The following is a 55,268-nucleotide window of genomic DNA, read 5'->3' as shown; positions in this document are numbered from 1 at the left end:
TAGGTCGGAAACGAGAAAGCAAAGCCGGCGGCTTTCAGCTTGGCGTTGGAGACGCGTTTGTTTTCGCCATAGAAGGACCGCGCCATCGGCGTCAGTTCGGCAGTCTCGAACGGCTGCTCTGCCGGCGGCTCGACCCCCATCAGGCGCGCCGCCTCGACGATGACGTCCTGCGGAGGGCCGGGGAGGTCGTCGGTAACGTTATAGATGCCGTCGAGCTGCCGATCCGCGAGAAACCGTGTTGCAGTGCCGATATCCTCGACCCGGATCCGATTGAAGACCTGGTCCGTCTTGATCAGCCGGCGAGCGGTTCCGCGTTGAAGGTTGCAGAAGGCGTTGCGTCCCGGACCGTAAATGCCGGACAGCCGCAGAACGGCTGCCGGTACGCCGAGACCCCGGCCGATCTCCATCCACGCGTCTTCGGCCTCAAGCCTTTCCTTCGAGCGACCGGAGACAGGAACGCACGGCGTTTCCTCGGTGACCCAGCTGCCCCGGTGGTCGCCGTAGACGCCGACGGTGGAGAGATAGCCGATCCATCCGAGCTTCGGCATCATCTCCCGGATGTTCTCGCTGGCGAGCTTGATGAGCGGATCGCCGGCTTCGCGCGGGGCGATCGATTGCACAAGGTGGGTTGCCGATGTCATCGCGGCCAGCACATCCGCCTCTAGAACGTCGCCGTCGAATACGAAGGCATCGATACCCTGCGCCCGCAGCGCCGCCGCCTTGTCCGGCGAGCGGGTTGTGCCGGAAACTCGAAAGCCTTGCGCAAGAAAGGCTTTGGCGATGGCCGTGCCCGAATAGCCGCAGCCGAAAATCACAACATGCATCACGCCGCTCCCGCCAGTCGCCATTCGTCCAGCACGCCGCCGTCCGACTCATTCGATGGCCTTTGTGCCGCAAAGGCCGCGAATTCGCTAGTCTCCAGCAGACGCGAAAGTGCCCACACGGCCATGCCGCGCACCGCCGGCGAGGGATCGAGCGAAAGCTCCCGGCATCGTCCGATAAATCGCCGCTCGCCCGAATTGCCCGCGGCTATCAGGACGTTGCGGACAAAGCGGTCGCGGCCGATGCGTTTGACCGGCGAACCGCTGAAGAAGGTTCGAAAGGCGGCGTCGTCGAGCGTCAGCAGATATTCGATCGAAGGCTCCTTCAAATCGTCGCGGGCCTGCAGCTTCATTTCGGATGCTTCCCGGGCGAACTTGTTCCACGGGCAGGCGGCAAGACAATCGTCGCAACCATAGATGCGGTTGCCAATTAGCGGGCGCAGGCGCGGGTCGATCGAGCCCTTGTGCTCGATGGTGAGGTAGGAAATGCAGCGCCGGGCATCGATCTGGTAGGGCGCCGGAAAGGCGTCCGTCGGACAGGCATCGAGACAGGCGCGGCACGAGCCGCAGTGGTCGGCCTCCGGTTCGTCGATGTTGAGCTCTGCGGTCGTGAACATCGAGCCGAGGAAGAGCCACGAGCCGTGGACGCGGCTGACGAGGTTGGTGTGCTTACCTTGCCAGCCGAGGCCAGCCGCCGCCGCCAGCGGCTTTTCCATCACCGGTGCCGTATCGACGAAGACCTTGACGTCGGCGCCGGCCCGCGCCGCAAAGCGCGTTGCAATTTCCTTCAGCCTGCCCTTGATCACGTCGTGATAGTCTCGGTTGCGCGCGTAAACCGAAATCGCGGCTTTCTCGGGCTTTGCGAGGATGCCGCGCGGATCCTCCTCCGGGCCATAGTTCAGCCCGAAGACGACGATGGATTTCACTTCGCTCCAGAGCGTGCGCGGATCGCCGCGCCGGTCGCGCGTTTCGGCCATCCATTCCATCGTGCCGTGCCGCCCGGCATCGATGAACTCGCCCAACCGGTCCTTGGCCTCCGGTATGGAATCCGCACCGGTGATCCGACAGAGGTCGAAGCCCAGGGCCTGCGCTTCCGCTCGCACGAAGGCGGTCAGTGTGTCGCGGCGTCTCTGCTCCTTGGCCTCTGCGGTTCGTTCGGGCATGGATGGCCCTCGTCAGAAATCCAGATCGGCGTAATGGGAAACCGGCGTGAGGCCGCGCACGCGCTCGGTGAGCAGCGGCCGGAACGACGGGCGCGACTTCAGGCGCTGGTACCAGTCCTTGACCATCGGCGATTCCGACCAGTCGATCTCCCCGAGATAGTCGAGGATCGAAATCGAAGAGGCTGCGGCGAGGTCTGCGTAGCTCATCCGGTCGCCGGCCAGCCACTGGCGCGAACCGGCAAGCCAGGTCAGATACTTCATGTGCTGGCGGATGTTGGCGCGCGCCGTGCGCAGGATCTTCGAGTCGGGGGCACCGCCGCCCTGATCCGCCGTCATCTGCAGCTTGTAGACGCGCTCGCGGGCGAGCGGCTTGGTCACGTCGGTTTCCATCTTCTGCATGAACCATTCCGTCAGCCGACGGATTTCCGCCCGCTGGAAAGGGTCTTCGGCAAGCAGCCGACGGTCGCGCTTCAGCACGCCGTGCGTCTCGTCGAGATATTCGGAAATGACGCTGGCCCCGCAAAGCGCGCGCATGCTGTCATCGACGTAGACGGGCAGCGTGCCGGCCGGGTTGAGCGCCAGAAAATCGCGGCGCTTCTCCCAGGTCTGCTCCTCGATCAGGTCTGCCTGGTAGCCGTATTCCGTCAGGATCAGCCGGACGAAGCGTGATGCGGATGACATGGGGTGGTGATAGAGCGTGGGCATCGATTCTCGGATTTTTGATGGGTGGGCGCATGTTGCAGGAGCGCCTCTACTATAGCGCCCTATTCATGACTCATTGGTTGAAGCTATAGGAGCTTGGCCCCTCCAACACAAGCGAGTCGGGCCGTCCGACATTCGACAAAGGAAATGGACACCGTCTCCCAGCGGCGTCAGCGCAATCCAGGTCCGACCGAACTCTAAACTGGAGACAATTCATGGACTACATAAACTCTATAATTTTGGGCATAATCGAGGGGATTACCGAGTTTCTGCCGATCTCGAGCACTGGCCATCTCATCATTGCGGAGCAATGGCTCGGCCACCGGTCGGATATGTTTAATATCGTTATTCAGGCAGGCGCTATCCTTGCCGTCACCATCATCTACTGGCGTCGCCTGGTGGACCTGGTTCTGGGTTGGCGCGATCCGAAGAACCGTTCCTACGCAGCCAAGCTGATCGCCGCCTTCTTGATCACGGCAGTCCTCGGGCTTCTCGTCAAGAAACTCGGCTTCCAGTTGCCCGAGAATGCGACGCCGATCGCCTGGGCGCTCATCATTGGCGGTATCTGGATGATATTTGCTGAATGGGCCGCTGCGCGCCGGCCACCCCACAAGGAAATCACTTGGCTTGTCGCCATCCTGGTCGGCATCGCCCAGGTGGTTGCCGGCGTTTTTCCCGGGACGTCACGCTCCGGCGCCACGATTTTCGTTGCCATGCTGGCCGGCACGGGCAATCGCGCCGCCGCAACGGAATTCGCCTTCCTCGTCGGCATCCCGACGATGTATGCGGCGAGTGGCTACGAATTGCTGAAGACGTTTAAGGACGGCGGAGCTGCAAACGAGGACTGGACCGGCCTCGGGATCGCTTTCGTCGTGTCGACGATCGTCGCCTTTGTCGCCGTGAAATGGCTGCTATCGTACATCCAGAGCAACCGATTTACGGTGTTTGCCATCTACCGCATCATTCTCGGCGTTATTCTGCTCGGCCTGGCCGCGTCCGGCTTGATCGCCTGAGGCTTTCGCTACGCGTTGCATTCGCGCAGCCCATGCGCGAATGCAGAGATGCGCCTTCGGCAACGAACGCAAGCGGCGCATGCCTGTCTTGAACTGTCACGCTTGAGACGTTCTGCTCGGACTGCTTGTCTTTGGAAAATGAGAACAAAGCCGGGTAGAGTAGAAAGCCGGCACCTCGGCGCCGGTCTTTTCGTCAATGGCTAATGGATCCAGTCTCGCAGGGATCGACACCATAGGCTGGCGAGCATTCGCCCTTGACCGCTGCAACCGAACCGGGAGCAACGAAGGAGCCTGCCAGAATAACCAGCGCCGCACACGCAAACAGAAGCGCGATTGACCTACCCATTGAAGAAAGCCTTTCAAAATCGTTGATTGCGCACGAAGGCGCTGAGTCCGTTGGGGGACGCGCGGGGTGTGTAGTCAGTGGAATGACAAATAGCAATAAATGTTCCGGTTAAATTTGTTGTTAATTCTGCTAAATATTACGTGCTGCTTTTATGCAACGGCCGTGCTCAATGCGTCGGCAAAAAAACACGCGCAACTTGCGCGAATCTGGAAAACTCTTCCACGAAAAACGCCGCCCGCGGAAATCGCGAACGGCGCTGAAACGCAGTTGATGGAATAGATGTCAGGCAGCCTTGCCGGAGCCCGTATACTGGCCGTGCGGGCGATACTGCACGAGGTAGGAGGGAAGCACCGAGCTGACCATCGTCGGCGCGATGCCGAGGCCCTTCAGCGTGCGGCCGTCGGCTTCTGCGTCCTTGGACACGACATTGTCCTTCTTCAGCAGTCGTACCTGGTCGGGCGTGATCGGCGGCGCGACGAACGGCACCAGCGATGCGACGCTGCCGATCAGCGAAGCGAGGCTGAAGGGTATCGAGACGAGGCGGTTGGTGCGGCACGTCACCTTGAGCATGGCCTCCAGACATTCCCGGAAGGTCAGCACTTCCGGGCCGCCCAGTTCGTAGATCTTGCCGCCGGCAACCTTGCCTTCGACGGCCTTCGCGACAGCCTCGGCGACGTCGACGACATAGACCGGCTGGAATTTGGTCTTGCCGCCGCCAACGAGCGGCAGCACGGGGGCGATCCGGGCCATATCGGCAAATTTGTTGAAGAAACCGTCCTCGGGACCGAACACGACCGACGGCCGGTAGATGATTGCGTCTGGCTTGATCGAGAGGATGGCCGCTTCCGCGCGGCCCTTGGTGCGGCCGTAGCCCGAGTCGGACGTCGGATTGGCACCGATCGCCGATAGGTGGACCAGCTTCGCGCCGACGCCGCGAGCGGCTTCAGCAACCGCGCGGCCGCCGAATTCCTGGACGGCCTCGAAGGAGTTGCGGCCGGATTCGAAGAGGATACCGACGCAGTTCACGACGAAATCGGCACCTTCCGCGGCACGGTCGACGGAGTTGCGGTAGCGCAGGTTCGCCTGAACGAAGGAGATCTGGCCGACATTGCCGAGCGGCTGCAGGAAACCTGCGAGATCGGGCCGGCGAACGGCAACCCGGATGCGGTAGCCACGCTTTGCAAGCGCACGAACAACATGCCTGCCGACGAAGCCGGACCCTCCGAACACGGTGACGAGTGGCGGCAGGTTGGCAAGGGTCATGGCAAGCTCCTCGAAAGGCTCAATGAAAGGGGTCTATCTGTGTTCGTCTTAGACCAATCGCGCCGCCGCGAAAAGGGCCATCGCGCCGCAGTTCTCGTGCGTGAACAATCGCCTAGATGCCTTCGACGACGACCATCTCGGCGTCGGCGACTTCCCGGCGGATTTTCGCGGCGATCTGGTATTCCGGCGAATTGTAGCAATCGACGGCGTGCTGCATCGAGGGGAATTCGATGACGACGTTGCGGGCGCGGGCCTTGCCTTCGAGTTCGGTGAGCGCACCGCCGCGGGCGAGGAAGTTTGCGCCGTATTTCTCGAAGGCGGGCTTTGCCGCCGCCACGTAGTCCTTGTAACGCTCGGTGTCGCGAACATCGACGCGCGCGATCCAGTATCCCTTTGCCATCTGAATGCTCCCTGGCTTGTGAATTTATTGAAGTGCGGACGACATTTCCGCAAGGATTGCCCGTGCCGCTTCCCTGGGGTCGTCAGCCTTGACGATGGGGCGGCCGACGACGAGATGGCTGGACCCTGCCTTCAAAGCGGCAGCCGGCGTCATCACGCGCTTCTGGTCGCCCTTGTCGCTGCCGACCGGGCGGATGCCCGGTGTCACCAGCGCCATGTCGGGGCCGATGATCTTACGCACCGCCGAGGACTCTTCCGCAGAACAGACAATGCCGCCCATGCCGGCAAGATGCGCTTGCTCGGCACGGCGCAACACCAGCGTATGCGGATCGTATTCGTAGCCTGCTCCAATAAGGTCCTGCTCGTCCATCGACGTCAGCACCGTGACGCCGAGCAGGCAGAGGTCCGAGCCCCTGGCCGCCTCGACCGCAGCCTTCATCGCCTTTGGGTAGGCGTGCAGCGTCAGCATCGACATGCCCATCTTGACGACGTTTTCGACGCCGGAAGCGACCGTGTTGTCGATATCGAGCAGCTTCATGTCGAGAAAAACCTTCTTGCCGCTCTTGGCGAGGTCCCGGGCAAATTCGAGGCCGCCGGCGAAGGCGAGCTGGTAGCCGATCTTGTAGAAAACGACATCGTCGCCAAGCGTTTCGACCATCGTTTCAGCCTCGCCAAGCGTTGGAACATCCAGTCCGACAATCAGCCGCTCGCGTGCGTCCATGTCACATCCATCCCTGCCACTTTTCGATAGGCGTCCAGTCGCACGATAAGCGCCGATCTGCAAGGCTGAAACAATAGAGATTGCCGCCGCCCGCCGGCTGGTCGCAATCGCGTCCGATCGGGCGGCCCTGGAGGTGGCACTTGAGCAACGTACCGACGCCGCCGTGGCCGACAAAGGCGATCGGCCGGGTGTCGTCGTGCTCGGCAAGAATGCGCTCGACGGCAGAAACGATGCGGCTCTGCGCATCGATTGCCCGCTCCCAGCCTTTGAAGCTATGTTCAGGATGGGCGAAGAACCAGTTGGCTGCATCCTCGAATTCTGGCGGCGGCAGGAAACCGGTCGCGGACCGGTCGTTTTCATGCATGCCTTCGTCGATCTCGACGTCAAGGCCGGCGACAGCTGCTAGAATGTCGGCCGTCTCGATCGCCTTGGTCTCGTCACTCGCAACGATCCGCCGCAATTGACGCGCCCAGACCTTGTCCGCAGCCATGCGTGCGCGCGCAGCGCCGATCTCGGACAAGCCCCACTTTGGAACGGGAATCGCCGGATCGATCTTCACTTGGGGATGGGTGATGTAGAGGCCGAACACGTTCAGCCGCGCCGGTAGATCCACAGCTGTGCGGGCGGAATGTTGCGGACGATGAAGTCGAAATGCTGGATATGGTAGCGGTCCGGCCGCGCGATGATCGGAGACACGGCGCCATAGGAAATCTGCACCACCGGCCGGCCTGCCGGGAGGCGGTCAAGCAGGCTCTCGAGCAGCGCGGTGCGCGCCTGCATCGGGAAGTTCAGCAGCGGAACGGCCGAGATGACGGAATCGAAGGTCTGGCCCTTCAGCGCGCCCAGCGTCTTGTCGAGATCGAACGCGTCGCCGTTGACGAAATGAACGCCCGGGTAAAGCCGCACCAGGTGTTCGTAGAAATCCGTCGAATACTCGATGGCGACCAGCTTTTCCGGCTTGATGCCACGGCCGAGGATCGCCTTGGTGATCGCGCCGGTGCCTGGACCGAGCTCGAGAACCGGCAATCCCGAATGCGGATTGATGACGCTCGCCATCTTCCGGGCGGTGATGGAGGACGTAGGAACGATGGAACCAACTGTCTTCGGACCCTGCATCATTCCCTTGAAGAAGCGGATCTCCTCGTCAAACTTCTTGCCCAGCCGTTCCTTCAGGCGCAACGCCATGCCGTCCTCCTATATGCAACAAACAGCCCAGCACTTAATTGCAGGCAGTGGAACGAAACACAAGACCAAACGTCGCAATTGACAAAGTTTGCGAGGCAAATGCGACGCGCTTATACGCGCATCGGCATCAGTACGTAGAGCGCATCATCACCGGCCGTATCGCGGATCAACGTCGGCGAGCCGGCGTCGGCGAGAAGGAAGATCGCCTGGTCGCCGGAGAGCTGGGCCGTAATGTCGAGCAGATACTTGGCGTTGAAGCCTATCTCCATGGCATCGGTGTCGTAGCCGACCGCGACTTCTTCCGTTGCGCTGCCCGAATCCGGATTGTTGACCGTGAGCAGCAACTGACCGTCTGAGAGCGCCAGCTTCACGGCACGGCCGCGTTCGGAGGAGATCGTCGAAACGCGGTCGACGGCCTGGGCGAATGTCGTGCAATCGACGCGCATTTCCTTGTCGTTGCCGGTCGGGATGACACGTTGGTAATCCGGAAAGGTGCCGTCGATCAGCTTCGAGGTCATGACGATCGAGCCGATGCTGAGGCGTATCTTGGCATCGGAGACTTCGACCGTGACCATTGCGTCCGGGCTGTCGACCAGCTTCTGCAGTTCGCCGACCGTCTTGCGCGGGATGATGATGCCGGGCATGCCTTCCGACCCCGAAGGTGCCTTGACGTCGGCGCGGGCGAGGCGGTGGCCGTCCGTCGCAACGGCGCGCAGCTTGAGGTCGCCTTCGCTTTCGATCGTGTGGAAGAAGATGCCGTTGAGATAGTAGCGGGTTTCTTCAGTCGAGATCGCGAACTGGGTACGATCGATCAGCATCTTCAGATCCGTCGCCTTCAGTTTGAACGTATGGCTGAAGGTGCCGGCGGTCAGATCGGGGAAATCGGATTCCGGCAGGCATTGCAGCGAGAATTTCGAGCGGCCGGATTGGACGGTCATCGAGCCGCCGTCGCTGCTTGTCGCCAGGAGGACTTCCGAGCCGTCGGCCAGCTTGCGCACGATGTCGTAAAGAAGATGGGCGGGAACGGTCGTGGCACCTGCCTGCTCGACATTAGCCGGCGTTGCCTCGGTGACCTCGAGATCGAGGTCGGTCGCCTTCATATCGAGGTTCTGGCCCTCGGCCCGCAGCAGGATGTTGGACAGGATCGGGATCGTGTTACGGCGTTCGACCACGCGGTGGACGTGGTTCAGCGACTTCAAAAGGTTTGACCGCTCAATAGTAATACGCATGGGATGCTACCGCTTTCGACCGTTACTGCCCCAGGCGCGCACCGCGCGCCCGAAGAATGCCTTTGCCCAAACTTGGGACCGGAGGAGTGGACGGGCAAAATGGCAGAATTTTGCGGATGATTGCAAGAGGCGCGAACGGGGTCGCCTGCGCAATTGCCGTTTTCCCCGCGAATGCTCACAGAAATCGGGGCTCTTGCCCAAGCACGAGCCCTCGCCCATAAAGGCCGGAAGCCAGAAAGGGCAAAGATATCTTGAGCAACGATGAAGTGACAACGGAGAGCGGCAGGCAGCGCAGCTTTCGCCTGCATAACATGAGCATCCCTGCACGCCCGCTGGAGCAGGCGCTGTATCTCGTCGCAACGCCGATCGGGAATCTCGGCGATATCACCCTGCGTGCGCTTGAGACGCTGGCCGGTGCCGATGTGCTTGCCTGCGAAGACACACGCGTCACCCGCGTTCTGCTCGACCGCTACGGCATCCAGAACCGCCCCTATGCCTATCATGAGCACAACGCCGATGAAGTCGGCCCGCGCTTGCTGCAGGCGCTGGAGGCAGGCAAGTCCGTTGCCCTCGTCTCCGATGCCGGCACGCCGCTCGTCTCCGATCCCGGCTATCGGCTGGCCCAGAGCGCCATCGAGGCGGGGTATCGCGTCGTTCCCATTCCCGGCGCCTCCGCGCCGCTTGCCGCCCTGGTCGGCTCCGGGCTGCCCAACGATGCCTTCCTCTTTGCCGGCTTCCTGCCGACCAAGGACAAGGCGCGCCGCGACCGGTTGGCGGAATTTGCGGCAGCCCCCGCGACGCTGATGTTTTTTGAATCCCCGCACCGTATCGCCGCCGCGCTTGTTGCCGCTGCCGACGTGCTCGGCGGCGACCGCCTGGCGTCAGTCTGCCGTGAACTGACCAAAACCTTTGAGGAGTTCCGGCGTGGCACGCTCGCCGAGCTGTCGGCTCACTATGCCGAGGTCGGCAACGTCAAGGGCGAGATCGTCCTCGTCATCGGCCCTCCGCCGGAGAGGCCGGTGGAGCAGGCGGATGTCGACGCGATCCTGTCGGATCTCTCGAGGACCCTGCCGACGGCCAAGGCCGCTGCAGAGGCGGCGCGCCTGACCGGGCTGCCGCGAAAGGAACTCTACCAGCGTCTGCTCGACATGAAGAGCAGCGATGGCTGACAGGGGCGACGCCAGCCATCGCAGCAAGGCGCTCCGTCGGGGCCAGGTTTCCGAATATCTGGCTGTCGTCTTCCCGATGCCGAAGGGCTATCGCATCGTCGCCCTGGATATCGTACCAGGCTCGGCGAGATCGATATCATTGCACGCAAGGGCAACGTCGCTGTTTTCGTCGAGGTGAAGGCGCACCGCGACGAAACGACCGCCATCCACGCCGTGTCGCATACAGCACAGAATCGCATCAGGGCAGCCAGCGATCTGTGGCTGGCACGTCAACGTTATTACGCTTTGCTTTCGCAGCGTTACGATATCGTCGCCATCATTCCGGGGCTCTTGCCGCGGTATTTTCCGAACGTATTTTGATGATGTTTGCAATCGCGTGCAAAAAGGTAGCGCTGTAACACTCATGTCATAAAAGCATCAAGGGGTCGTCACAGAAGGCCTCTATTGCACTCCTCACCCCAACAACTGGTGGAGAGGGATTAGCCATGTTCAAGAAAATTTCGATGGCCGCCATGGCCGTAAGCTTTTCGGCCTCGTCGTCGTTTGCCGCGACCAATATCACCTGGTGGCACGGCATGGGCGGCCGCAACGGTGAAGTCATCAATGAAGTCTCGCAAAAGTTCAACGCTTCACAGTCGGCCTGCACTCTGACGCCGGTCAGCAAGGGCACCTACGAAGAAGCCCTCGCCGCAGGCATTGCCGCCTTCCGTTCGGGCGAACAGCCAAACATCCTGCAGGTCTTCGATGCAGGCGCTGCTACCATCATCAACGCCAAGGGCGCGGTCATTCCGGCCGAAGACCTGATCAACCAGGCCGGCTACAAGTTCGACCGCGAAGCCTTCATTCCGGGCGTTCGCAACCTCTACGCCGCCGCGGACGGCAAGTTCGTCGGCATGCCCTTCAACTCTTCCGCTCCGATCATGTACACCAATCCGGACGCGCTGAAGAAGGCTGGCGTCGAAGCGCCGAAGACCTGGGAAGAGTTCGAGGCGATCGCGCCGAAGCTCAAGGAAGCCGGCTTCATTCCGCTAGTCCAGTCGCAGCTGACCTGGGAGTTCACCGAGAACTTCTTCTCGCGCAACAATATCCAGTTCGCCACCAACAATAACGGCTATGACAGCGTGGTCGACACCAAGCTCAAGGTCACCGACCCGAACCTCATCATGATGTTCGACAAGCTGAAGTCCTGGTCTGACGAAGGCTACTTCAAGTACTACGGCGCCGGCTGGAGCGACAACCAGAAGCCCTTCGAAGAAAACAAGGTCGCTCTCTGGATCGGTTCGTCCGGTTCGTTCGGTGGTCTGAAGAAGACGGCGACGATGCCGTTCTCGGCAACCTTCCTTCCCTACTGGGGTTCGATCAAGGGCGCCGGCACCAACACCTTCATCGGCGGTGCTGCCCTCTTCGCAATGTCCGGCAAGTCTGCCGAACAAAACAAGTGCGTCGCGGATTTCTTCCAGTTCCTGACCTCGCCTGAGATTCAGAAGTTCTACCACCAGGCAACCGGCTACGTCGCCATCACCGAAGCGGCTTACCAGCTCGCCAAGAAGGAAGGCTACTACGAGAAGGAGCCGGTGGCTGAAGTCGGCATCCAGCAGCTGAAGTTGCAGGGGGGCGAATGGTCCAGGGGCTATCGCCTCGGCTTCTACCCGCAGATCCGCGAAATCATGGAGCGCGAATACGGCCGCATCTTCGCGGGCGAGACCTCCGTCAAGGATGCCTTCGACACGATCGAGAAGGAAGGCAACCAGCTTCTCGAGCGCTTTGCCAAGACCGCCGGCTGATCCCGCCAATCGCTGAAAACATCGGTTCCGGGGACGCGCGCCGTCTCCGGAACTGTTTTGCAAAGGTCCCGCCATGAAGCGCGTGCAGTTTTCGTCGCCAACGCTGCCATACCTCTTTCTGCTGCCGCAGATGGCGGTGATATTTATTTTCTTCTACTGGCCGTCGGTGCAGGCGGTGAAGTCCTCGTTTTTTCTGGAAGATCCCTTCGGCTTCGGCTCCAGCTTCGTCGGCTTCGACAACTATACGAGCGTTCTCGAAAGCGCCGAATATCACAGCATTGCCGGTTTCACGGCGATCTTCACGGCATTGGTGACATTCTTCGCGCTCTCCATCGGCCTTCTGCTCGCGATCAAGGCCGACGCCGTCATCCGCGGCAACTCAACCTACAAGACCCTGTTGATCTCGATCTATGCAATCGCCCCGCCGGTTGCCGGCCTGATCGGCATGATGTTCTTCGACCAGCACATCGGCCCCGTCGTCCGCTTCGCAGCCCTGTTCGGCTGGGACATGAAGGTGGGCCTCAATTACTACGACACTGCCTTTGCCATGGTCGTCGTCTCGGTCTGGAAACAGATCCCTTACAATTTCATCTTCTTCCTCTCCGGTCTGCAGGGCATCCCGGTTTCGGTGCGCGAGGCCGCGGCACTCGATTGCCGCTCCGGTTTCCGCCGGTTCTGGACCGTCATCCTGCCGCTGCTGGCGCCCACCGCCTTCTTCCTGCTGGTGATCAACGTCACCTATTCCTTGTTCGACACCTTCGGCATCGTCGACGTCATGGTGAAGGACAAGGCCGCCAACAACCCGATCACGCTGGTCTACAAGGTCTACATGGATGGCTTCCGCGGCAACGATCTCGGCGGCTCGTCGGCCCAGTCTGTCATCCTGATGATCGTCGTCTTCGTGCTCACCGTCTTCCAGTTCCGCTTCCTTGAGCGGCGCGTTCACTATAATTGAGGAGCGCGGGATGTACCGTCTCAAGATATTCGATCACGTCGTTCTGCTGCTGGGCGTCTTCATCATGGTAGCGCCTGTGGTCGTCGCCTTCATGACGTCCACGCACGAAGCTGCCGAAATCCACCGCGAGGGCCTGACGCTGACGTGGGGCAACCATTTCACCGAAACCTATGGCGCGGTCTTGAGCCGCCAGGGCGGTTTCACCGGTCAGGTCACCGGCGCCCGCATGCTGATGAATTCGCTGATCCTCGGCATCGGCTTTGCTGTCGGCAAGATCGTCCTGTCGATGCTTGCGGCCTACGCGATCGTCTATTTCCGGTTCCGCATGGCGACGTTGTTCTTCTGGATGATCTTCACCACACTGCTGCTGCCGCTCGAGGTCCGCATCCTTCCGTCCTACGAAGTCATGCACCAATTGCACCTGATCAACACCTACAGCGGCATGATCGTGCCGTTGCTGGCGTCTGCGACCGGCACTTTCTATTTCAGGCAGTTCTTCAAATCGATCCCGGACGAGCTGCTGGAAGCCGCCCGCATCGATGGCGCCGGTCCTGTCAAGTTTTTCATTGACGTCATCGTGCCGCTTTCGCGCACGATGGTGGCGGCGATCTTCATCATCATGTTCGTCTATGGCTGGAACCAGTATCTCTGGCCGATGCTGATGACCAATGACGAGAGCTTCTACACGCTCGTGCGCGGCATCAAGCAGATCCTGCTCGTTTGGGTGGGCGCGCAGATTCCCGATTACAACGAAGCCTTCGCCATCGCGATCCTCGCGATGCTGCCGCCTGTCATCATCGTCGTGGTGTTTCAGCGCTGGTTCATCAAAGGCCTCACCGAAAGCGACAAGTAAAGGAACGTCCGATGGCGGCTATCGAAATCAATCAGGTCTCCAAGATCTACACTGGAGACGTCCATGCCGTGAAGTCCGTCGATATCGACATCAGGGACGGGGAGTTCATCGTCCTCGTCGGCCCCTCCGGCTGCGGGAAATCGACCCTGCTGCGTATGGTCGCCGGCCTGGAGGAGATATCCAGGGGAGAGGTCAAGATCGGCAACCGCGTGGTCAATAGGGTCGATCCCGCCGAGCGCGACATCGCCATGGTCTTCCAGAACTACGCGCTCTACCCGCACATGACGGTCTACGACAACCTCGCTTACGGCCTGCGCAACAGGAAGACGCCGAAGGCCGAGATCGATGTGCGTGTCGCCGAAGCCGCCCGCATGCTGCAGCTCGAGCCCTATCTCGACCGCAAGCCGAGGGCGCTCTCCGGCGGCCAGCGCCAGCGCGTCGCGATGGGACGTGCCATTGTCCGCAAGCCGGCCGCGTTCCTTTTCGATGAACCGCTATCGAATCTCGACGCCAAGTTGCGCGTCTCGATGCGCGGCGAGATCAAGCGCCTGCAGCGTCGGCTCGGAACCACGTCGATCTACGTCACGCACGACCAGCTGGAGGCCATGACGCTGGCCGATCGCCTCGTTGTTCTGAACGGCGGAGAAATCGAGCAGATCGGCGCGCCGCTCGAAGTCTACCACACGCCGGCCTCCACCTTCGTCGCGAGCTTCATCGGCTCGCCGGCCATGAGCCTGCTGAAGGGCGAGCTGCACGGCGATAAGCTGGCGCTCGGTCCAAGCCTGATCGATTTGGCGGGACATGCACCGACCTCGGGTACGGTGACGGTCGGCATACGCGGCGAGGATCTTCGTACGGCCGCCCCTTCGGAGCATGCGCTTCCGCTAACAGTCGACTATATCGAGGAACTCGGTTCGCAGCGCCTGGTCCATGGCCTTCTCGGCGACCAGCCGCTGACCGCGGTTGTCTCGTCGGAAGCGGCGCTTTCCTCGGAGTTGCGCCTCTTCATTGCGCCGGAGAAACTGCATTTCTTCGCCCACGACACCGGCAAGCGGATCGGCGGCGTCACGGGAAATCGGAGCGCGCAGGCTCCCGTGCACGAGGCCGTGCGATAGAGCAGGGGACACTATCGTTAAACTTCTAGCAAACGTCTGAACCGCTCCGTTACGACTCTCTGCTATCCCGACGCGATAGGGGTAGAGAGAACAGGGGGTTATCATGGCTTTGAAGCTGATGCTTGCAAGCGCGATAGCGATGGCTGCGCGGACCGTGCCTTACGCGGTCACGCCGCCGCGCGGCAAGTCGTTCGTTGCGCATTCGAGCGATCATCTTCCGATGAGGTCGACGCCGATCAACCCGGACTGGATCGTCAGCGGCGATCCGCAGGCGCGCACGGCCGAACACTCCCGTGGCCATGACGATGCAGCACTCACCGCACTATGGGATTGCACCGCTGGTGAATTCCGCTGGTTTTTCGGGTGGGACGAAACCGTGATGATCCTGGACGGCGATGTTCACATCACCGCTGAAGACGGAACCGAATGCATGCTGCGTGCCGGCGATGTTGCCTTCTTTGCGGGCGGCACCTGGGCAAGCTGGCGGGTGGACAATTACGTCCGCAAGGTGGCCTTCCTGCGTAAGCCTTTTCCGAAGCCCGTGGCACTGGCTTATCGCCTGCGGAACCTCCTTCGCAGCGGCGGTCAGCAGGGTTTGGCGGCCTGAAGAATCCGCGCTTTTGACAGCCGGAAGCCATTGATTGGCCGTTGCGCTCACGCGCGTCGCGGCCTACATCTGTCCGGCAATAGCTAAGGGACGGAAATGGCCAAGATCAAGAACGTAGCGGTCCAGATGGACCATGTCGCCGGCATCAACATTGCAGGCGATTCCACCTTCGCCATGAGCCTCGAGGCACAAAGCCGGGGTTATAAGCTTTACCACTACACGCCCGAGCGGCTGAGTTTCCGCGAAGGAAATCTCTACGCAACCGTCGAGCCGATGATCCTGCGCGACGTCAAGGGCGATCATTTCGAACTCGGCGCGCCCGAGCGCCTGGACCTGTCCACGATGGACGTTATCCTGCTGCGCCAGGACCCGCCCTTCGACATGGCTTACATCACCTCCACCCACCTTTTGGAGCGCATCCATCCGAAGACGCTGGTGGTGAACGATCCCGCCTGGGTGCGCAACTCGCCGGAGAAGATCTTCGTCACCGAGTTCGCCGATCTGATGCCGAAGACACTGATCACTAGGGACGCGGCGGAAATCCGCCGTTTCCGCGACGAGATGGGCGACATCATCCTGAAGCCGCTCTACGGCAACGGCGGCGCCGGCGTCTTCCATTCGACCAAGGACGATCGCAATCTCTCCTCGCTGCTGGAAATGTTCGGCCAGCTTTTCCGCGAGCCCTTCATCGCCCAGCAATACCTGCCTGATGTCCGCAAGGGCGACAAGCGCATCCTGCTGGTCGACGGCGAGCCGGTCGGCGCGATCAATCGCGTGCCTGCCGAGCACGACAGCCGCTCCAACATGCACGTCGGCGGTCGCGCCGAAGCGACGGAGCTGACCGCGCGCGAGAAGGAAATCTGTGCGCGCATCGGCCCGGCGCTGAAGGAGCGCGGTTTCCTGCTGGTCGGGATCGACGTGATCGGCGACTACATGACGGAAATCAACGTCACCTCGCCGACCGGCATCCGCGAAGTTCGCAAGTTCGGCGGCGCCGATATCGCGAGCCTCCTGTGGGATGCGATCGAACGCAAGCGCGCCTAATCCGACCCTTCCCGTTTCCGTTCCTCTGCAACTCGCTGCAACCCCTTTGCAGCGAGTACACACATTCGTTCCCTTATTGTTCTTGTTTGATTCTTTTTTCTATGCAGGATTGCAATCGGTGACGCCGGTTGGTCGCCAATTTTGGTGTAAAAGGTTGCGACACAGGGGATTTCGGCATCGTCGCACGTGTAAGCACGGCTGCATTTCAGGGCGTCGAAGGTCTGCCGGTCGAGGTTATGGTGGCCCCGGGCAAGGTCGTCGCCCAGATCGTCGGGCTTCCCGACAAGGCGGCTGCGGAAAGCCGCGAGCGCGTGCACGCGGCGCTGCATGCCTCGGGGCTGGCGCTGCCGGCCAAGAGGATCACCGTCAATCTGGCTCCTGCTGATCTGCTTCGAATGGACAACCTACGGAAGCTCACATCTAGACGCCGATTTCGGCCTTGTCGCAGTCAGTGGCGCCGAAGCGCCACCGGAAACGCAAGCAGACGGAGACGGTTCAGTTGCCAAGGCCTTCGAACAGCGCCGTCGAAAGATAGCGCTCGGCGAAGGACGGGATGATGACGACGATGTTCTTGCCGGCATTTTCCTCGCGGATGCCGACCTTGATGGCCGCGGCGAGGGCTGCGCCGGAAGAGATGCCGACCGGCACACCTTCGAGTTTCGCCACGTGGCGCGCCGTCTCAAGGGCTTCGGCGCTGTTGACGGTAACGATCTCGTCGTAGATATGCGTGTCGAGGATTGCGGGCGCGAAGCCGGCACCGATACCCTGAATCTTGTGTGGTCCAGGCTGGCCCCCGGAAAGAATTGGCGATTCCTCTGGCTCGACGGCGATGACCTTGATGCTTGGCTTCTTCGACTTGAGCACTTGGCCGGCGCCCGTGATCGTGCCCCCGGTGCCAATGCCGGAGACGAGAATGTCGACCGTGCCCTCGGTGTCGTTCCAGATTTCCTCGGCCGTCGTCTTGCGATGGATCTCGGGGTTGGCGGGGTTCTCGAACTGTTGCGGGATCACGGCGTCGGGCAGGGTGGCGGCCAGTTCTTCGGCCTTGGCGATCGCGCCCTTCATACCTTTCGGCCCCTCGGTCAGAACCAGCTCGGCGCCGAGCAGCGCCAGCATCTTGCGGCGTTCGATCGACATGGTCTCCGGCATGGTGAGGATCAGCTTGTAGCCCTTGGCGGCTGCTGCGAAGGCGAGCGCGATGCCTGTGTTGCCCGATGTCGGCTCGATGAGTGTMGTCTTGCCGGGGGAGATCCTGCCCTGCGCTTCCAGCGATTCGATCATCGCGACGCCGATGCGGTCCTTGACGGAGGCGATCGGGTTGAAGAACTCGAGCTTGGCCAGCAGGTTCGCCTTGACGCCTTTTTCCCTGGCCAGCTTGTCGAGCCGGACGATCGGCGTGTCGCCGATCGTCTCTGTAATCGAGGAATAGATGCGGCCGCGGCCTGGTTTCTTCGACATTATGCTCTCCCTTGATGAAATGTGGGGAGACAATAGGGTCAAAGCCTTATGGAAACCAGAGTGGCTTCATCCACGAAACCGCGGCTTCAGAGAAAAAACCCTTTTGAAACCGGAGTTTGCCGGATGATTTTTTCAAGCCGCCCGTGTCGCGATGAAGGCTGCCGTGCCGGCCAGAATGCTGGCGGCAACACGGTTGAGCGCCTGCAGCGCACGCGGCTGCTTCAGCAGCATGCGGGCGCGGGAGGCGAGCATCATGTAGGGCACGAGCACGACCAGAAGGACGACGAAGGTCGTGGCCAGAAGGATCCCGTATTCGCGAAGCCCGATGCTGTTGATATCGATCAGAGTCGGCACCAGCGCCACGTAGAATAGCATGGTCTTTGGATTGCCGAGCGTCACCAGCAGGCCGGACAAGAAGCTCATGCTGATATTGCTGGATTTCCTCGCCGCGATGTCCTGCGGCAGCAGCCCGGCCGTCCATAGCTTGTAGGCGATGTAGCCGAGATAGAGGGCACCAGCGATCTTGATGATAATGAAGACTTCGGTGAAGGTCTGGGCCACGAAGGCCAGCCCGAGAATGACGGCCGTCAGGTAGGTCATGTCGCCGAGCACGAGCCCGAGGCCCATGAAGAAAGTCTCGCGGAAATTCGAGCCGAGCGCACGGGCGACGATCGCCGTGATGCCAGGCCCCGGAATGGCGGCTGCGATGAACAGCGCCGCTGCATAGGCAAAGAGAGCGGTGAACGACATTGGGGCCTCCGGGTATTGGCCGGTTTCTACGCCGCCCGCCTCTGCGTTTCAAGATCCGCGTTTCAAGAGATGTGTCTGCAGTGCTCTGCCGGCACGAGTTCGGACCGCAACAGCTATTGACGCCAACGTTCTCGGTTCTACTTCAGGAGGCGATGGCAGGCGCGTCGACGATATCCCGACTGTCCTGATCGAGTTCTAGCGAGCCTAGCAGGACTGGGCTGCGCTCATCAAGGAGAATGGGAAACCGGGAGCCGAACGCCACTCTGTGACCGAAGCCGGGAAACGGCATCAAGGTCACGAATTGGAGAATGGTTCGAGAACCGAAGGACACCTTTGTCCTGCGGATTGGAAGACTCTGCCGATCGGCGCCAATGCCGGTCAAACACAACCAGAACCCAAGGAAACGCCGTAAAACGCTGGTGTTTACCCTTGTGTTCCTTCATTGGAGAACTTGATGAGCCCCACCGCAGTCGAAAAGCGCAGAATGGCCCCGCTCGCCACCCCGACCGATCTGAAAAGCAATGCCATCCAGGACATCTCTGGTGCCCTTGCAGCGCTGCTTGCCGATACCTTCGCAATCTACATGAAGACCAAGAACTTCCACTGGCATATGTCGGGGCCGCACTTCCGCGATTATCACCTGCTCCTCGATGAGCACGCTGACCAGATTTTCGCGATGACGGATGAGCTCGCCGAACGCGCCCGCAAGATCGGCGGCACGACGCTGCGCTCGATCGGCCATATCGGTCGCCTGCAGCGCATCAACGACAACGACGCCGACTATGTGACGCCGGAGGACATGCTGGCGGAACTGCGCGATGACAACAAGCAGCTCGTCTCGCTGCTTCGCGAGACCCACGAGGTGTGCTCCGAACACAATGACGTCGCGACCACCAGTCTTCTGGAGAACTGGATCKACGAGGCCGAGCGTCGTACGTGGTTCCTGTTCGAGATGACCCGGCAGCCGAAGTAAAGTCAGCCGGCACGGGCGCCCAGCAAACGCGTGGGCGTCCATCCAAGGTTCATACCGGCCGCGGCGAGAAGAATGACTGCCGCCCCCGCAATCTGCAGCGGCTGCAGCGCATGGCCGAAAGCGAGGCGGTCGACGAGGATCGCCGCGATCGGGTAGATGAACGACAGCGAGCCGGTCAGCGGGATCGGCAATTTCTGGATGGCGCCGTAAAGCAGAACATACATCAGCCCCGTGTGGACGATACCCATGGTGGCAAGAAGCGACCACGTCCCGCTGTCTGTCGGCAGGCTCGAAAAATCCGTCATCGGCAACAGCATGACGACGCCGGTCGAAACCTGGATCAGCGCGATCAAGTGCGGCGGCGTTCCCCTCAGGTGCTTCGCCGCAAGAGCCGCCAGCGCGTAGAAGAAGGCGGCGCCCAGCGCCATGGCGATGCCGATTCCGTAGTCGCCCGCCAGTCCACCGGTCTGCGACTTGGCCTCCACGATCGCCGCCATGCCGGCAAAGGCGAGCGTCAGCCAGAAGAGTTTCGTTACAGTGATCCTTTCCCGCAGGAACAGCGCGCCGAGCGCCAGCAACATGAACGGCTGCGTGTTGTAGACGGTCGTCGCAATCGAGATCGAGGCATGGCTGTAGGAGGCGAAGAGCAGCAACCAGTTGAGCACGATCGCAACCCCGCCGAAGATCGCGACCACGAACGCCCTGAGGCTGATAGCCCCAGGCCTCAGCAAACCCATCAGGGCGCAGACGGCGAGAAGGCTGAGCGCGCCGAACAGGCAGCGCCAGAAGACGACACCGCTTACCGGCTGGGCCGACATCACGACGAACCAGCCGATCGTCCCGGAAATCAGCATCGCTGCCGTCATTTGCGCCGTGCCCCTGCGGATATCGCTCTGCATCGCTCGTCTCCATTCCCCAAGGCATGCAGAATATTGCGGTCGCCGTCGGCTTTATATAGAATCGCGGAGGTAATTCAGCTTGATTGCCTAATAATGTGAGGATAAATGCCGGTCGTTTCTAATAATGATATCGATGACGTGGATCAGCTCATCCTTGAGGCGCTGGCCGGTGATGCGCGCATGTCTTTGAAAGAACTGGCGCAAGCGGCCGGCCTGTCGTCGCCGAGCGCTGCCGAGCGTCTGCGCCGGCTGGAAGAGCGCGGCGTGATCAAGGCCTTCACGATCGACATCGATCCTGCGGCCGTCGGCTACCCCTTGCAGGCGATCGTCCGGGTTCGGCCGCTGCCCGGGCAACTGCACGTCGTCCAGCGGATCATCGAGGAGACGCCAGAGTTCGTCGAATGCGACAAGGTTACCGGCGACGATTGCTTCGTCGCACGCCTCGTCGTTCGCTCGATGGTGCAGCTCGACGCTATCCTGGACAAGGTCGCGGAAAAGGCAGAAACGAGTACGTCGATGGTCAAGGCGTCACCGGTCAAGCGCCGCCTGCCGCCGCTGGCTTAGAAATCGGCCATTGGCGAAAGCATGGCCGGCGCATCGAGCGCCACAGGAAAATCAGCCTTGATCATGAACCGCGTTGCGCCGTCCAGCGGCTCCGGTTTACCCGTCCAGGCGAGCTTATCCGGACGGAACAGCACATCCGCGACATCAGGTCGAACGTCCAGTCCGCCGAGAATTGCGGCGAGCGAGGGGATCGTCTGCGCCACGACATCCAGCAATATGAACCGCCCCGCGCCGTCCGTCTTCCAGGCGATGACCGCCTGCTCGGCCTCGAGCCAGCTTAGCTGGATGTCGGTATCGAACTGCGTATTGATCAGAAACATCGCAGCACTTTCGCATACGGCAAATCCGTCCGAGACCGGGGTGCGGGTTTCGAGCGCCCCTTGCAGCAGCGTGAGATCGCCCGGCGTCGATGGATCGAGAGATCGCGACGGCGTTCCCGCTCGCGTCGGCGCGGGTGCCGCACCGGTGTGGAGATGGAGCGGCAGCGAGTGGAAGCCATATGGCTCATAAAGTGCCGGCTTGTCGGTATAGAGCACGATCGCCTCGAAGCCCCCGGTCTCGCACCATCCGAGAGCCCTCTGCGTCACGTCGCGATACAGCCCGCGCCCGCGCCAGGCCGGCCGCACGGCGCCGGATTGGAACGCCGCCGCCCGGACCATGCGTCCATTGATCATCAGCGGCATGGCAAAGGCGGCGAGATTGGCAACCAGCGTACCGTTTGCGTCGAACCATCCGAACGGCCTGCAGGACGGGTCCGGCCCGCCGAGCCGTTGCAGCGGATCGATATCGATGCCGAACGTATCCTGAAGCAGTGCAACGAACGCCGTCCATGCAGCCCCCTCGGCAAAATAGTCCTGCCTGAAGGTCAGTCCGGGATGGTTGTTCGTTCTGTCGTTCATACGCCGGTGGAGCCGAAGCCGCCGGCGCCGCGCGCCGTGGCACTCGCTTGCTTGATCTCGCTCACCCGGGCCTGGATCACAGGCGCGATCACCATCTGGGCAATCCGCATCCCACGGCTGATCTCGATCGGTTCCTCGCCGAGATTGACGAGCAGCACCTTCACCTCGCCGCGATAATCGCTGTCGATCGTCCCAGGCGTATTCAGGCAGGTGATGCCGTGCTTGAAGGCGAGGCCGGAGCGCGGACGAATCTGTCCCTCGAACCCGTCGGGGATTTCGAAGACGAAGCCGGTCGGGACCAGCACTCGCTTGCCGGGGGCCAGAACCATCGGCGCGCCTTCCTCGGCGGCAGCGCGCAGGTCCATGCCGGCAGCACCTTTGGTTTCATAGGCGGGAAGCTCCAGGCCCCCGCCATGCGAAAGGCGGATGAGATTGAGCGTCGGACGGGTATCGGTGTGAATGGTCATCCGTCATTACTTTGCGCCCAGGGAGCCAAGGTCAATTGCAATGGCGGTCTAAAATCGCTAGATACGCGGCAATTCCACAGGATTCACATCATGGCTGAAAGTCTCGCCGAGGCGGTTTCCCGCCGCCGCACATTCGCTATTATCGCGCACCCGGACGCCGGTAAGACCACGCTCACCGAAAAGCTGCTACTGTTCGGCGGCGCCATCCAGCTCGCCGGTGAAGTCAAGGCGAAGAAGGACCGGATCCAGACCCGCTCGGACTGGATGAAGATCGAGCGAGAGCGCGGCATCTCGGTCGTCACCTCTGTCATGACCTTCGAATATGAAGGCAACGTCTTCAACATCCTCGACACGCCGGGCCACGAAGACTTCGCGGACGACACCTACCGCACGCTGACGGCGGTCGACGCCGCTGTCATGGTCATCGACGCCGCCAAGGGCATCGAGCCGCGGACACTGAAGCTGTTCGAAGTCTGCCGCATGCGGGATATTCCGATCATCACCTTCATCAACAAGATGGACCGCGAAAGCCGCGATCCCTTCGAGATCCTGGATGAGGTCGAGGAAAAGCTTGCGCTCGACACCGCCCCGATCACCTGGCCCATCGGCCGCTCCAAGACCTTCTGCGGCTCCTACCATTTGGCCGACAACACCGTTCGCGGCTCCGATACCGAGGTGAAGCCTACCAAGGTCAACGGACCACAGAGCGTCGCCGACCGCCTGCCGGAAAACGAGCGCGCCGTTTTCGTCGAGGAGACGGAACTGGCTATCGAGGCCTGCCGCCCCTTCGACCGCGAGGCCTTCCTTGAAGGCCACCTGACCCCTGTGTTCTTCGGCTCGGCACTTCGTAATTTCGGTGTGCGCGATCTCATCAACGCGCTTGGCGAGTTTGCGCCGCCGCCGCGCGACCAGGTCGCCGACGTGCGAACCGTCCATGCGACAGATGACAAAATGACGGCCTTCGTCTTCAAGATCCAGGCCAATATGGACCCGAACCACCGCGACCGCATCGCTTTCGCCCGCATCTGCTCGGGCAGGCTGGAGCGCGGCATGAAGGCGCGTCTTGCGCGCACCGGCAAGCAGCTCGGGCTGACAGCGCCGCAATTCTTCTTCGCCTCGCAGCGCCAGCTTGCCGACACCGCCTATGCCGGCGATGTCGTCGGCATCCCCAACCATGGCACGCTGCGCATCGGCGATACGCTGACCGAAGGCGAGGCTCTGGTGTTTCAGGGCGTGCCGAACTTCTCGCCGGAAATTCTCCGCCGCGTCCGCCTCGAAGATGCGATGAAGGCAAAGAAGCTCAAGGAAGCCCTGCAGCAGATGGCCGAGGAGGGCGTCGTGCAGCTATTCTCGCCGGAAGACGGTTCGCCGGCCATCGTTGGCGTCGTCGGCGCCCTTCAGCTAGACGTTCTGAAAGAACGCCTGCAGGCGGAATACGGCCTGCCGGTCTCCTTTGAAATGTCGCGCTTCTCCGTCTGCCGCTGGATCTCGGCCGATCAGCCGGCGGATCTCGACAAGTTCCTGACCGTCAAGCGCGGCGATATCGCCCGTGATCTCGATGGCGATCCGGTGTTCCTCGCGCAGGACAGCTTCTCGCTACGCTACGAGTCCGAGCGCCATCCGGCGATCAAGATGGTGGCGATTAAGGAATATCACGTCGCCAAGGCCGCGTGATATTCCATCAGATATAGCGCTATGCCATAGTGCCCGCGTCAAATTGGAGCGCATCATGGTCCGCGAAAATGAAATCCGTGAAAACGAAGTCGTCGTCGACGCGCCCGCGCCGACCGATGCCGGTCTGGTTTTCATAGGCCGGATTTCAACACCCTGGACTTCGCGCATGGAAACGCCGCGCCAGGGCCGGCATGATGGGCCGATTTGCCGGATCGAGATTTTCGAGCCGTGGGTCCAGGCCCTTCGGGGCGTGGACGCCTTCGAGCGGCTGGAGGTCCTCTACTGGCTTGATCGCTCGCGGCGCGATCTGGTGCTGCAAAGCCCAGCCCGCAACGGCAAGGTACATGGGACTTTTTCGCTGCGATCACCGGTTCGCCCGAACCCGATCGGAGCTTCCATCGTCAAGCTTGAGGCGGTGGAGGGCCCGAACCTGCTTGTGCGCGGGTTGGATTGCCTCGACGGCACGCCATTGCTGGATCTGAAGCCGGATCGCACTCTGTTCAAAGCGATCGCGCCGCCGTAGCCGGGCGATTTCCAGACCGGCGACGACGGTGCGGCGCATTGTTGCCAGAAGGCCTGAGGATCAGTCGACGGCAACCATGACGTCCGAAGCCTTGACGACTGCATAGGCATCGGAGCCGACGGCGATGCCGAGGTCATCGACGGCCTCGTTGGTGATTGGCGCCGTCACGATCGAGCCGCCGCCAATATCGATGCGGACATGCGCGGTGGTCGCGCCCTTCGTGACCTCGATCACCTTGCCCTTCAGTTGGTTGCGCGCGCTGATTTTCATGAGACATCTCCTCGTGTGCAGGGGCAACCGTAGCGGCTCATCGCCTCCGCCGCTATCTCACTCGCCGCGTGGATAGCGCTGGTTTTCCTCAAGCACGTTGAGGTCCATGTGGTTGCGCATGTAGCGTTCGGACGCCTTCTGCAACGGCTGGTAGTCCCAGGGATAATAGGCGCCGTTGCGCAGGGCTTCATAAACCACCCAGCGCCGCGCCTGGCTCTCGCGCACCGCGCCATCGAAGGCTTCGAGGTTCCATCGCGTGCCGGCCTGTTGCGAGAGCATCGCCAGCGTCTCGGCATAGGCAGCATCGCCGGCAAGGTTTGTGAGCTCCTTCGGATCGGCCTCGAGATCGAACAGCATCGGCGGGTCCTTGACGCAAAGCGTAAGCTTGAAGCGACCATCGCGCAGGCAGACGAGCGGCGCTTCCGAGCCCTCGGCGGCATACTCCATCGGCACCGGGCCACGGCCGCCCGTTCCCATGGCCAGCGGAGCAAGATCCTCGCCATCGGTCCATGGCGCAAGCTTCGTGATGTCGATCCCGGCAAGCGCTGCCAGCGTCGGCGTCACGTCGAGCGTCGACACCGGTTGATCGACAAGTCTTGGCTTCCAGCCGGGCGCGGCAATAATCAGCGGCACGCGCGACGAGCCGTCGAAGAAGCACATCTTGAACCAAAGCCCGCGTTCGCCGAGCATATCCCCGTGGTCGGAAACGAACAGGATGATCGTGTCCTCGGCCATGCGGCTGCGTTCGAGCACGTCGAGAATTTCGCCGACCTTCTCGTCGATATAGGAGATGTTGGCGAAATAGCCGCGACGCGCCCGGCGAACCTGCTCCGGCCTGATTTCGAAGGCATCCTGGTCGCAGGCCGTGAGCAGGCGCTGCGAATGCGGATCCTGCTCATCGAACGGGATTGTGCCGACCTCGGGATCGAGCGCCGGGCAATCCTCATAGAGGTCCCAGAACTTCCGGCGGGCAACATAGGGGTCGTGCGGATGCGTGAAACTCACTGTCAGGCACCAGGGCCGGTCGTCCTGGCGGCGCGAGAGGTCATAGAGCTTGCGGGTCGTGTTGTAGGCGACCTCGTCGTCATACTCCATCTGGTTGGTGATCTCGGCAACTCCGGCACCCGTCACCGAGCCGAGATTGTGATACCACCAGTCGATGCGCTCGCCGGGCTTGGTGTAGTTAGGCGTCCAGCCGAAGTCGGCCGGATAGATGTCGGTGGTCAACCGCTCCTCGAAACCGTGAAGTTGATCGGGTCCGACGAAATGCATCTTGCCGGAGAGGGCCGTGTGGTAGCCGGCAGCGCGCAGATGATGCGCGAAAGTCGGAATGTCGGAGGCGAACTCGGCGGCATTGTCGTAGACGCGCGTCCGGCTGGGCAACTGCCCGGACATGAAGGAAGCCCGCGCCGGCGCGCAGAGCGGGCTTGCCGTATAAGCATTGGCGAAACGCACGGAGCGCTTCGCCAATGCTTTTAGATGCGGCGCGTGAAGAAATTCGGCCGGACCGTCGGGAAACAGCGTTCCGTTGAACTGGTCGACCATCAGGATGAGGATATTCGGGCGCGCCATGCGGAGTTGTCCTTGAAGTATCAAAGGCCGAGGGAGGCCTTAACTGCGTCCGGTCCGGGCTTGCCGTCAAGCGTCGTTACGCCGGAGAGCCAGGGTTCGATCGCTTTCGGGTTCGCTTTCAGCCAAGCTGTGGCGGCAGTCTTCGGGTCCTCGCCGCCGAGGATCGATCCCATCAGCGCATTTTCCATGCCGATCTCGAACTTCAGGTTCTTTATCAGCACCGCTGCATTCGGGCATTTTTCCGTCCAGCCGGTCCGCGCCAGCGTGTAGACTTCGGCACCGCCAAAATTCGCACCGAAATAGGCGTCACCGCCCGAAAGATATTCGATCGAGAATTTCTCGTTCATCGGATGCGGTGCCCAGGCGAGAAAGACGACGGCGCCCTTGTCCTTCGAGGCGCGGTCGACCTGCGCCAGCATCGGCTGCTCCCCTGATTCAACCAGTTCCCAGTCCTTGAGGCCGAAGTCGTTGGCGTCGATCATCTTCTGGATGCTGGAATTGGCGGGCGCCCCCGGCTCGATGCCGTAGATCTTGTGGTCGAATTCGTCGGCATGCTTCTGCAGGTCCGCGAAATCCTTGATCCCCTTCTGCGCGACATAGGTCGGCACAGCGAGCGTGAACTTTGCGCCTTCGAGGTTCTTGTTCATCACCTCGATTGCCTTTGCCGCGGTCAGATCGTCGATGAAGGCCTTCTGCGCCGGCATCCAGTTGCCGAGGAAGACGTCGATCTCGCCGTTCTTCATCGACTGGTAGCCGATCGGGACGGAGAGCGTCTTCACGTCAGGCTCGTAGCCGAGCGCCGTCAGGATGACGCTGGCCACGCCGTTGGTGGCGGTGATGTCGGTCCAGCCCGGATCGGACATGCGGATCACCTTGCACGAGGTGTCATCGGCAGCCGCTGCTGCTCCCAGCGCAAGGGTGGAGAGCATAACGCCCGCCGCAAGACGGCGGACTGCAGAAATTCCTGTCATCGCGGTTCCCCTTTTTTGTCATTTGATCGTTTTATTGAACAGCACTATCCTTCTCCCTGTGAAGGCTGCATTTTTCGATGGTTCCCAAAAGGATTTTTTATGGCAAAGCGTCGCGTCGATCTCGGTTGGATGCGTATATTTGCTGAAATCGGCAGAGCAGGAAGCCTCTCATCGGCGGCCAGCCTGCTCGGCCTGACCCAGCCTGCCGTCAGCTACCAGATCCGCAGGCTCGAGGAGCAACTGGGCGTCAGCCTGCTCAAGCGGCAGCATCGTGGCGTCGAGCTGACGCCTGCCGGCCAGCGCCTGTTGGATATCGTCGCAAGAAGTGTCGGCGAGATCGATCAGCTTGCACGAAGGCTGAGAAGCGAAGTCGAGCGGCCATCGATCAGGCTGCACACCGACTATGCCTTCTCCTCGCTTTGGCTCATCCCGCGCATGCATGCCTTTCGGCTGATCTATCCGGACATGGACATCCAGATCGTCGCGACACAACGTATGGAGCGTGAGCTCTCGGATGAAGGCGATGTCGCCGTCGTGTTCGGCACGCGGGCCGCGCTCGGACAGGAGGCCAGGTTGCTGCTGCCGGAGAAGGTCGCGCCGGTCTGCAGCCAGCGTTTTCTCGATCGCAACGGTCCCTTCGATACGCCGGCCGATCTGGCGCGGGGTCGCCTCATCCATCTCGACACGGCGGCGCCGTCGCCATGGTTCGACTGGCGAAGCTATTTCGCCGAGCTTGACGTCGGCCGCGATGCCTATGTCGGGCAGGGCGATCTCAGTTTCAACACCTACTCGCTGGTCGTGCAGGCCGCGCTCGGCGAGCAGGGACTGGCGCTCGGCTGGATGGGCCTTGTCGATTCGCTCCTGGCATCCGGTATCCTGGCGGTTGCGGGTCCGGCAATAGAGGCACCCGATCGGGGGTACTGGCTGCTGCAGCCGAAGGCACGCACCCCGCAGGGCGATCAGCTCACCGCCTGGCTCGTGGGCGAGGCAGGCATCGCTTGAGGGTCGCCGTCAGGCTGCCAAATCACCGAGGAAGTCGTCGCACCAGCGCGACACATCATGCTCCAGCAGATAGTCCATCATCCGCTGCCAGCGCTCCCGGCGCTMGTCGAGCGGCATACTTAAGGCGCGGGACAGCGCGTTGGACGTGCCGACCATATCGTATGGGTTGACGAGCAACGCCCCTTTCAGTTCGCGCGCAGCTCCCGCAAAACGCGACAGAACCAGCACGCCCGGATTTTCCGGATCCTGGGCGGCGACGTATTCCTTCGCCACGAGATTCATGCCGTCGCGAAGAGGTGTGACGAGGCCAACCTTTGCGAGACGGTAGAGACCCGCCAGGATCGGCCGGCTGAGCGAGCGGTTGATATAGCGGATCGGCACCCAGTCAACCGTCCCGAGCGCACCGTTGACGCGCCCGGCCTGTTCGGCGACGGTGCGCTGCATCTTCTCGTACTCCGGCACTTCGGAACGCGACTTCGGCGTCACCTGCAGATAGGTCACCTGGCGCTGGTGAGCCGGGTTGCTCAGCACGAAATGCTCGAACGCATCGATCCGCTGCGTGAGGCCCTTGGAATAGTCCAGGCGGTCGACGCCGATGATCAGGTCTCGGCCCACGATGCTCTGGGCTGCCTTGCGGACCATGCTGTGGCTGACGGCCTTCCTCGCAAATTGCGCGAAAGCCCTCGTCTCGATGCCGATGCCGTAGGCGCCGCCTTTGAAAACCTTGTCGCCCGAGGTGAAACGGCCATCACCGATCGCGTCGCCCATTTCTTCGCGGCGCAGGCAGCCGGCAAAGTTCTCGAGGTCATGATCCGTCTGGAAGCCGACGAGGTCGTATGCGGCAAGCCCGCGCATGATCTCTTCGTGAACGGGCATGGCGGCGAGCACATCGGCCGGTGGCCAGGGGATGTGATGGAAGAAGCCGATGCGGTTCTTGATGCCAATCTGCCGAAGCTCGGCGGCGAGCGGGATCAGATGATAGTCATGGATCCAGATCGTGTCGTCGGGTTTCAGCAGCGGCGCCAGCCGATGCGCGAAGAAGCGGTTGACGCGGAAGTACCCCGCCATCTCCAGGCGCCCGTATTCCGCCAGATCGAGCCGGTAGTGGCAGATCGGCCAGAGCACGCGGTTGGCGAAGCCGAAATAGTATTCGTCGACATCCTTGTCGGTGAGATCGGTGAGCGCAAAAGTGATCTTGCCGTCGTCCTGCAGGGAGAGCGGTCCCGGCTCGTTGTCGCCGCTGGATTTGCCCGACCAGCCCATCCAGATGCCGCCACGCTGCTGCAAGGCGGCTTGCAGCGCCACGGCAAGTCCACCGGCGGAAGCTGCTGCTCCGCCCTTCTCGGGAACGGGGACACGGTTGGAAACAACGACGAGACGGCTCACTTGGGATTCCTTTCAACGGCGATGGCAGCGGAGGCGACACCGTTCGTCAAACGGCGATCTGCGCGATCAGTTCCCGCAACGTCACGGAGGAGTGCAATGTCAGGGATGCGGCTGTGCCGACCAGCGGCGGGCCGACACGGATCGAGTACCCGTTGTGGCGATTGGCGACGTGGAACATCGCCTCGTCGGTAATGTCGTCGCCGATCGCGATCGGGCGTCTGCCTGAAAACGGAGGCCGAGAAAGGAATGTATCGATGGCGCGTCCCTTGTCGGCGCTGGACGGCCGGATCTCCAGAACCATCTTGCCACGCTGCAGCGTCCAATTCTCTCCGGCCCTTGCGAGAAACGCCCCCATCAGCGGCTCGAGCTCGGGCTGCCGTTCCGGTGCACGGCGGTAATGGGCTGCGACGGCCGCCCCCTTGTCTTCGATCAGGACACCGTCAAGGTCCACCGTCGCTGCGCGCAGATCCGATTTCAGTTGCTCGAACTCAGGCGTCGTCTCGGCCCTGGCAGTGTCACCGTCGGCCTGACGCAGTTCGGCGCCATGAAGCCCGGCGATCGGAAACCGGTATGGTGCAAAGAGCTGGTCCGCGTAGGCAAGGGCTCGTCCGGTGATCAGCGCCAACGCCCCCCCGAGCCTTTGCGCCAGCGTGTCGAGTTGTGATGGAAGCCGTTCCGGGACAACGATCCCGTCAGGCGTGTCTGCCAGGTCGAGCAACGTTCCGTCGATATCCAGAAACAGGGCGTAGTCGTCGGACGACGATGAGAGCGCGCGAAACAGTAATTCCTGCCCGGAAGCCTGGTGCGGCTTCGGGGCGTTGAAAGGCAGTTTTTGGTATGACATGAGGATTAACTATGGCAGCGATTGCGCGAAACAACCCCAAAAGGCTGTAGGGCATCCCTGAGTGCAGCACTGGATGCAGGCTTTTGCTACTCAATCCGCCGGCGAGGCGGGGCCATGTGCAGCGTAGAATGCCTTGGCATCTGCCGTGAATGCCGCACGTTGATCGGCCCGCGTATAGAACATATGACCGCCGCGATAGACATCTAGCGCGACCCGTCCGCCGGCAAGCGATGTGGGCAGGTGATCGACGACATAGCGGCTGACGCCATAGGGGGTGACGAGGTCGCTGTAGCCGTGGGCAATCAGCAGTCGGAACGAAGGGTTGGATGCGAGCTGTTGCCTGATGTCGTCGGTAATGCTCGCCTGCAGGCGCGAGCCGCCGCCGCGCCCGCCCCATTCCCATTGGCGGTTCACGTCGCTGTCGAGCAGCGCGTAGGTCATCTCGGTCTTGAAGCCCAGTTCGTTTCGGGCGTAGTTAGCAAAAGCGCCGCCATAGGCACGGGTAAAGCCGTCCAGGATGGCGTCGTCTCCACGGGAATCGTTGGATTCGGGGTAGGGGTCCGGTGTTGTAAACGCCGCATCATAAGGGCTCGCCACGAGGCCGTCGTGCTTGCCCAATTGCTTGGTGTAAACATTTCCGAGAAAGCCCCGGTTCTTTTCCACCACGTCCTCGGCAATGCCCGTCATGGCGGCGATTTTGGCATAGAACGCCTTGGCCGCGTCGCCCGTCGGTGGTGCGCCCGCCAGCGTCGTCAGATAGTCGCCCAGCGCGAAGCGTTCCGCCTCGCGCTGGCGTGTTTCGTCGAAGGCGTCGCGCCGATCCATTTCGGCGGCGGCCAGGGAGGGGAATTCCAGTGCCGCACCCAGCGCGAACTGGTCGGCGCCAAACATCAGCTGTCCTTCGATCAACGGCGAAAGCATGACAGTGCCGGAAACGATGATGCCCTGACTCTCCTTCAGGGCGTTTGCAACTTTCGCCGCGCGGAATCCGCCGTAGCTTTCACCGAGCAGGTATTTAGGCGAGGAGGCGCGATCGTTGTGTGCCACATAGAGCGCGATCGCCTTGGCGATGCTTTCGGCGTCGGAATTCACATTGTAGTACTTGGAGGCGTCGTCCGCCTTGACGGTCCGGCTCCAGCCGGTTCCAATCGGGTCGATCAGGACGAGATCGGTGAAGTCGAGCCAGCTGTGCGGGTTGTCGACCAGCTTTGCCCCCGCGCCGTCATCGCCCTTCTCTCCGAAATCCATAATCTTCGGCCCGACAAGGCCAAGGTGCAGAAAGGCAGACGCTGCACCCGGTCCGCCGTTGAAGGCAAAGGTCAGCGGTCGGTCTGCGCCGCCGTCCTTCTTGACGTAGGCGGTGTAGAAAATGGCGGCAGTCTGCGCGCCGTCCTGGCCGAAGAGATTGAGCGTTCCAGCCGTTGCCGTATAGGCAAGCTTGCGCCCGCCGATTGTCATCTCGTGCTGCGTGACGGAATCGGATGGCAGCAGCCTCAAAACCCCTTCACGGGTCTCGCCGGGAACGGGTCCGCTTCCCTCTGCATACGATAGGGTCGGTGCAAGCGCTGCAAGCAGCGCCGCGAGCAGGACGGCGGATCGAAAGCGCACGAGTATTCCTCCGGCAGATTGCAATCATTCCATCCAGCCTAGCATCGGCGGCGGGAAGACTGGATCAACAGATGGTGATGTCAGCAGTCAGTCGGTCTTTTCGACCGTGCGCGCATCGACATAGAGGGCGCGGCCGGCGTTCCATCCGTTAATCGCCGCCCCCACCCCGAGCACGACGAACAAAATGGCACACCAGGCAAAACTCCCGGTCCAGCCGCGGATCAGCCCGACGATCAGCGGTCCGATCGCTGCAAGCAGATAGCCGACGCATTGTGCCATGCCGGAGAGATGCGCCGCCACATGCGGGTCGCGAGAGCGCAACACGATGGTGGTCATCGCAACCGCAATCAGACCGCCCTGGCCTATCCCCTGCAGGACCGCCCATATCCACACAGTCGACAGGGGCGCGAAAAGCAGCCCGAGAAGCGCCACGACGGCGACCCCGCAGAGCGACGCGTTGATAAGCCGCTGATCCTTGCCCCTGACGGCAATCTGCGGGGCGACGAGACAGGCGGCCGCCTGCACCATGACGGACACGGAGACGATGGCGCCAGCCGTGACGCCGTCGAGACCGAGTTCGCGCAGGATGGGAACAAGCCAGCCGAAGACGCAATAGGCGAGCGCCGATTGCAGCCCCATGAAGAGCGTCACCTGCCATGCGAGGCGGTCGCGCCAAAGCCCTTCGACGGAAAAGCCGCTGCGCTTGACCTCCGACTTCATCGACAGCACTTGAGGCAACCAGATCAGCGCGACGATAAGGGCGGGCAGCGCCCATACTGCGAGCGCTCCGGCCATCGACCCACCGAGCGCCTTTTCGAGCGGCAGCGTGAAGCCCGCGGCACTCGCCGCGCCGGCACAAAGCGCCATGGTGTAGAAACCGGTCATCAGCGCGGCGCGATCGGCAAAGTCGCGCTTGACCAGTCCGGGCAATAGTACGTTGCCGACGGCGATGCAGGCGCCGGCAAGCGCGGTACCGAGAAACAGCAGCGGAATGGACGACATTCCCCTCAGCGCCGTACCAAGCGCCAAAAGGAAGAGCACGCCGAGAAGCGTGCGTTCGGAGCCGATGCGCTGCGCGAGCCGCGGCGCCAGGGGCGACAAAGCCCCGAGGCAGACCACCGGCAACGTCGTGAGCAGGCTGGCGCCGAGAGCCGACAGCCCGAGCTCGCTGCGGATCTCGGGAAGCAGCGCCGATGCGCTGGAGAAAACCGGACGCAGATTGAAAGCGATCAGGACGAGGCTCGCCCCAAGCAGAAACCGCGCCGCCGGGCTTTTGCCAGAAGGTGGCTGCGGCTGCGGTACGCTATCGGCTTCGGCATCGATCAGCTGTTCGTCCGCGAGGTCGTAGACGCGGGCGGTATCTTGCAAGGGTGAGGTCACGAAAGGATCATCCGGTCGAGGGCGTTGATGACGGGGGCCATGAAACGGCGCACCGCCGCATCCGCCTTTTCCGGATCGCCAGTCGCGATTGCCTCGATAATATCGGCATGCGCCTGCATATCGGGTTCAGGAATATCCTCGCCAAGCGTTGCCTCGATGGTCCCGGCAATGGAGGCGGAGAAGAAGTTGTAAATTTCGATCATCGCCCGGTTGCCGGACGCGGCAATGACCGCTTGGTGAAAGGCAAGGTCTCGCGCGACAAAGGCCGCCTTGTCGCCGCCCTCGAAATTGCCGCGCTGCGCAAGCAGGGTGCGGAGCGTCGCCACGGTCTGCGGCGTTTGCCGGACAGCCGCCAGCCGCGCCGCCTCGACATCCAGTGCGCAGCGCGCTTCGAACAGGTCGCGCAGACCGGCTCTCCGCGCCATTGTCAGCGGAAGTGCAGTATCGGTGGTCGACAGGACGTATGTTCCAGAGCCTTGCCGGGTCTCGAGAAGGCCTTGCGAAGCGAGCACGCGAACCGCCTCGCGGATGGTTCCCCGACTGACGGATAACATGGCCGACAGGGTCGCCTCGTTGGGCAGCTTGTCGCCGACGGCCCAGCGCTTCGAGAATATCTCGCCGCGTATCGCCTCAATTGCGGTGTCTGCAAGATTGATTTTCGTGAGCGCCTGCATGGATTACTCATAAAGTCATCAGATGACTTTATGAGTAATCGGGCGGGGTGCGTTTGTCAATCTCTACCCGAAACGGAAAAGGGCCGCACGAAGCGACCCTTTCCATGAGTTTTGGCCTGTAATCTGGCCGGACCGCTTTGGCGATCCAAAGGAAGGCGGGTTCAGAGCGAGGGCTGCCTCGCCTTCATCACCACTTCCATGCCCGTTACGAGGTCCGAAATCTCATTAGACATTGGATCACCTTCCTTTCGTTCTGTTGTCGATGGGTAAAAGGTACGTCGATTCGTGCGAGATGCAAGGCAGAATCTTGATGCTGTGAAAATAGCAACCTTGAGGTGACGTGCGTTTTGTCGCGGGGCAAAGCAGCATCCGCCGATCCAGCAGGCGGGATCGGGGAAGATAGGCAACTCCGGCCGCGGCGATCGGCCTCGCCATCTCGCAAGGAGGTTTGCTATGTGGTTTCCACTTAGCATCACGTTTAGGGTAAGAAAAACCCGGACCGGCTGGCCGGTTCGACAAGCCGGGCGAATTAGTGCGCGGCTTTGATGAAAGTCCCGTTCTGCAGCTCCTGCATCGCCTGCATGATCTCTTCGCGCGAGTTCATCACGATGGGGCCGTGCCAGGCTACCGGCTCCTCGATCGGCTTGCCTGACACCAGCAGGAAGCGGATGCCCTCGTCGCCCGCCTGCACGGTGACCTCATCGCCGCTGTCGAAAACGACAAGCGTCCGGTTGCCCGACATGTCGCGGATGTTCAGTTCCTCGCCGTTGACTTCCTTCTCCACGCGCACGCCGAAGGGCTTAGAGGCATCGCGGAAAGTCCCCGAGCCGGCGAAGATGTAGGCGAAGGCATTGCGGTAGGTATCGACCGGCAGGCGCTTCTTCTTGCCTGGCGGCACAGACACGTCGAGATAGATCGGCTCGGCGGACACGCCGTCGACGGGCCCGGCTTTGCCCCAGAAGTCGCCACAGATGACGCGGATGGCCGTGCCGTCGTCATCGACGACAACAGGAATATCGGCGGATTTGACGTCCTGATAGCGCGGCGCGGTCATTTTCAGCGAAGAGGGCAGGTTGGCCCAGAGCTGAAAACCATGCATGCGCCCGGCAAAATCGCCCTTCGGCATCTCCTGATGCATGATGCCGCTGCCAGCGGTCATCCACTGGATGTCGCCCGCGCCGAGCAGGCCGCGATTGCCGAGGCTATCGCCGTGCTCCACGGTGCCGGCGAGAACGTACGTAATCGTCTCGATGCCGCGATGCGGGTGCCAGGGAAAGCCGCGAATGTATTCCGCCGGATTGTCGTTGCGGAAATCGTCCATCATCAGGAAGGGGTCGGTCAGCGAAGGGTCGCCGAAACCGAAGACGCGATGAAGCTTTACGCCGGCGCCTTCCATGGTCGGAGTTGCGGTGCTCATATGCTTTACGGGACGGATCGACATGGCATCCTCTCAACGGTTCTAGTTGGCGGCGACTATAGCTGTCCTGGCCAACCCCGCGAAGTCCGGCGGCAGTAGAACGCACTGTTCACAAAAGAAGATGCTGCATTGCGGAAATTGATCGCCCACGGCGTCAGAAATTTGTCATCTTCCGCTTGCAAGTAGGGGCAGTGTTTAGGTCTTATTAACCATCGGATTCGACAATAGTCGTTGCGTTTCAGCATTCTCCCGCCACAGGCAGGGCGGGTTGCGGAGTGGATGAGCATGTGTCGCTGGGCAGCCTATCGCGGAACCCCTCTCTATCTCGAAGAGCTGGTGTCGTCGCCCGCGCATTCCCTGATCGAACAGTCGCATTGCGCTACCCGCGCCAAGACCGCGACCAACGGAGACGGCTTCGGCATCGCCTGGTACGGCGACCATCCCGAGCCCGGCCGTTACCGCGACACGCTGCCGGCCTGGTCGGACTGCAACCTGAAGAGCCTGGCGCGGCAGATCCGTTCTCCGCTCTTCCTGGCGCATGTGCGCGCCGCAACCGGCGGCGGTACCCGGCGCGACAACTGCCATCCTTTCACCTTCGACAACTGGTCGTTCATGCACAACGGCCAGATCGCGGGCTTCGAGCGTCTGCGGCGGTCGATGGAGGCCATGCTCCACGACGACCTGTTCAATGCCCGTGGCGGCACCACCGATTCCGAGCTGATGTTCCTGCTCGCCCTGCAGTTTGGTCTTCGCCAGACGCCGATGGCGGCCATGGCCGAAATGATCAGGTTTGTCGAAGGGCTTGCCGAAAACATCCTCGGATCGGCGCTGGTGCGCTACACCGCCGCTTTCTCGGACGGCAAGTCGCTATATGCGATCCGCTATGCAACGGACCGCAAGGCGCCGACGCTCTACGCCTCGCCGGTCGGTAAAGGGTACTGCCTCGTGTCCGAGCCGCTAAACGACGATATCGATGCCTGGGCGGAGATTCCGGATGGCAGCGCCGTGACGCTCGGCGCAAACGGATTGGATATCGCGCCCTTCGGCCCCGAGCCCGTCATGGCAGGGCCCGCACCGATCGTCATCCCTGCCTGAGCCGCTCGGCGATCAGCGTCGCAAGCTTTGCCGCAACCTCTTCCTTCGAAAGATCGGGCCATTGCTCGATGCCGCTGCGGCTCACGATCTTCACCCTGTTGCGGACGCCGCCCATGATGCCGGTGGCCGGCGAAACGTCGTTCGCGACGATGAGGTCGGCGCCCTTGCGCTCCAGCTTCGCCTTGGCGTTGTTGTCCACGTCCTGGGTTTCCGCCGCAAAGCCGATCACCAGCTTCGGCCGCATCGTGTGGTGGCCGACCGTCTTTAGAATGTCGGGGTTTTCCGTCAGCGCCAGCGTCGGTATGGATTCACCCGGATGCTTCTTGATCTTCTGATTCGAGGCCGAGGCCACGCGCCAGTCGGCAACGGCTGCGACCATCACGGCGATATCGGCCGGAAGCGCCGCGAGCACTGCGTCGCGCATTTCGTCGGCGCGTTCGACATGCACGACCTTGACGCCGAAAGGATCGGGAATCGCGACGGGGCCGGAGACCAGCGTCACCTCAGCGCCAAGCCTTGCGAGTGCCGCAGCGATGGCGTGACCCTGCCGGCCGGAGGAACGGTTCGCGATATAGCGCACCGGGTCGATCGGCTCGTGGGTCGGTCCTGAGGTGACGATAGCCTTGCGGCCGGCCAGGAGCTTAGGACGATTATCGAGAATCGCCTCAGCCGCCGCGACGACATCGAGCGGTTCGGCCATCCGGCCGACGCCGGCCTCCCGGCTTTCCGCCATCTCGCCGGCCATCGGTCCGACAAAGCGAATGCCATCATGCTTCAGTGTCTGCACGTTTCGTTTCGTTGCTGCATGCACCCACATGTGCGGGTTCATCGCAGGCGCGGCCAGAACGGGCTTATCCGTTGCCAGCAACACCGTCGAGGCGAGATCGTCTGCAAGCCCGGCTGCCATTTTTGCGAGCAGATCAGCCGTCGCCGGCGCGATCAGCACGAGGTCGCAATCCCGTGCTAGCCTGATATGGCCGACATCCTGTTCGTCCTGGCGCGAAAACAGATCGGTGTAGACATGATCGGCGGCAAGTGCCCCGACCGCGAGCGGCGTCACGAACTCCTGTGCGCCCTTGGTCATCAGCGGACGGACGGATGCGCCGCGTTCCCGGAGCCGCCTTATCAGGTCGAGGCTCTTGTAGGCCGCAATGCCGCCGGAGACGATGAGAAGGATGCGTTTGCCGCTGAAAACCATAGCTCTTGTCCGTCGCACGTAAGACTGTGCCAGACCCTAAGCCTTTGGCGGATAATAAGCAATCGGCGCCGATCAGGCCGGTTGTCGTTTGCCGACGTTGCTGAAGATGGCAATCGCCATGCCGACGCCTGCAAGCTGCAGCAGCGAGCCGCCCGCTTCCGCCACGGTTGGCAGCCGCTGCTCGAACACGAAACCGAAGATCAAGCCGAACACGGTTTCTGCGACGATGAGCTGGGCGGCAAGGGCAAGCGGCAGGCGTCTGGAGGCGATCATCCAGAGAAGAGTCGCCAGCCATGCGCCGGCAAGCCCCATGATCAGCGACCACAAGACGAAGCGAAGAAGATCGACGTCCGTGTAGGCGAGCGATGTGTTGATCGACGTCATGGGAATGAGGACAAGGCTGCCGAGCCCGGCGCCGATGCCCTGAAGGCCGGTCCACTGCAGAATGTCGGGAGCGTCCGCCGATTGCATTGCCGCCGTGCTCGCCAGGCCGTAGATCACCCACAGAACAAGGCCAATGCCGGCAGAGCCTATGCCGAGAACGAGCATGCTCCGATCGCCCGCGGGAGCTGCTGCGAAAACGGAGACGTTGACCCACGCAATGCCGGCGGCAATCAGCCCGAGGGGAGCCACAAGCAGCTGCCAGGAGACCGAACGATCGCGCAGATTGGCGATCAGCGCCAGAAGCACCGGCATCGTGCCGATCACCAGCGGCGGAATGGCGGCGCCTGCAAAACGCACCGCGTAGGCCACGCTGACGAAATATCCGACATAGCCGATGCCGCCGAGAAGCAGGGCGGTGATGACGAGCCGCGGCTTGATGCCGCGCGGCCGGAAGCGCGGATGCACCATCAGCAACACGCTTGCCAGCGCGAACAAGCCGTAGCGGGCAACCGTCAGATCCAGTGTCGTAAACGGCGCGATGGCCCTGGGCACCACAAACGTCAATCCCCACAGGGCGCAGGTTGCTATGCCGCAAAGAATGCCGATCAGCATGGGGTTCTCCGGAGTGGCGGGCTCTGCTCGGGGCGGCAAGGGATAGGAGCGGCAACGGGACGCGGGATTTCACTATGCCGGAAGGTCCGCCGAGGCAAGCGCCTGGCTGCGACATCGACGAGGCGATCTCGACGCGCCTGTCGATCAAGCGCCGCCCAGGGACGACGACGACGTACAGGGCCGCCGGCGTCAAACCGGCGTGACATCGCGATAGCATTGTGCCATGGACGACAATATGGGGATGATGCGGCGCTTGTTGCGGGATAGGGTGTCTGCCAGCGCCGTCGCGGTGCTGGTCGCCTGCCTGCTGTTGATCCAGGGCCTTCTCGCGGGCACGGCGCAGGGTGCGATGGCGGCATCCGCTGCCGATCCCTTCCATGTCATCTGCTCCATGTCCGGAACCGGCTCCGTCGATCAGTCCGGCCACGACAACGCGCCGCTCAAGAAGGTACCCGAGTGCCCGTGCGGCACGCTTTGCCGCTTGGCAGCGGGTGCCATGCCGGCGATCCTTGGCGGGCAGAGCGGCTCCCTCTACCTCGCTGTCGAAACCGCGATCGACAGTGTCTTTCCGGAGGAGCATGTCTCCTCGCCTGTCTTGCGCGGTTTGATCGGTCAACCCCGCGCCCCACCCCCTTCCGCCTGACGCTATGTTGCAGCCGACACCGCGAGACCCGCCGCGTCGGCCCCGATCTTTTCACGTTAGGAAATACTCATGTCCGATCTCTCCATCGGTCGCGAGAGCACAGGCGCTGCCGTGCGATCCGCATCCGACCTCTACCGCGCCGTCTGGCGCTGGCATTTCTACGCAGGCCTCATGGTCCTGCCTTTCATGATCACGCTCGCGATATCGGGCGCACTCTATCTCTTCAGGGACGAGATCGATGCGGCCGTCTATTCCGACCTGAAGCGCGTCGAGGTTCAGGAAGGAGTGGCGCAGGTTGCGCCGTCCGCTATGGTGGCAGCCGCGCTTGCCGCACATCCGGGAACGGCGATGAAGTTCACCGAACCGGTTTCCTCGTCAGGCTCCGCGGAGATCACGGTCGACACCGAGAGCGAGGGCAAGCTTGCCGTCTATGTGGATCCCCATACGGGCAAGGTTCTTGGTGCCTTGCCCGATCGCGGAACGATCATGTGGACGATCCGCTACCTGCACAGTTTGAGGTACTTCGGCTCGTTTGCCCGCGCCCTTACCGAGATTGCCGGCGGCTGGTCGATCCTTCTCGTCGGCACCGGCATCTATCTCTGGTGGCCGCGCAAACAGACGGGAGGCGTGGTCAGTGTTCGTGGAACGCCGAAGCGCCGCGTATTCTGGCGCGACACCCACGCCGTCACAGGCATCTTCGTCGGCTTCTTCATCGTCTTTCTGGCAATCACCGGCATGCCGTGGTCCGGTGTATGGGGAGACAAGGTCAACGAATGGGCGAACGGCAGCAACTTCGGTTATCCCGCCGGTATCAGGACCGCCGTACCGATGTCCGACGAACATCTGGACCACATCGCGAAGACCTCGTGGTCTCTCGAACAGGCGCAGATCCCGCAATCGACGACCCATCAACATGGCGCGGCACTGATCGGGCTGGATGAGGCCGTCGTTACCTTCGACCGCCTGGGTCTACATCGCGGCTATGCCGTGAATATCCCCAACGCGCCGGCCGGCGTCTACACCGGCTCTGTCTATCCGGATGACGTCTCCCAGCAACGCGTGGTGCATCTGGACCAGTATTCCGGACAACCGCTCATCGACATGAGCTATGCGGATTACGGCCCTCTCGGCAAATGGCTTGAATGGGGCATCAACGTCCACATGGGCCAGCAGTACGGGCTGGCGAACCAGCTCGTACTGCTCGCGGCCTGCATCGCGATCGTCATCCTCGCCGTCTCCGCGGGCGTCATGTGGTGGAAGCGCCGCCCGGCCGGCTCGCTCGGTGTGCCGGCGATGCCGTCCGACAGGCGCGCGCTCAGGGGCCTGCTCGCCATCCTCGTCATCGGCGGGATCGTCTTCCCGCTCGTCGGCCTGTCTCTCGTTGCCATGCTGGCATTGGACTGGCTGTACCTCAAAACGGCAAGGCCGCGATCGATCTGAAAGGGGAAGGAGGCGCCCGGGCCGAGGCGCCTCACCGAGGCAGAAACCTGTTTTGAAGGCTGCGGAAGAGAGCCGCCGCGGCCTTTCTCGTGCGACTCCTTGTGGCCTCGCGTCTCAGAGGTTGCTCATCCCGCCATCGATGACAAGTTCGCTGCCGACAATGTAGGCAGCCTCGTCGGAGGCAAGGAAGACGATGGTCTTGGCGACTTCGCTGGCATCGCCAAAGCGGCCGACCGGGATTTGCGACTGGATCTGGGCGGCCATTGCCTTGGAGTCGGCGTCCGACATGCCGAGCTTGCTATAGAGCGGTGTTGCGATGGGGCCGGGGCTGACCGCGTTGACACGGATGCCGCGGCCGATGAGTTCGCCGGAAAGCGTCTTTGCCAGTGTCAGCAGAGCGCCCTTTGTCAGGGCGTACACGCTGGAATTCGGCATGCCGATATGGGCGTTGATCGAGGTGTTGAGCACGATCGAGGTCTGCTTCGAGAAGATCGGCAGCAGCGCCTGTATGAGGAAGTACGGCCCCTTCACATTGATCGCGATCGATTTGTCGAAGGCGGCTTCGCTCCACTGTCCGAGCGGACCAAACTCGGCGACCCCGGCATTAACGAAGAGGATGTCAAGGCGGTTGAAGGCATTCCCGATCGCCTCGGCCACAGCCTTCTGGCCTGCCGCGTTGCCGGCGTCCGCCTGGATCACGAGCGCCTTGTCGCCAAGCTCGGCGCGAGCGGCCTCAACGCTCCTGGCGCTGCTGCCGGTGATCGCGACGCGCGCGCCTTCGGCGATGAATTGACGCGCGGTTTCCAGCCCGATGCCGCTGGTGCCGCCGGTGATCAGTGCTGTCTTGTTCTGCAAGCGTGTCATGGTGCTGGTTCCTTTGCGGTCTTGTCTCGGGCTCGGAGCCCTTTGATATCTAGGGGGATGTGATCGGAAGCTGGTCGCGAGAATCTGCTCTCCTGCGGACGTATTTATCGGGAGCGGACAATCGCGGCTGTTGGTTTCAGGTGCGGGTGATCGAGGCGCCGCCGTCAACCAGCGAAGCTGTGCCGGTGACGAAGCTCGAATCGTCCGAAGCGAGGTAGAGGACCGAGCGGGCGAGTTCATCTGGCGCGGCAACGCGCTTCAGCGCATGTAGATTGGTGATGAAGCTCTGCTTATCCGACGTGTCGTTCATCTCGCGATACATGTCGGTGTCGACCGCCCCCGGCAACACGGCGTTGACGCGGACGTTCTGCTGGCCGAATTCGGCAGCGAGCGCCTGTGTCAGGCCGATTAGGCCCGATTTGCTGGCGGCATAGGCAGCGACACCGGGGAAAGCGAAGCTGTAGCCGACGAAGGTCGACGTGAAGATGACGGAGCCGCCGCCGTTCCTTTCCATCTGGCCGATCTGGTGCTTGGCTGCCAGGAACGACGCGGTGAGGTTGATCGTCAGCGCTTCGGCAAAGCCGGCTTCGGAAACGCCAGTGCTGGGGCCTGCTTCGCCAAGCGTGCCGGCATTGTTGAAGGCGACGTCGAGCTTGCCGTAGCGGTCGACGGCGGTGGCGACCAGCACCTTGTGATAGCCTTCCGAGCGGACGTCGCCGGCAACCGCGACGGCGTCACCGCCGGCTGCCTTGATCTCCTCGACAAGGCTCTCGAGTTCCGCCTGGCGGCGGGCGCCGACGACGACCTTCGCGCCTTCGGCAGCAAAGAGCTTGGCCGTTGCGCGGCCGATGCCGGAGCTTGCGCCGGTGACGATTGCGACTTTTCCATTCAAGCGATTCATTGATTCCATCTCCATTGTTGGGTCGCGGTGGCATTTGCCGTCCCTTTCGATGGGGGGAAGATGGCATTTTCTCTTCGTTCGGATTAGTCTTCAAATCGCGGAACTCGAATTCGGAAAAGCCGAACGATGATCAGGATTGAGGGAATAGCAGCCTTCGTGGCAGTCGTCGAATCCGGCTCCGTCAGCGAGGCCGCGCGGCGCCTGCGCCTGTCGAAATCCGTGGTCAGCGAAAGATTGGCCGAACTGGAGAGATCGCTGGGTGGGATCCTGCTGCACCGGACGACACGAAAGCTCACCCTGACTGAGGATGGCACTGCCTTTCTCGAGCGCGCAGTGCGCATCGTGCAGGAAATCGAGGAGGCAACTGCCGAAATGGCGGTGCGTCGTGGCACGCTGTCCGGTCCGCTGCGCATAGCCGCCCCCGTCACCTTCGGGCGCATGCATCTTGGCCCCGCGCTTTATCCGTTTCTCGTCGAGCATCCGGAAATCGAACTGGTCCTCGACATCGACGACCGCCGCGTCGATGTCTCCTCCGAGGGCTACGATGCCGTCATCAGGCATGGTCCGATTATCGATTCCCGATTGGTCGCCTGGAGACTCAGCCGAAGCCGTCGGCTGCTGGTTGCCTCGCCGGGCTATCTCGATCGCTACGGCGTGCCGAAGACGCTGGCTGATCTCGACGGTCACAAAGGCATTTTCTACACAAATCGCGGCGCTGCAGACTGGCGGTTTCAGACGCCTGATGGTGCCATCGTCGTGCGCGCCAAGCTTGCCGTCGGCATGAACAACGGCGACATGATCCGCGACGCCGCCGTGGCTGGTCTCGGTGTGGCGCTGCTGCCCGCCTTTATCGCCGGCCCGGCGATCAGCGAAGGGCTGCTTGTCGAGATCGATGTTGGCTACCGGCCGGAGGCCGAGTTCATCTATATGGCCCATCCCGAAGGCCGCAATCCGTCCGCCAAGCTGCGCGCCGTGGCCGATCACCTACGCAAGGCTTTCGGCGACCCGCCTTATTGGGATCCCGCCGGCTGATGGTCAGCCTCATCAGATCAGGCTCATCAGGTTGGCGGCGACGCGTGAGCGCTGTGCCTTGAGCATGGCAAGCGCGAGACGCGCCACCAGCGGCGGCCCCTCGATTGCCCGGTAGGCCACACCTTCGAGCGCCAGATGCGCGATCGAGGCAGGCACGATCGACACGCCGAGATCGGCTGCGACAAGGTTCACGACCGATGGAATCTGCGGTGCCTCCTGCGTCACCACGAGTTCGAACCCCGCATCGCGGCAGCCGCGCACGATGTCGTCGTAGAGACTGAGACCCACCGTGCGCGGAAAGAGTATGAAGGGCTCGCCGGCAAGCGCCGAGAGCGGCACCTTGCTGCGCCGGGCAAGCTGATGATGGGCGGGAAGCGCGATCAGCATCGGCTCGTCAGCCAGCCGCTTCAGCCTGACGTCCTTCGGATCCTCCAGACCGGGGCGGATGAAGGCGACGTCGATCTCCTCCCGCATCAGCTTTTCCATCAGCCAGTTGCTGTTCATTTCGGTCAGCGACAAGCCGACCTCCGGCCACTGTCCGCGAAAACGGCGGATTGTGCCGCTGACCGCGGTGTTGAAGGCCGAGGAGGCCGTGAAGCCGAGCGCCAGCCGGCCGGTCTCGCCACGGGTTGCGCGCTGTGCAGCGAGCTTCGCCTTCTCTGCCGAAGCCAGCGCCGCGCGGGCTTCCGGCAAAAAGGCGGTTCCTGCCTCCGTCAGCTCGGCGCCGTGCGGCACGCGGTGAAAGAGCGTCGCGCCGATCTCGTTCTCGAGGTCGCGAATCTGCTGGCTGAGCGGCGGCTGGCCGATACCGAGCTTTGCCGCCGCGCGAGTGAAGTTTCTCTCTTCCGCGACGGCGAGGAAGTAACGGATATGGCGGAGCTCCATCGGTATCTCCAAAACCTATCAAGAATGGCAGTGCCATATATTGGACAAATAGCATTGCCTTGGCTAGATCAAAAGGCGTGAAAGGTTGGTGCCTCATGCCACGCGCCGCAGACAAGCAGTCATACGTCCTGGAACCGCAATCCCGCCCGAATTTGCAGCTCTTCCGCACGGCGGCCGAACCCAGAGAAGAACGGTTCCTGGTGCGCGGCACCGCGGCCTATCGGCGCGCCAGCGTCGCGCTCTTCCTGTCGGGTTTTGCAACCTTCTCGCTGCTCTATTGCGTGCAGCCGCTGATGCCGATCTTCGCCGATGATTTCGGAGTGAGCCCGGCGGCGAGCTCGCTGTCGCTGTCGCTGTCGACCGGCTTCCTCGCCTTCGCGATCTTCTGTGCCGCAGCCGTTTCGGAAAGATTCGGACGCTGCAGCCTGATGTTTACCTCGCTGCTGGGTGCAGCGCTTTGTACGATCGCCTGCGCGCTCGTTCCGAGCTGGCATGCGTTGCTGGCCATCCGTGCCCTGGAGGGCCTGCTTCTAGGCGGCGTGCCGGCCGTCGCCATGGCTTACCTGTCGGAAGAGATCGATCCGCGCGGCCTCGGCGCCTCGATGGGGCTTTACATCGCCGGCAATGCCTTCGGCGGCATGGCAGGCCGCGTCGTGACAGGCATGCTTGCCGAATACTTCTCCTGGCGTCCGGCACTTGGCGCGATCGGGCTGATGAGCCTCGCAGCCGCGGTCGGCTTCTACCTCCTGCTGCCCGCATCGCGCAACTTCACACCGCGCCGGAGCATCGATGCCGGATTCCATCTGAAGGCCTGGGTCGGACATGTCAGCAATCCCGCCTTGCCGCTGCTCTTTGCCATCGGCTTCCTGGCGATGGGCACTTTCGTCACCGTTTACAACTACATCGGCTTCCGCCTTGTCCAGGCGCCCTATGATCTCAATCAGACCGAACTCGGCCTGATCTTCACCGTCTATCTCTTCGGCATCGCCGCCTCATGGATTGCCGGCATTCTCGGAGATCGCGTCGGGCACTTCATCGTCCTGCCGGCCGGCATCGCGATAGCCGCGGTCGGCGTGGCCGTCACCTTGTCCGCCTCGCTACCGCTGATCGTCCTCGGCATCGTGCTTCTGACGTCGGGTTTCTTCATTGCCCACGCCGTCGCAAGCGCTCTGGTCGGCCGGCTCGCTCGCGGCACCAAGGGGCATGCCTCGTCGCTCTACCTGCTCGCCTATTATGTCGGCTCCAGTGTCGCAGGTTCGGTTGGAGGATATTTCTGGGGGGCAGGGGGCTGGAATGCTGTCGTCGTGTTTGCACTGTGCATGCTGGCCTTGGGCATGGTCGCGGCGCTCGCTGTTGCGCGGTTCGCCAGACACTAGGGCAACAGGCGCCATGAGGCATCGCGATTTCCTGGCGCGGGTGAGATCAGAAGGCTCGGCAGAAGGGCCGGCAGTCACGATCAGGTCACGACCCACGCTATATAGAGAAGCGTCAGCGCGATCGCCCAGAGCGCCAGCCGGCCCGAACGGCCGTGGCGTGCCTCGGACTTGCCGATCGCGTCTGCCGTTTCCGCGTCGAAGCGCAGGCCATGCTCGCTCATGTGCAGCAGCTGGTGATGAAATTTCTCCGTCTTGGCGGCAATCTCGGGTGCCGCTTCTGCCAGCTTCATCGCGGCTTTGAGGCCATCCTTGATATCGGTGACGATCCGCTTCGGACCGAGATTGTTGCGAATCCAGTCGCCGACGACTGGTTCGGATGCCTTCCACATATTGAAGCGCGGGTTGAGGATGCGCGAAACGCCTTCGACGACCACCATCGTCTTTTGCAGCATCACGAGTTCCGGCCGTGTCTCCATGTCGAAGAGTTCGGTCACCTCGAAAAGCAGCGTCAGCAGCTTGCCCATCGAGATCGTCTCCGCCGGCTGCCCGTGGATCGGCTCGCCGATCGCCCGGATCGCCTGCGCGAAGCTCTCGACATTGTGATGCCCGGGCACGTAGCCAGCCTCGAAATGCACCTCCGCCACCCGGATGTAGTCACGGGTGATGAAACCGTAGAGGATCTCGGCGAGGAAGCGGCGTTCCTTCTTGCCGAGCCGCCCGACGATGCCCATGTCCACCGCAACGATCATACCCTTCGGGTCGACGAAAAGATTTCCGGGATGCATGTCGGCATGGAAGAAGCCGTCGCGCAGCGTGTGGCGCAGGAACGATTGGATCAACGTGTCGGCAAGTGCGTTGAGGTCGTGGCCGGCAGCCCGCAGGCCGTCGACGTCGGACATCTTCACGCCGTCGATCCACTCCATGGTGATGACGTCGCGGCCGGTGCGTTCCCAGTCCACCGTCGGCACGCGGAACCCCGGATCCTGCTGCGTGTTTTCGGCAATTTCCGAAAGGGCCGCGGCCTCCAGTCGAAGGTCCATCTCGACCTTGGTCGTCTGCTCCAGCGTCTTCGTCACCTCGACCGGCCGCAGCCGCCGGCTCGACGGCATGAAGCGCTCCTGCAGATGGGCGACGAGATACATCGCCTCGATATCGTGCGAGAAGCGCTGACGCACGCCGGGCCGCACCACCTTGACGGCCACTTTCTTCAGGCCGGTCGGCGTTTCCACCACTGCAGGGTGCACCTGAGCGATAGAGGCGGCGGCGATCGGATCGCCGAAGCTCGCATAAAGCTCTTCCACCGGTCGGCCGAGCGAGCCCGCGATGCTGGCCTTTGCCGCTTCCGGTGGAAAGAAGGCCATCCGGTCCTGCAGCTGCGAGAGATCGTCCGCGAACTCGACGCCGACGACATCCGGGCGCGTGGCGAGGAACTGGCCGATCTTGACGTAGGAAGGCCCGAGCCGTTCGACAGCCTGGGCGAGCCTGTCGCTGCGCTTCTTGGATCTGGCGCGATTGCGGGCAAACAGGCCTGCAATTGACTTGGCGGCACTGACAGCGGGCGGCAGGTCTTCGGACGGCAGCGCCGAGACGACACCTTCGCGCACAAGGATCCAACCGACCCGCGCGAGCCGGAAATATGCGCCGAGCGTGCTCATGCGGTCACATCCATCGGCTGCGTCGAGGCAGCCTTTGCCCCAAGTCCTGCGTTTGTGACAAGGATCCATTCACGGCGCGTTTGCGCCGTGAATGAACTATGCAATGCAAACAGGTTTTCCGCACTCCCGGACAGGAGCGTGCCGGATTCCTGTGACAAGCACAGGAATGAGGGAGAAACGATCTGGGCGCCCATTCTTGCTCAGAGCTTCCAGCCGGAGTGGAGTGCCGCGATGCCGCCGGTGTAATTCGTGTAGTTGACGCGCGAGAAGCCGGCGTTGCGGATCATATCCGCAAAGTTCTCCTGGTTGGGAAACTTGCGGATGGATTCAACGAGATACTGATAGGGCTCGGCGTCGCCGGTGATCGCCTTGCCGAATTTCGGAATGGCGTTGAACGACCAGCTTTCGTAGACGCGGTCGAGCAACGGCATATCGACTTCCGAGAATTCAAGCACCAGCAGCCGCCCGCCACGCTTCAGGACGCGATAGGCTTCGCTGAGAGCCACGTCGATGCGCGGCACGTTGCGGATGCCGAAGGCGATTGTATAGGCGTCGAAGCTGTTCGGTTCGAACGGCAGCTCCTCGGCATTTGCCTCGACAAAGGTCAGGTTGTCGGAAAGCTTCCTCTTGGCGGCCCGCTCGGCGCCGACGCCGAGCATCGAGCCGTTGATGTCGAGCACCGTCGCATGCGCCTGCCGGCCGGATGCCTCGACAATGCGGAAGGCTATGTCGCCGGTGCCGCCGGCAACGTCCAGAACCTTGTAGCCGGGCTCCTTGCGCGGGTTGAGCGCGGAGATCATCGCGTCCTTCCAGACACGGTGCATGCCCACGGACATGACGTCGTTCATGATGTCGTAGCGCTTGGCGACCTTGTGGAAGACGTCGTTGACAAGGCCCTGCTTTTCACCGTCCGCCACTTCGCGGAAGCCGTAGGATGTTTCCATTCCGCCTTCGGCGGAGGTACGGCTTTCTGACATCGAACACTCCATTCTCTGAAACCAACACCGAGACCATAGCGAATTGAGGTCGGCGGCGCTATCTGTGGGCCACGGTCCGATCCGCGGCACCTTGGCGCTATAGCGCACATCGACCGCGGTTGAAACATGTTAGAGCAAGTCCAGCAAAAGCGCGTAGCGGTTTTGCGTCTGGATTGCGTAGAAACAAAAAGATAGAGCGTTTTCGAGATTCGAAGAAAAGCGGAAATCCTCTGGATATAGATGGGTTGAGATGCCGGAATTGCCAGAAGTCGAAACCGTCCGACGCGGGCTTGCCCCGACCATGGAGGGCGCCCGCATCGCAAGGCTCGAGCTGCGTCGCAAGGACCTGCGCTTTCCCTTTCCGGATGGCTTGGAAGCGAAGGCATCGGGCCGAACGATCGTGGCACTTGGCCGCCGCGCCAAGTATCTGCTGATCGATCTCGACGACGGCACCACCATCATTTCCCACCTCGGTATGTCGGGATCCTTCCGCATCGAGGCAGGCTCCGCCCCGGATGCGCCTGGCGATGCGCCCGGTGAGTTTCACTATCCCCGGTCGAAAGACACGAAGCACGATCACGCAATCTTCCACCTGGAAGGCCCAGCCGGCCCCAGTCGCGTCATTTACAACGACCCCCGGCGTTTCGGCTTCATGGATATTGCTGCACGGACCGCGCTCGACATCAACCCGTTCCTCGTCGGTCTCGGACCGGAACCGACAGGCAATTTGCTGAGTGCCGCCTATCTGGCGGAACGCTTCGCCGGCAAGGCGCAGCCGCTGAAGAGCGCGCTGCTCGACCAGAAGAATATTGCCGGTCTCGGCAATATATATGTCTGTGAGGCGCTGTGGCGCTCGCACCTGCACCCGACGCGTGCCGCAGCCACCCTGGTGACCAAGACAGGCAAGCCGAACAAGCAGATGGAACTGCTGATCGCCTCGATCCGCGATGTGATTGCCGACGCCATCAAGGCCGGGGGATCGTCGCTGCGCGATCACATCCAGACGGACGGTTCGCTCGGCTATTTCCAGCATTCTTTTTCAGTCTATGACCGCGAAAGTCTACCTTGCCGCACGCCGGCCTGCGGCGGTACGGTCACGCGTATCGTCCAGGCGGGGCGCTCGACCTTCTACTGCCCCGTATGCCAGAAATAGCAAGCCGACTGGGAGGAAATCCATGGCCTATGAAACGCTGATCGTCGAAACCCGCGGCGCCGTCGGGCTCATCACGCTGAACCGCCCGCAGGCGCTCAATGCCCTGAATTCGACCGTGCTGCAGGAATTGCTGCGTGCGCATGCCGGTTTTCAGGCCGACGACGCGATCGGTGCGATCGTGCTGACGGGCTCCGAGCGTGCTTTCGCCGCCGGTGCCGACATCAAGGAAATGCAGCCGTTGGAATTTGCAGACGTCTACGGCCGCGACCTTATGAGCGGGTGGGACGATGTTGCCAAGGTTCGCAAGCCGGTGATCGCGGCCGTCAGCGGATTTGCACTCGGCGGCGGCTGCGAACTCGCCATGATGTGCGATTTCATCATTGCCTCGGAGACGGCCAGGTTCGGCCAGCCCGAGATCACCCTCGGCGTCATTCCCGGCATGGGCGGGTCGCAGCGGCTCACACGGGCCGTCGGCAAGTCGAAGGCGATGGACCTGATTCTGACCGGCCGGATCATGGATGCGGCGGAAGCCGAGCGCGCGGGACTGGTTTCGCGTGTGGTGGCGCCAGACCGGCTGCTAGATGAAGCATTGGAGGCGGCGGCCAAGATCGCCTCGCTGTCGCGCCCTTCGGTGCTTATGGCCAAGGAAGCCGTCAACCGGGCATTGGAGACGACGCTGGAAGAAGGCCTGCGTTTCGAGCGCCGGCTCTTCCATAGCCTCTTCTCCACCGAGGATCAAAAGGAAGGAATGACTGCCTTCATCGAAAAGCGTAAACCCGCCTTCAGGAACCGCTGATCCCCGGAGCGAAGGCGGCTTTTCCTTGAAAATGCGCGTTGACGCCGGTCGGCTTTAGGGTTATATGCCCGCCCAAGGTTCGGGAAGCCACTCCGGTTTTCCGATTATGCTCCCGCATTGCTGTATGAAGTGGCCGCAGGGCCCGCGGTGATCGCGGAGTTTGTTCGAATTCTTGAGAGAGGCATCCATGGCCAATACAACTTCGGCGAAAAAAGCGACCCGCAAGATCGCCCGCCGTACCGACGTCAACAAGGCTCGTCGCTCGCGCGTTCGTACTTTCGTTCGCCAGGTCGAAGAGGCAATCGCATCCGGTGATGCTGCCAAGGCAAAGGAAGCTTTCCTCGCCGCGCAGCCGGAACTGGCTCGCGCCGCAAGCAAGGGCGTTCTTCACTCCAACACGGCTTCCCGCAAGGTTTCGCGCCTGGCAGCTCGTGTGAAGGCTCTTTCGGTCGCTGCGACCGCATAATCTTTCGTTAATAAACCGATTATTATGATTAGCCCGGCAACTTTGTCGGGCTTTTTCGATTCCACCGTACGGTTGTCCCAATGGTTAATTCGGTGACTCCTTCATGTCGGGTGGATGACACAAAAAACAAAACAAAAACAATGGCTTGCGTCAGGATGCTTTCAGCTTTCACGACTCGCACCTTCCGCTGCGGGGTCTGAAACGAGTCAAGAAGCTTTTTTCTTTTTTTCTTTTTATGCGTGTCAAAATTGCCAGTTTGAGGAATCTCCTTGATTCAAAAGCGATTCTTTTTTGACAGTGGCGTGACGCCCTAAGAGTGCTGCCGGAGTCAACGGGGCCATCTTAATTTTGCGTAAAATTCATCGTTGATCTCCGCACCCGATCCTGCCTAAATGCCGGTCAACAAGGGGCTCGGACATCACCTGTTTAAGGCTTGGTCTGAAACTGCCACGTCGGCAGGCTGATTGCTTTGTGTCTTTTGTTACGGGGAGCTTTGGCCTCCGGATTCTCACGCACTGGTGCAGATTGGACCGCGGCTGTGGCTGCCGCGGAACGGGATGTCGTGTGCGTTTTCAAACGGCTTTGCGTTTTTGCGTGAAGCCTAAGAAGAAGGGAAATCATACGCAGGCTGCTGGCGACCGTAAGGATGAGGGACGGGGACCAGCATGGGAGGTGAAGCGGACGCCCTATGATGCGAGCGCCGTTGCCCTCCTGATAGTCGTCTCGTGTTTTGAGGCAGGCGTTTGAGTGAACCGGCTGGTGGGTGGCGCATGAGGGCGCCATTTTCTGGCCACAGCGGGGAAATAATCGGGCGACGGAAAAAGCCGCCCGGTGGAATTGGAAGGCGGCAATATGCACATGAATTCAATGGCGGTGGATGTTTTGGACAACAGTGACAGGACATCTCTGGCGTTTGGCTCTATTTGCCCAGAAGCGGCGGGGGAAAAGGGAGACATGAAGAATGGCATACTTTTTGAGCGCGTAAGCGCACGCCTGAAGGCGCAAGTGGGTCCGGATGTCTACGCAAGCTGGTTTGCGCGGCTGAAGCTGCATTCGGTCTCTAAAAGTGTCGTGCGGCTCACCGTGCCGACGACGTTTCTGAAATCCTGGATCAACAATCGATACCTTGACATGATCACCGGCATCTTCCAGGCGGAGGACGCGGAAATTCTCAAGGTCGAGATCCTGGTCCGCACCGCAACCCGCGCTGCCAAACCAACGGAGGAGGCGGTTGCCCAAGAGCCTGCATCCTTGGTGTCGCAGGTGCGCCGACCGGTCGCCCAACAGGCGGGCCATATCGCACAGCAGGCGGTTTCGGCTGCTGCCGCAGCCCGTCCGGCAACGGCAGGCTGGGGACAGCCTCTGTTCGGCTCTCCACTCGATAATCGCTTCACCTTCGATACATTCGTCGAGGGGAGCTCCAACCGCGTTGCCCTTGCAGCGGCAAAGACGATTGCCGAGGCAGGCCAAGGCGCCGTGCGCTTCAATCCGCTTTTCGTTCATTCGACCGTCGGTCTCGGCAAGACGCATCTGCTGCAGGCGATTGCCAATGCGGCCGTGCAGAACCCGCGGGCGCTGCGCGTCGTCTATCTGACGGCGGAATACTTCATGTGGCGCTTTGCGACTGCGATCCGCGACAATGACGCGCTGACGCTGAAAGACTCGTTGCGCAATATCGACCTCCTGATCATCGACGACATGCAGTTCCTGCAAGGCAAGATGATTCAGCACGAGTTCTGCCATCTCCTGAACATGCTGCTCGACAGCGCCAAGCAGGTTGTGGTTGCGGCCGACCGCGCGCCGTGGGAGCTAGAGTCGCTCGATCCCCGCGTCCGTTCGCGTCTGCAGGGTGGCGTCGCCATTGAACTCGACGGCCCGGACTACGAGATGCGGCTCGAAATCCTCAAGCGTCGTCTTGCGGTCGCTCGTGCCGAGGATCCGTCGCTGGAAATCTCGACTGAGCTGCTGAACCACGTCGCCCGTAGCATCACGGCAAGCGGCCGCGAACTGGAAGGTGCCTTCAACCAGCTGCTCTTCCGCCGCTCTTTCGAGCCGAACCTGTCGATCGAGCGTGTGGACGAACTGCTCGCCCACCTCGTCGGCTCGGGCGAGCCGCGCCGTGTGCGCATCGAAGACATCCAACGTATCGTCGCACGACACTACAACGTTTCGCGCCAGGAACTGGTGTCGAACCGCCGCACCCGCGTCATCGTCAAGCCGCGCCAGATCGCCATGTATCTGGCGAAGACGCTGACGCCGCGCTCCTTCCCGGAAATCGGCCGTCGCTTCGGCGGACGCGATCATACGACGGTCCTGCATGCTGTGCGCAAGATCGAGGAACTGATTTCGGGTGACACCAAGCTGTCGCATGAGATCGAGCTCCTGAAGCGCCTGATCAACGAATAGTCTGCGACGTTTCCTCAGAATTCGGCGGCCGGAAGCAATTCCGGCCGTTTTACCTTGAGGATCCCCATTCCATCGAGCACGCCGCCGCCCGCTTGGCCGATTGGCAAGCGGATTCGCCGCGGGCGTTGGAGGGAGGGCCGCGTTACCGAGCAGCTCAGTGCTGGTTTCTCTGGCTCGGCAGTGCGCAACGCTTGCCGCAGCTCGGTACGCCGGGAAGCATGTAGCGCAGGCAGCAGATCTTGCGCCGGGCCACGCGCTCGCCGTCGTCCTCGACCTGTTGCAAGCAGCCGCAAAATGGGTTCACGCCTCCATCCGGCAGGCAGCCGCGAATGAAGAGCGGCAGATCGGCCGCCGCCACCCCCGCTTCTCTATTGGCCAGGCGGAGCGCGTAGTCGATGTAGACTGCCGCATTGTTCCAGCAAAGCTTGGTCGAGACGCCGCAAGCCTTCAGTTGTACAACGGCGTGGCCGAGGTGCGTTTCGAGCATTGGCCCGATCGCCTCGAAACCGTCCGGGCCGATATGGTCCTCGATGCGCCCCGCATGAGGTACGCCGAAGGCCCGCGGCAGGCCGTCCTCCGAGAGCGCAATGGTCATCTCGCAGAATGCGACAGGTAGAGCCTGGGCGGCAAGCTGGCGGGCGAGAAGATAGGGAATGATCAGGCACGAGAAGTAGTAGAGAGACCACATCGAGACGACGGCGCCGTTGCCGCTAGAGGCTTCCGCATAGCGGTCGATTGCTCGCTGAAATCCGCCATTGCCGAAGAAGTCGGTCAGGGAAACGCCGGCTGCAAGCTCCGTCGCCAGCAGCATCCTCTCTCGGCACCAGGCGTGCTCGCCGACAAACGCGGGCGAGAGACGGCCCCGGAGCCCTTCGCTCCGATCGATATTCTGACGCGGGGCGTTGGCCATGCGGTTACCCATCGACCTCGCCGGTCGATGCTTCCCGCACCGCGGCAGCCGCGAGGAGACGGGCCACTGTAGCCCTGATTTGGACGGTGCGGATGCTCATCAATGTGTGGGTTCCGGCATGCTCACATAGAATTTGATGAGTTTAATACTCAACAAAAGGCCGGAGGAAAGCAAATTTTGAACGCCATACTCCACTTTTATTGCGGCGCATTGGCCACAGTCACCTTAGCCCCCGCCTCCGACAGCAGCCAACGGCGAAAGGCTGCAGTCGACGGTCGCTCCAGCGCCGCACTGGGGTAGACGAGGTGGAAGGCGAGGCGGCTTGCAACGCCCAGCGGGAAGGGAGCGACGACGGCACCATGCTGAAGCTCACCGGCCAGAAACGATCGGCGCATCAGAGCGAAGCCGAGGCCGGCTTTCATCGCCTCATAGGCGCCGTTGCCATGCATAAAGATCGGCCCGCGCGAAGCGTCCACCTTCGTTGCACCGGCTGCCTCCAACCAGAGCTGCCAATCGTGTCGATAGACATCGTGGATGAGCTGGAACTCCGCGAGCGAATTCGCCGAGGGCGAGTCGCCAAGCGAGTCGGAGAGTTTCGGTATGCAGACGGGCACGAGTTCGTCGTCCACCAGTCGTTCGCTCACCAGTCCGTCATAGCCACCTAGCCCGTGCCGGATCGCCAGGTCGATACCGTCTCGCTGAAAGTCCAGGACACGGTGCGAGGCGCTGATGCGAACGTCGATCTCGGGGTGGATCGCCTCAAAGCGACCAAGGC

The 55,268-nt window shown here is 61.9% G+C and carries 55 protein-coding genes and 2 pseudogenes (2 of these 57 running past the window's edge); 25 read left to right on the top strand and 32 right to left on the bottom strand.

Going from position 1 to position 55,268, the window contains the following annotated elements:
• The 3 genes in view from AC1DMK_RS14550 to AC1DMK_RS14540 are tightly spaced (at most 12 nt apart) and all read right to left on the bottom strand, a layout consistent with a single transcriptional unit that may run on beyond the window.
• Positions 1-824 carry the 5' portion of an SDR family oxidoreductase gene (locus tag AC1DMK_RS14550; protein ID WP_477859857.1) on the bottom strand. The gene continues 49 nt to the left of window position 1, outside the view, so 824 of the gene's 873 nt are visible here — the first part of the coding sequence; it begins with the start codon at positions 822-824; its stop codon lies beyond the left edge, outside the window.
• The gene (gene queG / locus AC1DMK_RS14545; protein ID WP_477859855.1) at positions 824-1,984 is read right to left on the bottom strand and encodes a tRNA epoxyqueuosine(34) reductase QueG; all 1,161 of its coding nucleotides are present in this window, start codon (positions 1,982-1,984) and stop codon (positions 824-826) included. Before queG ends, AC1DMK_RS14550 begins: the two co-directional genes overlap by 1 nt.
• A gap of 12 nt (positions 1,985-1,996) precedes the next feature.
• Positions 1,997-2,689 (bottom strand): glutathione S-transferase family protein, encoded by a 693-nt coding sequence (locus tag AC1DMK_RS14540; RefSeq protein ID WP_037065534.1) that lies wholly within the window; start codon positions 2,687-2,689, stop codon positions 1,997-1,999.
• A 212-nt stretch (positions 2,690-2,901) separates the two neighbouring features.
• On the opposite strand from AC1DMK_RS14540, the gene AC1DMK_RS14535 reads away from it, so the two are divergent.
• Complete coding sequence (locus AC1DMK_RS14535) at positions 2,902-3,699, top strand: undecaprenyl-diphosphate phosphatase (protein ID WP_477859852.1); 798 nt, start codon at positions 2,902-2,904, stop codon at positions 3,697-3,699.
• Positions 3,700-4,327: 628 nt separating this feature from the next.
• On the opposite strand, the gene AC1DMK_RS14530 is transcribed toward AC1DMK_RS14535, so the two are convergent.
• The 6 genes from AC1DMK_RS14530 to dnaN form a co-directional block, all read right to left on the bottom strand.
• On the bottom strand, positions 4,328-5,308 hold the full coding sequence (locus AC1DMK_RS14530) for a complex I NDUFA9 subunit family protein (RefSeq protein WP_037065538.1): 981 nt from the start codon (positions 5,306-5,308) through the stop codon (positions 4,328-4,330).
• Positions 5,309-5,420: 112 nt separating this feature from the next.
• Positions 5,421-5,708 carry a DUF1330 domain-containing protein gene (locus tag AC1DMK_RS14525; protein WP_477859850.1) on the bottom strand — a complete coding sequence of 96 codons (288 nt, stop codon included), beginning with the start codon at positions 5,706-5,708 and terminating at the stop codon, positions 5,421-5,423.
• Positions 5,709-5,732: 24 nt separating this feature from the next.
• Positions 5,733-6,428 carry an orotidine-5'-phosphate decarboxylase gene (pyrF, locus tag AC1DMK_RS14520; RefSeq protein WP_037065542.1) on the bottom strand — a complete coding sequence of 232 codons (696 nt, stop codon included), beginning with the start codon at positions 6,426-6,428 and terminating at the stop codon, positions 5,733-5,735.
• Between the two features lies 1 nt (position 6,429).
• Positions 6,430-7,017, bottom strand: coding sequence for a histidine phosphatase family protein (locus AC1DMK_RS14515; RefSeq protein ID WP_477859904.1), 588 nt, complete (start codon positions 7,015-7,017; stop codon positions 6,430-6,432).
• Positions 7,018-7,019: 2 nt separating this feature from the next.
• Positions 7,020-7,613 (bottom strand): phospholipid N-methyltransferase PmtA, encoded by a 594-nt coding sequence (gene pmtA, locus AC1DMK_RS14510; RefSeq protein ID WP_037065543.1) that lies wholly within the window; start codon positions 7,611-7,613, stop codon positions 7,020-7,022.
• A gap of 110 nt (positions 7,614-7,723) precedes the next feature.
• Positions 7,724-8,842: a DNA polymerase III subunit beta gene (dnaN, locus tag AC1DMK_RS14505; protein ID WP_037065546.1), complete on the bottom strand. Its 1,119-nt coding sequence runs from the start codon at positions 8,840-8,842 to the stop codon at positions 7,724-7,726.
• 311 nt (positions 8,843-9,153) lie between these two features.
• On the opposite strand from dnaN, the gene rsmI reads away from it, so the two are divergent.
• The 9 genes and pseudogenes from rsmI to AC1DMK_RS14460 form a co-directional block, all read left to right on the top strand.
• A complete protein-coding gene (gene rsmI, locus AC1DMK_RS14500) occupies positions 9,154-10,011 on the top strand; it encodes a 16S rRNA (cytidine(1402)-2'-O)-methyltransferase (protein WP_477859902.1) in 858 nt (285 codons plus the stop codon).
• A pseudogene (locus AC1DMK_RS14495) lies at positions 10,004-10,371 on the top strand (YraN family protein). Before rsmI ends, AC1DMK_RS14495 begins: the two are co-directional and overlap by 8 nt.
• A gap of 125 nt (positions 10,372-10,496) precedes the next feature.
• Positions 10,497-11,795, top strand: a complete 1,299-nt coding sequence (locus tag AC1DMK_RS14490; protein ID WP_477859847.1) for an extracellular solute-binding protein — start codon at positions 10,497-10,499, stop codon at positions 11,793-11,795.
• Between the two features lie 73 nt (positions 11,796-11,868).
• The gene (locus AC1DMK_RS14485) at positions 11,869-12,750 is read left to right on the top strand and encodes an ABC transporter permease subunit (protein WP_037065552.1); all 882 of its coding nucleotides are present in this window, start codon (positions 11,869-11,871) and stop codon (positions 12,748-12,750) included.
• 10 nt (positions 12,751-12,760) lie between these two features.
• The gene (ugpE, locus tag AC1DMK_RS14480; protein ID WP_037065554.1) at positions 12,761-13,603 is read left to right on the top strand and encodes a sn-glycerol-3-phosphate ABC transporter permease UgpE; all 843 of its coding nucleotides are present in this window, start codon (positions 12,761-12,763) and stop codon (positions 13,601-13,603) included.
• 11 nt (positions 13,604-13,614) lie between these two features.
• Entirely contained in the window at positions 13,615-14,718 is a 1,104-nt protein-coding gene (locus tag AC1DMK_RS14475; protein WP_477859844.1) for an ABC transporter ATP-binding protein, read from the top strand.
• 103 nt (positions 14,719-14,821) lie between these two features.
• Positions 14,822-15,325 carry a cupin domain-containing protein gene (locus tag AC1DMK_RS14470; protein ID WP_477859842.1) on the top strand — a complete coding sequence of 168 codons (504 nt, stop codon included), beginning with the start codon at positions 14,822-14,824 and terminating at the stop codon, positions 15,323-15,325.
• A gap of 96 nt (positions 15,326-15,421) precedes the next feature.
• Positions 15,422-16,369: a glutathione synthase gene (gene gshB, locus AC1DMK_RS14465; RefSeq protein ID WP_037065560.1), complete on the top strand. Its 948-nt coding sequence runs from the start codon at positions 15,422-15,424 to the stop codon at positions 16,367-16,369.
• Between the two features lie 176 nt (positions 16,370-16,545).
• A pseudogene (locus tag AC1DMK_RS14460) lies at positions 16,546-16,758 on the top strand (magnesium chelatase domain-containing protein); the annotation flags it as partial.
• Positions 16,759-16,864: 106 nt separating this feature from the next.
• Here AC1DMK_RS14460 and cysK read toward each other — a convergent pair.
• Positions 16,865-17,827 (bottom strand): cysteine synthase A, encoded by a 963-nt coding sequence (cysK, locus tag AC1DMK_RS14455; RefSeq protein WP_037065562.1) that lies wholly within the window; start codon positions 17,825-17,827, stop codon positions 16,865-16,867.
• Positions 17,828-17,959: 132 nt separating this feature from the next.
• Positions 17,960-18,577, bottom strand: a complete 618-nt coding sequence (locus tag AC1DMK_RS14450; protein ID WP_477859839.1) for a LysE family translocator — start codon at positions 18,575-18,577, stop codon at positions 17,960-17,962.
• A gap of 454 nt (positions 18,578-19,031) precedes the next feature.
• Here AC1DMK_RS14450 and AC1DMK_RS14445 point away from each other — a divergent pair, with 454 nt between their 5' ends.
• Positions 19,032-19,550: a Dps family protein gene (locus AC1DMK_RS14445; RefSeq protein ID WP_477859837.1), complete on the top strand. Its 519-nt coding sequence runs from the start codon at positions 19,032-19,034 to the stop codon at positions 19,548-19,550.
• 2 nt (positions 19,551-19,552) lie between these two features.
• On the opposite strand, the gene AC1DMK_RS14440 is transcribed toward AC1DMK_RS14445, so the two are convergent.
• Entirely contained in the window at positions 19,553-20,449 is an 897-nt protein-coding gene (locus AC1DMK_RS14440) for a DMT family transporter (protein ID WP_477859835.1), read from the bottom strand.
• A 105-nt stretch (positions 20,450-20,554) separates the two neighbouring features.
• On the opposite strand from AC1DMK_RS14440, the gene AC1DMK_RS14435 reads away from it, so the two are divergent.
• Positions 20,555-21,013, top strand: a complete 459-nt coding sequence (locus AC1DMK_RS14435; RefSeq protein ID WP_477859833.1) for an Lrp/AsnC family transcriptional regulator — start codon at positions 20,555-20,557, stop codon at positions 21,011-21,013.
• Here the strand turns inward: AC1DMK_RS14435 and AC1DMK_RS14430 are convergent.
• Together AC1DMK_RS14430 and dut are read right to left on the bottom strand one after the other, a co-directional pair.
• A complete protein-coding gene (locus tag AC1DMK_RS14430) occupies positions 21,010-21,912 on the bottom strand; it encodes a GNAT family N-acetyltransferase (RefSeq protein ID WP_477859831.1) in 903 nt (300 codons plus the stop codon). The genes AC1DMK_RS14435 and AC1DMK_RS14430 overlap by 4 nt on opposite strands.
• Positions 21,909-22,379, bottom strand: coding sequence for a dUTP diphosphatase (gene dut, locus AC1DMK_RS14425; RefSeq protein WP_477859829.1), 471 nt, complete (start codon positions 22,377-22,379; stop codon positions 21,909-21,911). Before dut ends, AC1DMK_RS14430 begins: the two co-directional genes overlap by 4 nt.
• Positions 22,380-22,469: 90 nt before the next feature.
• Between dut and AC1DMK_RS14420 the strand changes: the two genes are divergently transcribed.
• The gene (locus AC1DMK_RS14420; RefSeq protein WP_477859827.1) at positions 22,470-24,053 is read left to right on the top strand and encodes a peptide chain release factor 3; all 1,584 of its coding nucleotides are present in this window, start codon (positions 22,470-22,472) and stop codon (positions 24,051-24,053) included.
• Between the two features lie 55 nt (positions 24,054-24,108).
• On the top strand, positions 24,109-24,576 hold the full coding sequence (gene tsaA / locus AC1DMK_RS14415) for a tRNA (N6-threonylcarbamoyladenosine(37)-N6)-methyltransferase TrmO (RefSeq protein ID WP_477859825.1): 468 nt from the start codon (positions 24,109-24,111) through the stop codon (positions 24,574-24,576).
• 60 nt (positions 24,577-24,636) lie between these two features.
• Here the strand turns inward: tsaA and AC1DMK_RS14410 are convergent, their stop codons facing one another.
• Genes AC1DMK_RS14410 through AC1DMK_RS14400 form a run of 3 tightly spaced genes read right to left on the bottom strand, consistent with a single transcriptional unit; the run spans position 24,637 to position 27,389 of the window.
• Positions 24,637-24,846, bottom strand: a complete 210-nt coding sequence (locus tag AC1DMK_RS14410) for a TOBE domain-containing protein (RefSeq protein ID WP_477859824.1) — start codon at positions 24,844-24,846, stop codon at positions 24,637-24,639.
• Positions 24,847-24,903: 57 nt separating this feature from the next.
• Positions 24,904-26,418: a choline-sulfatase gene (gene betC / locus AC1DMK_RS14405; RefSeq protein ID WP_477859822.1), complete on the bottom strand. Its 1,515-nt coding sequence runs from the start codon at positions 26,416-26,418 to the stop codon at positions 24,904-24,906.
• Positions 26,419-26,438: 20 nt separating this feature from the next.
• Complete coding sequence (locus tag AC1DMK_RS14400; protein ID WP_477859820.1) at positions 26,439-27,389, bottom strand: choline ABC transporter substrate-binding protein; 951 nt, start codon at positions 27,387-27,389, stop codon at positions 26,439-26,441.
• A 99-nt stretch (positions 27,390-27,488) separates the two neighbouring features.
• On the opposite strand from AC1DMK_RS14400, the gene AC1DMK_RS14395 reads away from it, so the two are divergent.
• Complete coding sequence (locus tag AC1DMK_RS14395) at positions 27,489-28,391, top strand: choline sulfate utilization transcriptional regulator (protein WP_477859818.1); 903 nt, start codon at positions 27,489-27,491, stop codon at positions 28,389-28,391.
• Positions 28,392-28,400: 9 nt separating this feature from the next.
• Here AC1DMK_RS14395 and otsA read toward each other — a convergent pair whose 3' ends face one another.
• From otsA to AC1DMK_RS14365, 6 genes are all read right to left on the bottom strand, one after another.
• Positions 28,401-29,777, bottom strand: coding sequence for an alpha,alpha-trehalose-phosphate synthase (UDP-forming) (gene otsA, locus AC1DMK_RS14390; RefSeq protein ID WP_477859817.1), 1,377 nt, complete (start codon positions 29,775-29,777; stop codon positions 28,401-28,403).
• Positions 29,778-29,823: 46 nt separating this feature from the next.
• Positions 29,824-30,621: a trehalose-phosphatase gene (otsB, locus tag AC1DMK_RS14385; protein WP_477859815.1), complete on the bottom strand. Its 798-nt coding sequence runs from the start codon at positions 30,619-30,621 to the stop codon at positions 29,824-29,826.
• 90 nt (positions 30,622-30,711) lie between these two features.
• Entirely contained in the window at positions 30,712-32,229 is a 1,518-nt protein-coding gene (locus AC1DMK_RS14380) for a S10 family peptidase (RefSeq protein ID WP_477859814.1), read from the bottom strand.
• Positions 32,230-32,316: 87 nt separating this feature from the next.
• Positions 32,317-33,609 (bottom strand): CynX/NimT family MFS transporter, encoded by a 1,293-nt coding sequence (locus tag AC1DMK_RS14375; RefSeq protein ID WP_477859812.1) that lies wholly within the window; start codon positions 33,607-33,609, stop codon positions 32,317-32,319.
• Entirely contained in the window at positions 33,606-34,283 is a 678-nt protein-coding gene (locus tag AC1DMK_RS14370; RefSeq protein ID WP_037065595.1) for a FadR/GntR family transcriptional regulator, read from the bottom strand. The genes AC1DMK_RS14375 and AC1DMK_RS14370 overlap by 4 nt, the downstream gene beginning before the upstream one ends.
• Before the next feature lie 529 nt (positions 34,284-34,812).
• Positions 34,813-35,724: a pirin family protein gene (locus tag AC1DMK_RS14365; RefSeq protein WP_477859810.1), complete on the bottom strand. Its 912-nt coding sequence runs from the start codon at positions 35,722-35,724 to the stop codon at positions 34,813-34,815.
• Positions 35,725-35,985: 261 nt separating this feature from the next.
• Here AC1DMK_RS14365 and AC1DMK_RS14360 point away from each other — a divergent pair, with 261 nt between their 5' ends.
• The gene (locus AC1DMK_RS14360) at positions 35,986-36,795 is read left to right on the top strand and encodes a class II glutamine amidotransferase (protein WP_037065599.1); all 810 of its coding nucleotides are present in this window, start codon (positions 35,986-35,988) and stop codon (positions 36,793-36,795) included.
• Here AC1DMK_RS14360 and coaBC read toward each other — a convergent pair.
• Both coaBC and AC1DMK_RS14350 read right to left on the bottom strand, forming a co-directional pair.
• Positions 36,782-37,993, bottom strand: coding sequence for a bifunctional phosphopantothenoylcysteine decarboxylase/phosphopantothenate--cysteine ligase CoaBC (gene coaBC, locus AC1DMK_RS14355; RefSeq protein WP_477859807.1), 1,212 nt, complete (start codon positions 37,991-37,993; stop codon positions 36,782-36,784). The two genes, AC1DMK_RS14360 and coaBC, sit on opposite strands and share 14 nt — an antisense overlap.
• Before the next feature lie 72 nt (positions 37,994-38,065).
• Positions 38,066-38,989, bottom strand: a complete 924-nt coding sequence (locus AC1DMK_RS14350) for a DMT family transporter (protein ID WP_477859805.1) — start codon at positions 38,987-38,989, stop codon at positions 38,066-38,068.
• A 74-nt stretch (positions 38,990-39,063) separates the two neighbouring features.
• Between AC1DMK_RS14350 and AC1DMK_RS14345 the strand changes: the two genes are divergently transcribed.
• From AC1DMK_RS14345 to AC1DMK_RS14335, 3 genes are all read left to right on the top strand, one after another.
• On the top strand, positions 39,064-39,192 hold the full coding sequence (locus AC1DMK_RS14345) for a hypothetical protein (RefSeq protein WP_477859803.1): 129 nt from the start codon (positions 39,064-39,066) through the stop codon (positions 39,190-39,192).
• A 20-nt stretch (positions 39,193-39,212) separates the two neighbouring features.
• Positions 39,213-39,632 carry a hypothetical protein gene (locus AC1DMK_RS14340; RefSeq protein WP_477859801.1) on the top strand — a complete coding sequence of 140 codons (420 nt, stop codon included), beginning with the start codon at positions 39,213-39,215 and terminating at the stop codon, positions 39,630-39,632.
• A gap of 69 nt (positions 39,633-39,701) precedes the next feature.
• Positions 39,702-41,072: a PepSY-associated TM helix domain-containing protein gene (locus AC1DMK_RS14335; RefSeq protein WP_477859800.1), complete on the top strand. Its 1,371-nt coding sequence runs from the start codon at positions 39,702-39,704 to the stop codon at positions 41,070-41,072.
• A 114-nt stretch (positions 41,073-41,186) separates the two neighbouring features.
• On the opposite strand, the gene AC1DMK_RS14330 is transcribed toward AC1DMK_RS14335, so the two are convergent.
• Together AC1DMK_RS14330 and AC1DMK_RS14325 are read right to left on the bottom strand one after the other, a co-directional pair.
• Positions 41,187-41,936 (bottom strand): SDR family oxidoreductase, encoded by a 750-nt coding sequence (locus AC1DMK_RS14330; protein WP_037065607.1) that lies wholly within the window; start codon positions 41,934-41,936, stop codon positions 41,187-41,189.
• Between the two features lie 136 nt (positions 41,937-42,072).
• Positions 42,073-42,837 (bottom strand): SDR family oxidoreductase, encoded by a 765-nt coding sequence (locus tag AC1DMK_RS14325; protein WP_037065609.1) that lies wholly within the window; start codon positions 42,835-42,837, stop codon positions 42,073-42,075.
• A gap of 126 nt (positions 42,838-42,963) precedes the next feature.
• Between AC1DMK_RS14325 and AC1DMK_RS14320 the strand changes: the two genes are divergently transcribed.
• On the top strand, positions 42,964-43,869 hold the full coding sequence (locus AC1DMK_RS14320; RefSeq protein ID WP_477859798.1) for a LysR family transcriptional regulator: 906 nt from the start codon (positions 42,964-42,966) through the stop codon (positions 43,867-43,869).
• A gap of 12 nt (positions 43,870-43,881) precedes the next feature.
• Here the strand turns inward: AC1DMK_RS14320 and AC1DMK_RS14315 are convergent, their stop codons facing one another.
• The gene (locus tag AC1DMK_RS14315) at positions 43,882-44,754 is read right to left on the bottom strand and encodes a LysR family transcriptional regulator (RefSeq protein WP_477859796.1); all 873 of its coding nucleotides are present in this window, start codon (positions 44,752-44,754) and stop codon (positions 43,882-43,884) included.
• Positions 44,755-44,849: 95 nt separating this feature from the next.
• Between AC1DMK_RS14315 and AC1DMK_RS14310 the strand changes: the two genes are divergently transcribed.
• On the top strand, positions 44,850-46,130 hold the full coding sequence (locus AC1DMK_RS14310) for an MFS transporter (protein WP_477859794.1): 1,281 nt from the start codon (positions 44,850-44,852) through the stop codon (positions 46,128-46,130).
• Between the two features lie 80 nt (positions 46,131-46,210).
• On the opposite strand, the gene ubiB is transcribed toward AC1DMK_RS14310, so the two are convergent.
• A complete protein-coding gene (ubiB, locus tag AC1DMK_RS14305; RefSeq protein WP_477859792.1) occupies positions 46,211-47,785 on the bottom strand; it encodes a 2-polyprenylphenol 6-hydroxylase in 1,575 nt (524 codons plus the stop codon).
• 200 nt (positions 47,786-47,985) lie between these two features.
• Positions 47,986-48,762, bottom strand: a complete 777-nt coding sequence (gene ubiE, locus AC1DMK_RS14300) for a bifunctional demethylmenaquinone methyltransferase/2-methoxy-6-polyprenyl-1,4-benzoquinol methylase UbiE (protein ID WP_037065620.1) — start codon at positions 48,760-48,762, stop codon at positions 47,986-47,988.
• A 250-nt stretch (positions 48,763-49,012) separates the two neighbouring features.
• Here ubiE and mutM point away from each other — a divergent pair, with 250 nt between their 5' ends.
• From mutM to dnaA, 4 genes are all read left to right on the top strand, one after another.
• On the top strand, positions 49,013-49,915 hold the full coding sequence (mutM, locus tag AC1DMK_RS14295; RefSeq protein WP_477859790.1) for a bifunctional DNA-formamidopyrimidine glycosylase/DNA-(apurinic or apyrimidinic site) lyase: 903 nt from the start codon (positions 49,013-49,015) through the stop codon (positions 49,913-49,915).
• Positions 49,916-49,937: 22 nt separating this feature from the next.
• On the top strand, positions 49,938-50,711 hold the full coding sequence (locus AC1DMK_RS14290) for an enoyl-CoA hydratase (protein WP_477859788.1): 774 nt from the start codon (positions 49,938-49,940) through the stop codon (positions 50,709-50,711).
• Between the two features lie 187 nt (positions 50,712-50,898).
• Positions 50,899-51,177, top strand: coding sequence for a 30S ribosomal protein S20 (rpsT, locus tag AC1DMK_RS14285; RefSeq protein WP_037065626.1), 279 nt, complete (start codon positions 50,899-50,901; stop codon positions 51,175-51,177).
• Positions 51,178-52,029: 852 nt separating this feature from the next.
• A complete protein-coding gene (dnaA, locus tag AC1DMK_RS14280) occupies positions 52,030-53,583 on the top strand; it encodes a chromosomal replication initiator protein DnaA (RefSeq protein WP_037065695.1) in 1,554 nt (517 codons plus the stop codon).
• A 154-nt stretch (positions 53,584-53,737) separates the two neighbouring features.
• On the opposite strand, the gene fhuF is transcribed toward dnaA, so the two are convergent.
• Together fhuF and gcvA are read right to left on the bottom strand one after the other, a co-directional pair.
• Positions 53,738-54,493 (bottom strand): siderophore-iron reductase FhuF, encoded by a 756-nt coding sequence (fhuF, locus tag AC1DMK_RS14275; protein WP_477859785.1) that lies wholly within the window; start codon positions 54,491-54,493, stop codon positions 53,738-53,740.
• Positions 54,494-54,690: 197 nt separating this feature from the next.
• Positions 54,691-55,268: the 3' portion of a transcriptional regulator GcvA gene (gene gcvA, locus AC1DMK_RS14270; RefSeq protein WP_037065628.1), read on the bottom strand. 334 nt of this gene lie beyond the right edge of the window; only the last 578 of its 912 coding nucleotides appear in the window; its start codon lies beyond the right edge, outside the window; the stop codon is at positions 54,691-54,693.

This window comes from Rhizobium sp. 05L419, from assembly GCF_056397845.1.
The sequence above is the reverse complement of the archived record's forward strand: the minus strand, read 5'-3'. Positions and strand labels throughout refer to the sequence as shown.

Bases quoted from the DNA above. Each gene is read 5' to 3' on its own strand.
- queG (WP_477859855.1), bottom strand. From the start codon at position 1,984: ATGCCCGAACGAACCGCAGAGGCCAAGGAGCAGAGACGCCGCGACACA.
- AC1DMK_RS14540 (WP_037065534.1), bottom strand. From the start codon at position 2,689: ATGCCCACGCTCTATCACCACCCCATGTCATCCGCATCACGCTTCGTC.
- AC1DMK_RS14535 (WP_477859852.1), top strand. From the start codon at position 2,902: ATGGACTACATAAACTCTATAATTTTGGGCATAATCGAGGGGATTACC.
- AC1DMK_RS14530 (WP_037065538.1), bottom strand. From the start codon at position 5,308: ATGACCCTTGCCAACCTGCCGCCACTCGTCACCGTGTTCGGAGGGTCC.
- AC1DMK_RS14525 (WP_477859850.1), bottom strand. From the start codon at position 5,708: ATGGCAAAGGGATACTGGATCGCGCGCGTCGATGTTCGCGACACCGAG.
- pyrF (WP_037065542.1), bottom strand. From the start codon at position 6,428: ATGGACGCACGCGAGCGGCTGATTGTCGGACTGGATGTTCCAACGCTT.
- pmtA (WP_037065543.1), bottom strand. From the start codon at position 7,613: ATGGCGTTGCGCCTGAAGGAACGGCTGGGCAAGAAGTTTGACGAGGAG.
- dnaN (WP_037065546.1), bottom strand. From the start codon at position 8,842: ATGCGTATTACTATTGAGCGGTCAAACCTTTTGAAGTCGCTGAACCAC.
- rsmI (WP_477859902.1), top strand. From the start codon at position 9,154: ATGAGCATCCCTGCACGCCCGCTGGAGCAGGCGCTGTATCTCGTCGCA.
- AC1DMK_RS14490 (WP_477859847.1), top strand. From the start codon at position 10,497: ATGTTCAAGAAAATTTCGATGGCCGCCATGGCCGTAAGCTTTTCGGCC.
- AC1DMK_RS14485 (WP_037065552.1), top strand. From the start codon at position 11,869: ATGAAGCGCGTGCAGTTTTCGTCGCCAACGCTGCCATACCTCTTTCTG.
- ugpE (WP_037065554.1), top strand. From the start codon at position 12,761: ATGTACCGTCTCAAGATATTCGATCACGTCGTTCTGCTGCTGGGCGTC.
- AC1DMK_RS14475 (WP_477859844.1), top strand. From the start codon at position 13,615: ATGGCGGCTATCGAAATCAATCAGGTCTCCAAGATCTACACTGGAGAC.
- AC1DMK_RS14470 (WP_477859842.1), top strand. From the start codon at position 14,822: ATGGCTTTGAAGCTGATGCTTGCAAGCGCGATAGCGATGGCTGCGCGG.
- gshB (WP_037065560.1), top strand. From the start codon at position 15,422: ATGGCCAAGATCAAGAACGTAGCGGTCCAGATGGACCATGTCGCCGGC.
- AC1DMK_RS14450 (WP_477859839.1), bottom strand. From the start codon at position 18,577: ATGTCGTTCACCGCTCTCTTTGCCTATGCAGCGGCGCTGTTCATCGCA.
- AC1DMK_RS14440 (WP_477859835.1), bottom strand. From the start codon at position 20,449: ATGCAGAGCGATATCCGCAGGGGCACGGCGCAAATGACGGCAGCGATG.
- AC1DMK_RS14435 (WP_477859833.1), top strand. From the start codon at position 20,555: ATGCCGGTCGTTTCTAATAATGATATCGATGACGTGGATCAGCTCATC.
- AC1DMK_RS14430 (WP_477859831.1), bottom strand. From the start codon at position 21,912: ATGAACGACAGAACGAACAACCATCCCGGACTGACCTTCAGGCAGGAC.
- dut (WP_477859829.1), bottom strand. From the start codon at position 22,379: ATGACCATTCACACCGATACCCGTCCGACGCTCAATCTCATCCGCCTT.
- AC1DMK_RS14420 (WP_477859827.1), top strand. From the start codon at position 22,470: ATGGCTGAAAGTCTCGCCGAGGCGGTTTCCCGCCGCCGCACATTCGCT.
- tsaA (WP_477859825.1), top strand. From the start codon at position 24,109: ATGGTCCGCGAAAATGAAATCCGTGAAAACGAAGTCGTCGTCGACGCG.
- AC1DMK_RS14410 (WP_477859824.1), bottom strand. From the start codon at position 24,846: ATGAAAATCAGCGCGCGCAACCAACTGAAGGGCAAGGTGATCGAGGTC.
- betC (WP_477859822.1), bottom strand. From the start codon at position 26,418: ATGGCGCGCCCGAATATCCTCATCCTGATGGTCGACCAGTTCAACGGA.
- AC1DMK_RS14400 (WP_477859820.1), bottom strand. From the start codon at position 27,389: ATGACAGGAATTTCTGCAGTCCGCCGTCTTGCGGCGGGCGTTATGCTC.
- AC1DMK_RS14395 (WP_477859818.1), top strand. From the start codon at position 27,489: ATGGCAAAGCGTCGCGTCGATCTCGGTTGGATGCGTATATTTGCTGAA.
- otsB (WP_477859815.1), bottom strand. From the start codon at position 30,621: ATGTCATACCAAAAACTGCCTTTCAACGCCCCGAAGCCGCACCAGGCT.
- AC1DMK_RS14370 (WP_037065595.1), bottom strand. From the start codon at position 34,283: ATGCAGGCGCTCACGAAAATCAATCTTGCAGACACCGCAATTGAGGCG.
- AC1DMK_RS14365 (WP_477859810.1), bottom strand. From the start codon at position 35,724: ATGTCGATCCGTCCCGTAAAGCATATGAGCACCGCAACTCCGACCATG.
- AC1DMK_RS14360 (WP_037065599.1), top strand. From the start codon at position 35,986: ATGTGTCGCTGGGCAGCCTATCGCGGAACCCCTCTCTATCTCGAAGAG.
- coaBC (WP_477859807.1), bottom strand. From the start codon at position 37,993: ATGGTTTTCAGCGGCAAACGCATCCTTCTCATCGTCTCCGGCGGCATT.
- AC1DMK_RS14350 (WP_477859805.1), bottom strand. From the start codon at position 38,989: ATGCTGATCGGCATTCTTTGCGGCATAGCAACCTGCGCCCTGTGGGGA.
- AC1DMK_RS14345 (WP_477859803.1), top strand. From the start codon at position 39,064: ATGCCGGAAGGTCCGCCGAGGCAAGCGCCTGGCTGCGACATCGACGAG.
- AC1DMK_RS14340 (WP_477859801.1), top strand. From the start codon at position 39,213: ATGGACGACAATATGGGGATGATGCGGCGCTTGTTGCGGGATAGGGTG.
- AC1DMK_RS14335 (WP_477859800.1), top strand. From the start codon at position 39,702: ATGTCCGATCTCTCCATCGGTCGCGAGAGCACAGGCGCTGCCGTGCGA.
- AC1DMK_RS14330 (WP_037065607.1), bottom strand. From the start codon at position 41,936: ATGACACGCTTGCAGAACAAGACAGCACTGATCACCGGCGGCACCAGC.
- AC1DMK_RS14325 (WP_037065609.1), bottom strand. From the start codon at position 42,837: ATGAATCGCTTGAATGGAAAAGTCGCAATCGTCACCGGCGCAAGCTCC.
- AC1DMK_RS14320 (WP_477859798.1), top strand. From the start codon at position 42,964: ATGATCAGGATTGAGGGAATAGCAGCCTTCGTGGCAGTCGTCGAATCC.
- AC1DMK_RS14315 (WP_477859796.1), bottom strand. From the start codon at position 44,754: ATGGAGCTCCGCCATATCCGTTACTTCCTCGCCGTCGCGGAAGAGAGA.
- AC1DMK_RS14310 (WP_477859794.1), top strand. From the start codon at position 44,850: ATGCCACGCGCCGCAGACAAGCAGTCATACGTCCTGGAACCGCAATCC.
- ubiB (WP_477859792.1), bottom strand. From the start codon at position 47,785: ATGAGCACGCTCGGCGCATATTTCCGGCTCGCGCGGGTCGGTTGGATC.
- ubiE (WP_037065620.1), bottom strand. From the start codon at position 48,762: ATGTCAGAAAGCCGTACCTCCGCCGAAGGCGGAATGGAAACATCCTAC.
- mutM (WP_477859790.1), top strand. From the start codon at position 49,013: ATGCCGGAATTGCCAGAAGTCGAAACCGTCCGACGCGGGCTTGCCCCG.
- AC1DMK_RS14290 (WP_477859788.1), top strand. From the start codon at position 49,938: ATGGCCTATGAAACGCTGATCGTCGAAACCCGCGGCGCCGTCGGGCTC.
- rpsT (WP_037065626.1), top strand. From the start codon at position 50,899: ATGGCCAATACAACTTCGGCGAAAAAAGCGACCCGCAAGATCGCCCGC.
- dnaA (WP_037065695.1), top strand. From the start codon at position 52,030: ATGCACATGAATTCAATGGCGGTGGATGTTTTGGACAACAGTGACAGG.
- fhuF (WP_477859785.1), bottom strand. From the start codon at position 54,493: ATGGCCAACGCCCCGCGTCAGAATATCGATCGGAGCGAAGGGCTCCGG.